We start from the raw sequence: 57671 nt of genomic DNA, 5'->3' as shown, positions 1-57671 counted from the left end.
AGGTCCTTATTTGCAGCTTTACCGGCGTTTCGCCTTTGGGGACATTGCTGAGTTTAATGTCCTAGATACCCGCCAGTACCGCAGCGATCAGCCTTGCGATGACGGCTTAAAACCCCGTTGTCCGGAAGCGTTGGCTCCCAATGCAACTATGACAGGCACAGAGCAAGAACAGTGGCTGTTCCAAGGTTTAAGTGATTCCCAAGCTCGCTGGAATGTGATTGCTCAGCAAACTATGCTGGCACAATACGACTTTAATGCCCTCCCAAACCAAGAAGTCTTCAACTTGGATCAGTGGGATGGTTATGTCGCTGCACGCGATCGCCTATTACAATTTCTCCAACAGCGTCAACCGAATAACCCAGTTGTGATTACTGGTGACATTCATTCGAGCTGGGTACACGACCTAAAAACTGACTTCAACAACCCAAACTCGCCCACTGTCGCCACTGAGTTCGTGGGTACCTCAATTTCCTCTGACTTTCCTGAGGTCTTCATTCCCCCGACTGTAGCAGCTCTTAGCAACAATCCTCATACTAAATTCTTCGACGGCAAAAATCGCGGCTACGTGCGTTGTCATCTTACACACGAGACTTGGCAAAGTGACTACCGCGTTGTTTCCACCATCCGCGAACAGAGTGCAACCATTAGTACCTTAGCTTCGTTTGTAACCCAAAACGGGCGACCTGGCGCTGAACGTGCTTAGCATTGGATATCACCGCATTCAATTGCACTTAGAATTTAGATCAACTGAGATCTTGCAAGAGTTGCAACAGGAGGCGAAGCCTCCAAACCCTCGTTACCAGGTTCAACCTGGTAACGAGATATTAGAGCCTCTGGCTCTTGTTGACAATGGTTTTGGTCTTATCTGAACCATATTGGGTTCTAGCGATAAGAACTCGTAATCGTTTTAGCTGTCGCTGCGATGACTTTTGCACGCTCTTTTGAGGATCGCCGTGACTCTGCCACAAAAACAGCAACTGAGATCGTACCACCATCCGGTGCGGTTAGTATGATAAAACTTTACTAAAAATCTAGTCTAATATAGCCTTATATTTACAAAAAAATGCTACTCTAATACTGAGCATTCAATCTTGAGCTACCTCAAAAAAGATTAAGCAGACCTTAATCTAAAACTAAAAGTAATCCCAAATTAACTAACTAGTTCTAGAGGGATAGGGGATGTCTGGTAGTACATCCAAGGCGAAAAACAACTATGTTCTGCCGTGCCAACGGTAAAATAGTTGTTGCTTAAACCCGTATGTAGTAGTCTGCCTATATTTGACTACGTAAAGCGGAACTATTCCGACATCATTGGTCACCGCAGTAACGCCCCTCCAGGTAAGGCTAGTTCCTGTTTTATGACCAAGTGTCCAGCCTTCCGGTACTCCTGCTTTCAAGCGATCTGGAAAGGTTACGGTTCGCTGCATCACTTTTAAGAGATGCGCGGTCGATTTGGCTGAAAGGAGTTTCCCCCTGGCAAGAGCACTCAGGAAAGTCACCATCCCTCGTGGCGTCGCCGTATCACGCTCGTCTTTCAAGTAGGCGGCAAAAGACGCGTCACGACGGCTGGACGGCACAGCTTTTATCGCTTTGTCAAGCACATCTGCATCAACGTACTCAGGTCGCCAAATTAAACCGACAATCTCAGTTTGGAGGTGTTTCTCGTCCCTATCCACGCGCAGACCTGAAATCTTCTTCGTTCTCAAAAACGCCTGTATACCTTCTGCACCGCCAACCTGTGCAAAAAGAAGATCTGTCGCAGCACTATCGCTCTCAATAATTGCACGAGAAATCAGATCGGCGACAGTTGTCCTTACTTCTCCACGTTCTGCAACGAGATCGGCAATCGGCTGGACATAAAGGCTTAAGTCCTTCTTGCGGACAGTTATAACATCCTCAAGACGCATCTGACCACGATCAACTGCATCCATTGCGGCAGCACCAACGACCAACTTCATGACACTCTGGAGCGAGAAACGTTGGTCACCGTTGACGCAGGCAATGGCACCCGATTTGGTCTCCTCTGCACAGATCCCAACCCGACCATCAGATCCCTTTGCAACAGCTTCCAACTTCCGTTGCAGCCCAGAAGTGTCCGTCAGCGATCCAGCCTGGGCAGGGGAGATAGATACCAAGCAAAAAAGATACAGAGCGCCTGCTAAACAGTTCAAGCATCGCGTGGTTCGCGGTTTCTTCTTTTTGTCCATGGTCATGTTTCATCTTCAGCTAAAGTAATCAGTGCATCATTGAAAGTGAGATTTAACTGCTTATCCAGACTCGGTACTAAGTCAATACCGAAATTCTTTTCCTTATCCTGAGCTAGTGCGTTAACTTTTATGCCAATGCACAACTCGTCACGCTTTTGTGCAGCTTTTACACAGTCAGCGAAAGTCAACTTGGCAAGCTGTTCGGTTGGAAAGTAAAGCGATATGGGCTTGATATACAGTTCGCTTCCCTCCACTGAGAACAAATCGCGATAGATGGACATGACGTCCGGTTCTTGGGAAACCTGAGCTAAAATTTTAGAGACAAGTTGGTTAGTGAGGAGAAAGTCTTTAACACCTGCTTTGATGACCAAGTCGGTGTCTTCTGAGTCAATTATTTCTGCAATTAATTCTGTCGTAACTTTGTTTCCGGTTTGGGCGGTATAGTCCCGGAAAATTTGCCGCAGTTCTAACAAAATGGTGAGGGTTTTCGCATCTATTTCTTCAGCATTTTCTCCCCTACCTGCCAGAATCGAGATGCTGTCATAGTCATAAGGTTTGAGGTGAAGAAGCTGCTCAACTGAATCCAAATTAGCTTGGAGGACAGCCATCTTTATGTGTAAGTAATCTTGGGCAATCTTATCAAATTCAGCTTGCACCTCTAGTGTTAAATCCTGTACCACCAGGTTGACTTGTGAACCTTCAACTATGTATTTAGCATATTCTTTGAGGATAATTGGAGTTTTGTTGTTCCAGCCAATAATAAGATGCTTCTCAGGTTTTCGCTCTAGGGTTTTGCGATCGTCACCATAGCCAAAATTTTTAGGCTGCACTACAGGTTGTGGATGAAACTGAATGGTTGAGTCATCTTCTGCCAGAATGACAACTTCATCATTTTCAGCAAGCTGGTAATTTTGACTGGGTTTTATTGTCAGGCGCAGATCTACATGACGCACCCCTATGGGAGTACCATTTAAGAAATGAAATGGCAATTCACCAAAGCTTAAGCTTTGCCAGCCTTTTTCCGGGCGATAGAAATAAAATTCGTTACCTTCAAAACCTACCAAGTTTAAATAAACTGAGGCTAGTCCTACACTCCGCGAGGTTTGAACTAAAATTCGAGCCAAAATATCAGCTTCATTCAGAGTGGTGACTGCTCCCGGAGCAATATTTTCAGCAAGTCGGCGATATTGTTGGGAGTGTAATTCTACAACAATAGGCGGCAAGGAGTCTTCCTCATTAGCTGCCACTACTGCTAGGATGGCTTTGACAACTCGTGCATCAGCTAAAGTCTTGCTTTCTTCAGGATCTGAAGCTTTGGCATCATTCAAAATAATCACCGATTTGGCAACTTTGACTCCAACTTTATTTAGGTCATTTAAATTAGTCGTTAAGCCATTGCGAGTCACGACTCGTGTAGTTTTGAGTTCACCTAAATTATTGCGGAGGAAATCATCCATCTCCTCTTTATCTTGTTGAGATAAGATAACAACGACTGCGTCTGCAACGGATTCATTAGCGAATACTAACTCTCTAAGAATATCTATAATTCTGTCGGTGAATCCTAAAATTAAGGTATGGTTCTCTTCTACTACAGGGCTTTTACCTTTACGCAGTAACTGGAGTCTTGATTCAAATTGCTGGGTAATAAAGGCTACGAGGCTGGAGAACAACACTAAGCCAACAAAAATCGTGATAACACCAACAAATTTAGTCGCAAAATTGGCATTGTCTCCTGTGTCTCTTAACCCGATCAACTGCACGAATACGTCCCAGTACAAATCCGGGGAATTTTCCAAATTTTCATTGGGAAACAACAATTCAGAGATGTAACGGGCAATTGTCATGATAACAAAAGCACCAAAAAACAATGACAATAATGCCAGAAAGACAGAAAATCCTCCCTTCGACATAAAGTTGTCAAAGTTATACTGTAGGCGCTTTTGCCAAGAGACTCTATTTTGAAAATTTCTCTTAATCATCATATTTTTTGAATTCAAAGAAAACAAATCTTTTTCTCTACAGAAACACTCATCACGATTCCACTGGGAAAGTTACTAATTATATTCTGAAGTTCAATCATAAAACTGATGCCAAATTCGGTTTCTCAAAGAGCGAACTGAAAAACTGAACTATTGATAATATCAGTTATTGGTTCGCTTATTTGAGCATCAGGTATCCTACGCGTGAACCTTTAGAGACTGATATTTTACAGCTATTTTCAGTTAATTGAACCACAGATTTTTGTAGGGGCACGGCATTGCCGTGCCCCAAAGAACGTGGTTTATTTATTTGAAAAGCGCTGTAAGCCATCAGGAATATATTAACTTACTAATACTATTAGTTGCTCTGTGCTCCTGTTTTAAATACCCCGACAGACTCTTGTAACTGCTGTGCCACTTCTAATGTTTGTTGTAGAGAGCGAGACACCATACCAGACGAATCTGCAGTGCGTTCTGAGGCTTGGGCAACTTTTTTGAGCAACGACACAACGGTTTGAGATGTTTGCGTTTGAGATATTGTTGCTGTAAAAATCGACTGCACTAAATAGTCAATCTGGCGAGAGACTTCTAAAATCTGCGTGAGGTTAAGCTTAACATCTTCGACAACATTTGCTTGTTCCACCATCTCGGTTGTTCCTTGTTCTATGGCTTTAACCACTTCGCTTGTTTCCAATTGGATGTTCTCGAAGATGTGTTGAATTTCTTTGGTCACTTCGCGAGACTGGGCAACCAATTGAGCAATTTCTTCCGCGACTGCGACAAAGTTTCGACCTGCATCACCCATCCACGCAGCCTCAGCACCAACGTTGATCGCTAGCAAGTTGGTTTGCATATCGATTTGGTTCATCAAGGACACAAGGGAGGAGATTTTTTGCGAAGTTTCGCCCACATGCTTCACCCTGTTGGCTGTTTCAGCAACGATTTGTTGTATACTCAAGATACTGTTGACAGTCAAATCCATTGCTTTTCCAGTGGTCTCTACTTTGTTAGAGGTCGTGTGAATCGTTTGTGCTGCTTGGTAGGCGTTCTCAGCGACTGCTTGAATCGAGACAGTCATACTATCGATTTCCTTAAGGGTGCGAGTAATATCGCTGACTTGTGTGAGCGCTTTATCCGCCAATTGCTGGATGGCACCAGAGTTTTCCCCAACAGAAGCATTCACTTGATGTGCCGCTGTTTTGACTTGAGTGACAATCTGCCGCAAGCTGTTGATAATGGTATTTAAAAAATCAGCAACTATGCCAATTTCACCGACTGAAATTTTAGCTCGAACAGTTAAATCGCCATTGGTTGCTTCTTTAACGTCACTAATAAGTTCTAAAAGCTGACTTTGCAGAGCTTCTTTACTATGCCTTAAAACTTCTTCTGCCTGCTTGCGTAAGGTAATGTCAGATACCACTCCAATAAAATTTGTGACTCGTCCAAATGCGTCTCGCACTGGAGAAACCGTTAATTCACACCAAAACGGGGTACCGTCCTTGTGGTAATTCTTCACAATTTGGCATTCACTCGAATCGCTCACTGTGTCGCGTATTTGTTCAACAGTCGTTTGCCCTGTGTCGCCTCCTAGTAAAAATCGGTAGTTGCGCCCAAGCGCTTCTTCTAATGAATAGCCTGTGATTGTTTCAAAAGCAGGATTGCAAAAGATGATCGGATTGTCTTTTTGATGCGCGTCAGTAATGAAAATGGCGTTACTCGCTGCTGCAATGGCGCGATCGCGAAGCCGCAACACTCTTTGTGCTTGTTGAAGTTCATCTAGAAGATTGGCTTGTTCTAAGGCAATTCCAACTTGAATTGCGAGTTGTCTAAATAAATCAATTTCAGACTTTTGCCAATTCCGAGGTCTAGAGCACTCATGAGCACATAATAACCCTATAAGCTGACTATTATTGAAAATCGGTACAACTAAATTTGCTTTGATTTGAAAATCTTCTAGAATTTTTTTGTGGGAATCTGTAAAGCCCGCTCTGGAAACATTGTTGGTAGCTCGGACTCTACCATTTTTGTACATTTCTATGTCATCTTCCCGAAAAGGGTTATTAACCTTTTGTCCTAAGGTTTTCACCCAACCATCTGCCACTGACTCGGCGATGATGTTACCACGACCATCAGGATTGAAGCGATAGATAATGACACGGTCTGTTGTTAATGCTTGACGAACTTCGTTGACGCTTGTGTTGAGGACATCTTCTAATTTAAGCGATCGCCGAATCCGTAGGGTAATTTCTGTAAACAACTGTGAACGTTGAGTTTCAATTTCTTGCTGTTCTAAAAGCTTTGCAGAAGCAGCCAAACGCTGATCGACAAACGAAGTCATCAACGCGAAACCCAAGATGACAACGGTAGCCACGCCAATGCTAACAGCCAGCCAGGTGAGGGAGTGTGTCATCGCCTGGGGCGTAATGATTGCTCGTGGATTAGTCGCCTTAAAGTTAGCTGCTGCCATACCTGTGTAGTGCATCCCAGCAATTGCTGCTCCCATAACAAGCGCACTGCCAATTTTTGTCCTCCCGACACTTGTGCTGGTCTGCCTGCGGAGTTGGAACGCCATCCATAATGCGACAATTGATGCACCAATGGCGATCGCCACAGAAAGCACAAACAGCAACGGATCATACCCGGTAGTTGCTTCCATCCGCATCGCGTACATTCCGATGTAGTGCATTGACGCAATGCCAATACCCATGAGGATACCGCCAATCAGCAATTGCCAGATACTTAACACTTCTTCACTGGCGAGATAAAGCGCACCTCCAGAAGCGATAATCGCAGGCAGCATGGAAACCAACACAGTCCACATATCGTAGGACATCGGCATCGGCAGACTGAAGGCAAGCATGGCAACAAAGTGCATCGACCAGATACCAATGCCCATGACGATTCCGCCACCAATTAACCAAGCAATTCTCGCCGATGCCTTCGCTGCCGTTACCCGCCCAGCTAAATCAAGCGCGGTATATGAGGCAAGGACTGCAATCACAATCGAAAGCCCTACAAGGCGCGAGTCGTATGTGCTATTGAGAACTAAATCTCCCTGAAGCATCAGGTTAACCTCAAGCAAAATTATTTTATAAAATTTAACTTTTTTGTGCTTTTATACTGATTTTTTATTCATTCAATGGCACTAAATCCATTACTGTTGCTAGCCCTTGGCATCATATTATTGAAATTTATTGAAATAATTGTTACCTACGCATATTAACGTACGACCATTGGCTGAGATTACTCCATAACAAAATAATTTTTATACTAACTCTATAGAAATTTTTCGGACTTTTCCTACTTTTCCTACTTTTCCTACTTTTCCTACTTTTCTAACTTGAATCGTGACAAAGTATGAAAAACCACTTATTTTTCATAAAAATCCGTACTGTATTATCTATACTTTAATCATTTCTCCAAATACCAATCTGTGATATTCTCCTATACATAACTTTAATTGAAACAAAATTATCATTTTAACACAAAATATTAAAATTTAAGTAAAAAAATATACAAAAATTTATTTCCCACTTAGGTGATGGAAATCGCCGTTGTAGCTTATTAGTTATCCAGAGTGCTTACAGATAAAAAATTATGAGTCAGGAAGACATAAAGATACCAGTATTATTGAGCGAGCGTTATCGGATTATCAGCGTACTTGGATCTGGTGGATTTTGCGACACATTCTTAGCAGAAGATACGCAAATGCCTTCGGGACGCCGTTGTGTGATTAAACAACTCAAGCCTGTTAATCATGATTTTCAGGTTTACCAACTGGTACAAAAGCGATTTCAACGGGAAGCTGCCATTTTAGAAGAACTGGGAGGAGCGAGCAATCAAATTCCCACTCTGTACGCTTACTTTCAAACGGTTGGACAATTCTACTTAGTACAGGAATGGATCGATGGACAAACCCTACTTCAAAAAGTCCAACAAAGGGGATGTTTGAGCGAAAGTGAGGTTGTCTCGATTCTCATCAGTCTGTTAGAGGTGCTGGAATATGTCCATAGCAAAGGCATTATCCACCGCGATATTAAACCTGACAATATAATGCTGCGCTCATCTGATAGCAAACCAGTTTTGATTGATTTTGGTGCGGTGCGAGAAACGATGGGGACAGTGCTGAACACTCAAGGAACTGTTAACAGTTCAATTATCGTTGGAACACCAGGGTTTATGCCTAGCGAACAAGCAGCAGGGCGTCCAGTTTTTGCCAGTGACTTGTATAGTCTTGGGTTAACAGCTATTTATTTGCTGACGGGACAATTGCCGCAACACATGAATACAGATTCCTACACAGGCGAGAGTCTTTGGGAGCGGGATGGTGTGAGTCCTCCTTTAGCAGCAGTGTTAGATAAAACCATCCGGTTTAATCCCAAGGAGCGCTACCCCAGCGCAAAAGCAATGCTCTATGCTCTTGCGAATATTGCAAAATCGCTTCCATCTAGGGTGGGTAACTTGACTCAACCACCTCCTCAGGCTGTTCCTGTAACTCTCAAATCTGCCCGTCAAAACAGAAGACAAAACGCTATGTTTCTTGGCGGTATGTTAATCACAGGTGCAGTATTCGGTACATCCATAATTATTGGTCTTTTGTTAACAAACTTTCCCCAACCTACAGCACAAAATAAAAAAGCTTCATCTGGGTTAGTTACAAAACCGCAAGGTTCACAAACCCCTTTTACATTATCTCCTTCCCTACCTGTAACGACCAGTTCTCAAAGAGTGCAAAGTTATGAACAATCAAATATAAATAGTGCGACATTGCCTAGTTCTTTCCATTTCATAGCAGACTCTACTTTCCCAAATTTACAATCTGCTATGGAGGAAACAAAAACTTTACAAAGGACTGGTTATCCTCAAACAGGTGTGTTTTGGATACGAGATTATCCAAATGTGGTAGGTACGCGTTTATTTGTAGTTTACGTAGCCACCTTTGGCGATCGCCCCAGTTGTGTTGATTTCCTCAAGAATTATGGAAAAGTCAATCCACAGGCATATTGCGCTTTTGCTAGTAAAGATCCTAAGGCACCAACAGATCGGTTGTCTTTTAATGAAATAAGATAAATCTTAATTTGACATACTCACCGCCCGCGCATGGTCGGTGATTCTTGACACTTCACTGAGATGTGCTGGCGAACCAGTCTTACCTTCTCTCTGTGTCCGTTTAGAGTCGTGGCAATGCCCTGTCCCGACTTTGTTTATATTTTTCGCTGCATTCTCGTCTCGGTCGTGTTCAGCCCCACAATTCAAGCATTGAACCGCCCGAACTTTTAAGCCGAGTTTGCCCCATTTGTAGCCACATTCAGAACAAATCTGGCTTGTTGGCTCCCAGCGACTAATAACATGGAAAACTCTACCAAACTTCTGTGATTTAGCTTCGCATAACGTTCTAAATTCTCTCCATCCCTGAAGACTAATAGCTCTGGCAAGTTTGCGATTTTTCACCATTCCCGACACATTTAAATCTTCCAAAATGATAGCTTGGTTTTCACTAACGACTTTAGTAGATAGCTTGTGCAAGAAATCTTTACGGGTATCCGCGATTTTGTTATGCAGCTTTGCAATTTGAATTCGAGTTTTGTTTCTGCGCTTTGAACCTTTGGGTTGACGTGCTAACTTTTTTTGAAGTTTGCGGATTTTTCTATCTAGTTTTGAATAATCTGGGCTTTCCGCTTTCTCACCATTACTCATTACAGCAAAAGTTTTAATCCCTAAATCAATTCCGAGGCTTTGGTTTTTGGCATCGGTTTGAACGGGTTCAATTTCTACTACAAAACTGAGAAAATAGCGGTCTTCGCAGTCTTTAATAACAGTAACGCTTGTTGGTGCGGAAGGTAAAACTCTTGACCAAATCGGTTTAACGTTGCCAATTTTAGCCAAGTAAACCTCATCCCCTTTGATGGAAAAACCGCCAATTCTAAAGCGTGCTGACTGTTGATTAGTTTTCTTTTTAAATTTAGGACTACCTAGTCTCTTGCCTTTCCGCTTACCCTTAAGGGAATCAAAAAAGTTTTTGTAGGCAACTCCCAAATCCGCAACAGACTGTTGCAACGGGATATTAGAAACCTCAGACAGCCATTCCCGTTCCAATGTTTTCTTTGCTTGAGTAATTACTAAATGAATGCAAGTCGTTATTACTTGGCAACTTCTCAGACTTCTTGCACAAAGCCAAAGCATCATTCCAAACCACACGAACACAACCAAACAACTGAGCTAAAAGCTGTTGCTGTTGGTCGTTTGGGTAGAAACGGAATTGATACCTGGCTTTCATGAATGTCTTTAACGTGCTATCTTTATGAGTATACCAATAGATACAGGTTAGCGCAATGACTTTCCAGAAAAAGCATAAGCTCGGATTTACTAGTAGTAGTCCCTTGGATAATGAGCCTATTTGCTTCAAAGGACGCATTGGACAAAAACAAGCACTTAAAGATATTCCTGACTGGCAGAATAAGCTTAGGGATTATGTTGATGAATTAATCAATAAAAAGCCGTCCTAGAAGGACGGGGCTTGTATCCCATTAATTTTGGTCAGCGTCCACCACACTCAATCTTTGCAGTTGTCGCTTTACCCTGATGGCTTGTCTGAGTAGATTTAACTTTTGCTTCGAGGCTATGAATTTTTTGTAAAAGCGACGCTCCCCAGCATAAAGAAATCACAAGCTTGATAGTCATGCCTACCAGGAGGAGTGTTACGATTTTAGCTGCTTGTCTCTCTTGAGCCAGCCTTTTTTGCTGTTCTACTAGTCGTGCTTCAGCTTCTTTAGCACGTTCCGCCTCTAATGCCTGTTGAACTTCTGCGCGATCAAATTCTTCACTCTTGGCTAAAAACCGATAATCTAGGTTGCTCAAGCTTTTGCCATGCGCCCAAGTTTGGGCATCAATCAAAGCTTGTCCGCGCAATAACCGGGATTGATCTTGTTGGTTTGAAGCAACCCAGGTATCGAAGGCTTGAGAGTAGGGACGCAGATACGCTAATTGTTTTTCCACCCATTCTAGGTGGAAAACTTCTTGATAAATCCGGTTTTTTACCTTCAGAAAACCTTGCTTTTTCACAACCAACCCAGACAGCAACAATTCTACCTGTTCTCGAGAGTCATCGACTGGGACTTCAACTCCTTGGAGGATTTGCTGATAAATTCCTAGTAATCTGCCGACAGATTGTTCGCTTCTAAGCAGGCGATCGCGAATTGTCCGCAAATGCTCGGGTTCATCTTGTGATTCCCAGTGGTTGATTATGCGGGACTTTACCACACTTTCCACCCAAAATGCTTCCGTCCCAGGGAGCATTTTGAGATTGTCACTGAAAACTTCTTGAGCCGAACTCACCAACAACCGACACAGCTTTTGTGTGAGAAAAGGTTGTCCTTCTGTCCAAGCTAATATTTCTTTTAAAACTTTCTGGGGATTGTTACCGTTGAGTTCCAGTCCCTGAGCGAGGACTTTAGCTTCATGAAATGTAAAACCTTGTAGAACGATTGCTTTCCCAATATTAAATGGAGTCGAATGATTTCGATATTGAATTAAGTCTCTTGGCGTTGCAACTCCGAAAATTGCAAATGTAATACGATTATATTCTGGAGAAAGCGCTCGATTATTGTAGCAGAAGCGAATCAAGGTAAAAAAGTCATCAACAGAGAAATCAAGGCTTAGAATACTATCAATTTCATCAATAAATATAAACAATCTTTCATTAGGAAACTGAGCTAGCAGTATCTCCGAAATAAATCGGCTCAGTTTCTGAAGTAAAGAAAGATCATTCTGCTCTTGCCACCAGGTTTTTAAATTGACCTTTCCTATCAGTTTAAAACCCATCCATAAGTCACCTACGACTCCCTTATACCACTGTTCGGGAGTAATATTTTCACAGCCAATATTGGTCATATCGACAGTCGCGCACTTAAAGCCTTCTTGTTGCAGGCGATGCTTTGTTTTCACCATGAGTGAGGATTTGCCCATTTGCCGACAACTGAGGACATAGCAAAACTCACCCTGCTTCAAGGCTTCGTAGAGTTCTACATCTGCTCTTCGCTCAACATAGCAAGGAGCATCAGTCGTTAGCGTGCCGCCAACTTGGTATCGATAACTTTTCATTCAATTTACATTTCAGGGCTTTTGAGCTTATATGATGAGAATTTGAGATATTGTGCGGCAATGCCCACCCTGCAGAAAACTGCTGTAAACTTCTAATTCTAAATTCCTTTTCTTTATAAATCAAGGTGTTTGTATCGGCAACTTAAATCAGTTATCAGTTATCAGTTATCAGTTATCAAAAATCAGTTATCAGTTATCAAGTAACCGCAGTATCAAGATGTCCCAAGTCAATCTTCTCACTGCGGCTGGTACTGCGTAGGTAGCTGTTCACTGTTAAACTCCTGTACTCATCTGCCAGTCGTCCCAAGAGCCATTCTGAGTTCCTAGCTGCGGAGTTCTGAGTTCTTTTGGTTAATTGTCTTCAGATAAAACTGAGTTTAAAGCCACGCAATTACGCCCCTTTCTTTTTGCCTGGAAGAGAGCTTCTTCAGCAGCAGCCATTAACATTACGGGTGAGTTTTCATGGTTGGGTATTGCAGTTGCAATGCCTAAGCTAACAGTAAGGACAGGAGCCGGAAATCCATCAAATTGAAATTGTGCCTGAGCGATCGCCCGTTGGCGCGCGGAGTTCGTTCCCTCGCTTACACGTAGCGCCAGCGTTGCTTCTGGGTTCGCCAAGCGTGTTTGTCCCTCCTGCTCTGAATATAGGACAGAGGAAGCACGGGCTATAGCCAATTGCTCAACCCCCTCTCGAATGTTTTCGGAGATGTCTACAGCAATATCGCCGGGCGTTTGGGGCAACACCGCTGCAAACTTTGTCCCCTCATAGTGGCTTACGAGAGTCGCTTTATACTTTATACCCTCGCGGATAGTACTAGCAATTCGCTGTAAACTACTATTTCCCGCTGTATACCCATGAGTATCCGTGTAAAACTTAAAGTAGTCAATCTCACACACAATCACAGATAGCATTGTCGCTTCTGTCAGCCACTGCTGCCACTGGGTTTCGAGATATTGGCTGAAGTAGTGTAGATGGACGAACTGACTCAGTGCATCAGCTTCACTGATGTCATTAGATTGTTGTTGTTCCTTCAACAGATTTGCAGAAGCATGATCGTCATTTTGCCTTAAGAGTTGCTGGCTAAAATAAAGGCGGTACAACTCGCAGCTAGCGCGAGCTTGATTGCCATCTAGTTGAACCAAACCCATGCTTTCTAGTTTGTATGCGGCGATCGCGCTAAGAGCCGCGCCTCTTGGTGCGCCCGCATCGAACTGCACACTTTCATCAGCCATCACAACTTCTTGCATTGCAGACATCAATTGTGGATCAGCTTGGAGTAGGGTTAAGAGTTCTCGTAAATGCTGACTATAAATTCCACTTGGTGTAGAAGCTGTTTGTAATAACTCCAACAGCGTCATTTCCTCCTGGCACAAATGATAAAGCGCCAGATTTATCAGATAGGGATGCCCGCCAATCATTGTTTGTAACGCTGCTAAGCGTTGCGCCCCTTCGGAGGAAGCTGCCCAATCTATTCCATACTCAATAGCCAAATTCTGTACTTGCGCTATGGTAAACGGTGGCAGTGGAACTGTTAGCCCAACATTGAAAGGGGACTGGTTCAGCTTGAGCGGGATATAGATTTCTGTAGTGTGAACCACCACCAAGCGTACTTTTTGCCAGGTTCTATCCTGCTTTGCCACCTCGTGCCAAAATCGCAGCATTGGCAAGAAGTCTTGGGCAATATTAGGATGTTCAAAAACCCGATGGACTTCGTTCAAAGCCAAGACTATAGGACTATCGATTTGCTCCAGTAGATACCCCTCGAAATAGAATTTGCAGCTCACTTTGCTGCCCATTTCTGCATCCCAGTAATCATCCAGGTTCGGGGCGAGGTTCAACTGCCTGCTGACGTTGATGCAGAACCAACGCAAAAACTTATCCAGTGAAGCAAAAATAGCTTCATCAGCTTCCTGAAAGTCCAAAGAAACGGTTTTATAACCCTGCACCTTTGCATGAGCAATAATCCTGTTGAGCAGTGAACTTTTCCCCATCTTCCTAGGTGCTTTGATCCGCAGCAAGCAACCTGGTTGCATAATTTCAGCGTAAACAAGTTCTTCGAGCGGAGGGCGATTGATGTAGAAAGGAGAACTCAGTGGCACAGGACCGCTGGGAAAGTCCAGCTTACTCACTGAAACTAAATCTAAAAAACCCCTTTGTGCACTAGAACCTGCTCTCAACTCGCGCTGAGGCTCTGAATTATCCTGACTCATCCAGTCTTGCTGGAATTTTGTCAAGACTAAGTGTAGGTTTTTTTTGGTTACCCTCTCTCCTAGTGCATCTGAAAGGTCTTGCCACAATTGAGAGCCAACTTCTTTAATGTAGTCGCTCCCATAGCCTGAGCCTTGCGCCATTTCAGTGTAAGTTTTCCCCAGCCAGGATTGGTAGAGTACAAACTGCTGAATGGAACCAAGAGGCTTGTCTTCGAGAATTTGTTCTACAGCTTCTAGAAGTTCTTCCACGGTTATTTAAAGGTTAATATTAAGTAGATACACGTATGTCTTGTTGATTAGTATTAATATACATCTTATTAATAAGGATTTCTACAAACAGTAAATCCAAAACCTTATGCTGCGGTTAATTTAACAATGCCCCTGTTGATAAAGTACGTGCGGCAAGCGCCTAATGAACGCTTGTGCACAGGTTAGGAGCCGACTTCCCTACACGCGTAGCCAATATAGGTACAATAGGACGGCTTCTTGAACGGTAGCAACAAGCAAACGTCAAAACCCTTTAGTTATATAACTACGCGCTGTTGGAGTAAATTTTGTGTTCTGCATATTGAGTTCTTAAGCTACACCTCCCTTACTCAGTTTTATCACTTTTGCAGGTACCCCAACTGCTATCGAATAAGGAGGGATATTTTTGGTAACAACTGCTCCAGCTCCAATGACACTGCCTTGACCTATAGTCACTCCATCTAAGATTCTAACTCCACTGCCTATCCAACAATCGTCCTGAATTTCAATTCCTTCACGGCTTAATCCATATTCTCTATGATTGTTAGCGTAGATACCTGTATGTGAGGCGATTTGGCAATTCTTACCAATTTTTATATGACCAGGACCAGCCATGCAAACATATGGTCCCACGTAGGAGTCGTGGCTAATTTCAATCAGGCAATCAGAACCTGTAGCTCTGATATCAACACCGCGATCAAGACAAACCCTGTCGCCAATACGTAGTAAACTATTTGGGTGTCTAATTTCCAAGCGCACATCCCGGAGGATTTTAATATCATCACCAACTTCAATTGAACTAGCTCCAAGTAACTCAACCCCTGCTTGAATGTAAACTCTCCGACCCATGCGAGCAAATATTGAACGGTAAGCTAGGCGTCGCAGTAGAGTGCCAAGTGGACGAGGAATTGATCCTATGACATTGATTATGGTCAGTTCTACCGTGCGTGACCAAACTGTAGGTGCCTGAATAGTCAACTGCTGATAACTGTTAAGTTTTTCGACCGTCATAGCTTGTAGAGTTTATAGCAAAGAAAATGACTTCTTATTTATACTCCCAAATGTGGAGATAAGTTTTGTCACCAAAGCTTGAGTATACTCAACATGATTAAATTGGTTGACTACCAGTTCATAACCTCGCTGAGCCTGAGCCTTAGCTTTTTCCGGAGCATTTAAGAGGTTCTCGATTGCTTGCTTGAGTTCTACAGGATCACCGGGATTCACACCAGTAACGATACCCGAGTCAATAAGGTCGCCAATAATTCCTGAGGAGCGAGTGATCACTACAGGTCGCCGACAAGCCATCGCTTCAAACAGAGTGGTGAGCCCAGCTTCGCGGTTATTTTCAAAAAGGCTTAAGACAACTACATCAGAATCGCGGTAAAGCTGCAATAACTCGCACCAGTCGTAAAAGCGAAACGACATATTACTTGGTATAACTTTTGGAAACGCCCGTTTTAATGCGGTTGTACTGGGCGAAAAAGCACAAACCTTTACATCAACATTCAAATATCGAGTTGCCTGAGCCAGAGTTCGATAGTCCCGTTTCTCTAAACCTCCGCTACCAATAATTGGACGAAGTTTGTGTTGAAAAGCCGGTCCTGGTGTGAAGAAGGATGTGTCTACAGGTTGTGACAAAAATAGATAGACACGGTTCTCAGGTAAGCGTAAGTACTGGCGAAGGAATTGAGCTTGCGAACGAACCGTGGTCACAAATAAATCAATGCGGTTTGCTATACCGAACAGCTTCAATGCCAGACGAGCTCGTGGTCGGTTTAGATTGTGGCTATATACAACAATTTTAGGTCGCTTGTGTTTAGCACCGCAGAGAGCGGCAATTGGAATGCCCACGTGTTCACCTGTGCAATATATGACATCGTCCTCTTGAACCACCGAGGACAACTTGCGTGCCAAAGCCCAGTGTTCAGGATGACCTATAATCATTGCACGAATTTTATCTATAAGCAACACAGGTTCGGAGCCTGGTTGATAAACTGTTGCCCCTAAAAGCTGACTCATCGCCGATATTACATGGTTGGGGCATTTTCCCGCGAGAGCATTTTGGGTGATACCTTCTAGGTTACAGGTCGGGATTAAAGCTATGTGGTATTGCAAAACTTTTTTCCGGCTATATTTTCTGTATAAATGATTATATAGCTGAAAAATGAATCTATACCTAAATTGACTCAGTACAAAATGTTAAAGTCAATCAATTTTAGTAAGATTTGAGACTCCATAAATAAAAAATATAACACAGTATAAAAGACTTGTTACAACATTGGTGCTAAGTACTGGTATTTGCTGGTTACGGATGACAAAAATTTTTTTAGAATGAATTTTTTTAGGGGCTTGCATCCTTTGATTATTCTGACTACTGAATTCCTCGCTGCGCTTCGATCAGAGCCTTTATCCGGGCACTTTGTGCGATCCATCGCAAGGGGGCGCTGCACTCCGCGCAATCGCCCCCTTGCGGTGGGCACTGAGTGGGATTGCCGGAGGCAGTGGGCACCAATCGCCCGTTTGCAACCAGAAAAATCAACTGGTCTGTTGCGCCCCGATAGCGAGAGCATTTATTAGGCAAAGGTCAATTCAAACGCCCCGATATCGGCTCTACCACCGCTCACACGAGGATTACCGCGCTGGTCGGTTGTGGGGTCACCTGGCAGCAGGGTTGGATCGCCTGCATTAATCGCTGGGCTGTCTGGGAGCAGGGCAATAGTTGCTGTGGGACCACCATTGAAACTCAAGGCACTTAGACGGGGATCAATCGGATTACTGCTGGTGCCAATGATGTCTCCTGTGGCTCCAAACCCAGTGCTTCCTGTGGCGTCGCCAATCAAGTTGTAGCCATTGCTAGTGAAGTTGCCTGAGACATCGGGGTTGATACCACCTATGGTGAGGAGGTTGGCGGCGATAATCGTATTCCGCACTCTTGCTGTACCAGAAGCATCATTGAACACCCCTCCACCATTAGCGGCTTGATTGCGGGTGATGGTAGTGAACACTAGGGACAGGGTGCCGTTGTTAAAGATGCCGCCACCATAAGGAACGCCCCGGAAGACCGAGTTGTCGCTGATAGTGCTATTGCTCGCAGTTAGGCTGCCTGCGTTATAGATACCGCCACCTGTGAAGTCGGCTGAGTTGCCGTTTATAGTGCTGTTGCTTATCGTGACAGTGCCACTTGCAATGTTATAAATGCCACCACCAGATACTGCCGAGTTACTCCCCACGGTAGTGTTACTCAGCCTTAAAGTGCCACCGTTCAAGATACCGCCAGCAAGGCTGCTTATATTGTCTCTTGCCTGATTGCCGATAACGGTACTGTTACTCAGTTCAAGAATACTGCCGCTCAAGTTTACAATGCCACCACCCCTGTTTATCCTACCTGCTGCCAAGTTGTTGCTTAGGGTGGTGTTGCTCACTGCCACAGTGCCACCGCTGTTATTAATAGCACCACCGCTGCTGGTGCCCCTGGCTGCTACTGAGTTGCTGCTCAGGGTACTGTTGCTCACTGTCACAATGCCACCGCTGTTATTGATACCACCGCCGTCAGCTATATTGAATGCACCACGTGCTGAGTTATTGCTCACGGTACTGTTGTTTACCGTTAAGGTACCCGTGTTGTCAATACCGCCTCCGCTGCCATTCAGGAAACCACTTGCCTCATTGTTAGTGAGGTTACTGTCGTTCAGTGTCACAATACCCGTATTGTAAATGCCACCCCCGAAGGCAGAGCCAGATGCTGATGCTTTATTATCTCTGATGGTGCTGTTGTTTAGTGTCAGAATACCAGTATTGTAAATTCCGCCACCATAGGTACTACCCGAGTTAAGGGTTGCAGTATTATTACGAACAATGCTGTTGTTTAGGGTGAGTGTACCACTGTTCTTAATCCCACCACCGTTGTCACCCGCGCTGCCGTCAGCAATAATCAATCCAAAGAAGTTTACCGTTGCTGTTGTGTCAATTTCAAACACTCGTGAAGCATTGTTACCACTGACGGTTAATAAATTAGTACTCGTCAACGGATCTATTGGAGCAAAGATATTCAAGCTGTCGTTGATGTTTAGTTCTCCCAAAGTTAAAGAAATGGTCTGTGAAGAGGCAAACAGCGACGAGTCAAAGACAATTGAATCTACTCCAGCAATAGCATTGGCAAAGTTAATAGCTTCGCGCAACGTGGTGACGCCATCGTTATCATCCACCACATCGGCGATGCTGTTAACTGTATAGATGGAACTGGCTGGTCTTGGGAGGTTTACGCCACTGATGATATCTGGCACAGTGCCAAAGCTAAAGTTAGCTGTGGCGGATGGATTGAGTGCTCCTTGCGAAGCTTGAAGATTGTCTGAAGTAAATCCAGTTGAGAAATCCATGAATTGATGTCCTTTGATTGTTGTTGATGTTGAGACTATTTGTCGGTAAATACCGCCAAACAAGCTTTTTTGTACTCAAGAGGTACTGGTCAATGAAAAATCAGCCGATTGATTAGGGTTGAAAGGCGATCGCTCGTTTGGGGCGTTTTCGACGAGATCAATCAGCCGATGTGTTGCGCCGTCCGCGAAAATTCATTAGGCAAAGGTCAATTCAAACGCCCCGATATCAGCTCTACCACCGCTGACACATCAGGGTTGATATCGCCAGAACTTGTCAGGTTACGAGCGATCATCGTGTTCCGCGTAGCTGTACCCGAAGCATCATTAAATCAGTTATCAGTTATCAGTTATCAGTTATCAGTCCTGACGGTGTATGGTGTGGTTGTATTGACACCAACGCATAAAGGTGCTCTTGGTGGGGGACGCGCGACCACTCGTATTTAACTGATAACTGCGGCTGGTACTGTTCACTGTTAAACACACCACCACCATTGCTGCCTTGGTTGCGGGTGATGGTACTAAACACTAGCGATAGGGCACCGTCGTTATAAACGCCGCCGCCCTCGCTTGCCAAGTTACTGCTTGGTACCTACATCCAAATGGTACAAGCCAGTTAATTTATTAATAGGGAAAACAAAATTTTATTGCTGATTAAATCCCCTCAATTGATGGGCACACACTCAGCCCTAAACCCCACACCTTTGTGAAAGCAACTTTCATTCAGGTTCTGCCAATAAAGTAAACTCCCCAGGTATCAAAACCTGCCTCTCGATTACTTATCCATTCACGAAAAGCAACAACCTGTATCTGAAATTGCTGCAATAGCAACTCAATTTCTGGTTTAAATAAGTAGCGCATTCGATGCATTTCTTGTAACTCCTCAACAGCGTTGCTACTTTTATCTCTAATGAAGACTTGATAATTTACATCTACCCAATTTTCATTCTTGTGCATGACTGGCTCTGCAATTCTAGTTACGAGAATTTGCTCATCTTCTAAACGTTTAACTCTGATTGTGGGGCGATCGCTCAACACTGCCGGTCCATACCAGACATCAAAGATAAAAATTCCCCCAGGCTTCAAATGCTCTTTGACTGTAGCAAAAGTTGCTAGCAAATCCTCGTTTCTTGTCTGGTAGCTAACAACATGAAACAGTGACAAGACGACATCAAAAGTCTGATTTAGCCTTACTGTACGAATATCTCCATGAGTAAATTTCAACCTAGAGACTAAGTCTGGTGGAAGATGGGAGAGGCGATCGCTAGCTTTTTGTAGCATCTCCTGACTGATATCCACTCCTTGAACTTGATAACCTTGCTTTGCCAACAGAGTTGCGTGGATACCTGTGCCACAACCCAAGTCCAGGATTTTCTGAGTTTCTGGCGCATATGTCTTTACTAGCTGCTCAATAAACTGGGTTTCTCCAACATAATCCTTATCTTGGTAGAGAAGGTCGTAATAACGGGCATAGTTGTTAAAAATATTCATTTTAATATTTCCTTAACTGCCAGTACCACTTGTTCAATTTGTTCATCCATCAGTGCCAACCCGCTAGGAATATAAAAACCCCGACGAGCGAGTCTTTCCGCTACGGGGTAAGATTCTCCCTCAAATAATCCCATCTTTTTCAACACAGGTTGCTCATGCATACACCAAAAGAAAGGACGAGTACCTATTTTCTTCTGACCAAGACGCTGCATCACTTCTTGAGCCTCAAATGGGATTTCGTCTTTCAGGACTAAACCATAAACCCAGTAGATATTTGTTGCATATTCAGTCTCTAGCAACGGTAACTGTATACTAGGGATGTCTGCAAGTAACTCGGTATAAACTTGCCCCATTCGTCGCTTACGTGCTATGAATTCATCCAAGCGCTCTAACTGAGCAACTCCAATCGCTGCTTGTAGATTACTCATTCGCATATTCCAACCCAACTCTTCATGCACGAACCGTTTCTGAGGTTGGAAGCACAGATTCCGCAACGAACGACACCTTTGTGCTAAGTGTTCATCATCTGTGACCAGCATTCCACCTTCACCCGTAGTGATATGTTTGTTCGGGTAAAAGCTGAATGTACTGATGTTGCCAAAGCTACCACAAGGAATACCTTTATAGGTTTGACCATGCACTTCAGCTGCGTCTTCTATGACAGATAAACCATACTTGTCTGCCAAGGCTAAAACTGGTTCCATATCTACAGGTAAACCGTAGATGTGGACAACCATAATTGCTTTCGTTCTAGATGTTATCTTTGCCTCAATTTGGCTAACATCCATATTCCAAGTGTTGCGATCGCAATCTACAACAACCGGAATTGCACCAGCGCGGACAATAGCAGCAGCACAGGAGATAATTGTGAAAGTGGGCAAAATAACTTCATCTCCTTTGCCAATTTCCAATGCTGCAACTGCTGCATCAAGAGCAACTGAACCATTACTGACAGCAATGCCATATTTGCGTCCAACACAGGCAGCAAATTGCTGTTCAAGTTGTTCGACAAATGGTCCTTCAGAAGAAATCCATCCCGTATCAATACACTGGTTTAAGTATTTCTTTTCGTTACCATTCAAGAGTGGTTCGTTTACAGGAATAGGCATTGTCAAACCTTGTTTAACTCCATTATTTTTGCTTGTTCTGAAGTGATCCCAATAAACCTGATTTTATCCTGTTCTTTAACGTAGGGACCTTGCTTAACTTCAATCATCTCAATTTCTTCAAGCACTTCAAATCCGTGACCGCCAGAACTTAAGAGGATGACGTCTCCACTTTCCAAAATTCTGCTTTCTAGATATTGCTGTTCGTTGTCATAAAAATCTACCCGTAGTTTGCCTTTTTTGAGAAATAAAACCTCTTGCGTATACATGACTTCCCGATATACCGGATTGTGGGTATGAGGCTGAATCACTTTCCCCTTTGGATGACTCATATAAGCTATTTGCTGAGAAAATTCGTCAGGGGTAAAGAAGTGAATTCCTGGCTTGTGAAAATCTTTCGATATAATTATCGCTAGAATTTGATGGCAATGAGTAATCTTTTCTATCATGAGTGTTAAGCAATAAATAATTGTTTGGTTGACCTGAACTCGACGTAAGAAAATGGCTTCAAATCCTTACCTCGTCAAAGTTTGGGCGAAAACAAACCTAGGGTTTTTATTATCAACAAGCAATATTATTAATTATTGATATTGGTTATCAATAATTTGGTTGAATTGTCAATAACCCTAAGAGTTTTTCGATCTGTTAAATGAGCTTTAACCCTTGTCCTGCAAATCTTGCAACCGTTTTCCTTATATCGAACTCAGGCTTTGTTGATGATTTTATCGACCTAAGTAGGTCGTTGAAGTTCAAAGAAAAAAGTACCAACTAGCTTTTACATCTTGAGTATCTTTTCTTTAAATCTTGTTTTATATGTTATCACGCTTGTCAGTGATGTTACTAATTTATAAATGTCCTTTTATTCAATCTTCAACTACTCGCCTGTAGTTGTACTAGCTGAAAGGTTAAATTTTAAAGTCTAATCTTAGAAAGAAAAACGCTAGAATATCCATAAAGTCTAGGTTCAAGCTATGAGTTCAACAAAACTAGATGTTGAAAAGCAATATTCAAGAATTCACTTAATTAGGATTTATGCACTGTACAAATGAGACATCATATGTATGAAGAAAATTTGGTCGTTCCAGGCTTTTGACAATTACCGTCAGATGGGTGGCGATACGCATCATTGCGTCTGCACTCTGCGCGATCGCGCTCAAGATGATCGAAAAATCAGGTTTGAACGTTTGAAATTCATATCCCATATTTGGTATTTCCTAGCGTAAGTCCTAATTTTGTCCATAGCTGGTCGCAGTCCTCCTGGCTTGAATGTCACTTGGCGATATGATTGGGCTTGTTTGTTGACTTATTCTCAACAAGCCCTGCTTTTTGCTGTGAGCAATTGCGCTTTCGGCTTTGATTTAGTTGCTCAATTTGCTGTCAGCGAAGGTATTTTTTAGGAGTTAAAGCACCTGTTTAAGAGCATCAAACCAACGGGTAGCCAGCTTCCATTCACCAGTATCATTGGGATGGCAACCATCGAAAGTATCAACGCCTAGCGTTGCATCGAAACCATTGTACTGATCCACAACTATCACAGGTGATTGTGATGTGTATGTTTCGCTTGCAAGGTTTGGAATAAGCGAATTGAACTGTTGAATTCGCTCCGGGTACCCACACCCAATAATTTGAGCCAGTAGTATCTTCACATATGGGTTATTGTTACAGAACTTTTGAATGATGCCACGTACATCCTCGATTGTACTTTCTGCGCTCGGTTCCAGTGCAAGATCAATAGTTCCAACATGAATCAGCACTATGTCTGGTTGATTGCGGCTCGCCCATTCGTCAATACGCTCTAGCATCTGATCCGCTCGCCAACCACAGTGACCTTCATGCTCTAGATCAAAGTCTGACAGAGGTGTACGTCCGTTACAATTGAATTGGGTTGACCCAACAAAATCGACGTTATAACCTGCATTGCGTAAATAAAACCAAAGTAAGCGACGGTAGCCGTTCTGATTTTCGTGTCCTGCAGTAATGGAGTCGCCAAGGAGCATGATCCGCGTAGGATAAGAATTTTGTGCAATCAAAACTGGTTTAGTAGCGTTTTTGCCTGCGCTAAACGCCGCCTGACTAGACCCTCCTTTGCCTATTACTCCTACTACGACAACAACAAACACAATGACAATACTCAAGATTGTCAATTGCCAACGGCGCATATTATTACCTCTTCAATAAATGTAGTGCTGTCATGATTTTTTATGACCAAGAAAGAATCATCCGTCAGAATCATTCGTCAGAATATTAAACGTGTTTCTCGTTACAAATTAAGAGTACTGGTCAGCCGTATTGGTTTGGTGCCCCTAAATTTATTTGTGGAGAAAAAGAAAGTTTTCCGCATTCATTTCCCCCGGATTCTCCTTGTGGGAATATTCTGATTACTGCGTTCTGTGTTCTGCGTTCTTCTTAATTAACCAAAACAGCAGCTTTTATATTTACTTAAAATAGTGTTTGAATTGGTAGCCCAAAACCTAAATGATTCCGAATGGCTAAAAATAGAGCAAGTACCGCGATAAAAAAGGCTGTGGTTTGAATATCTTGGGCAAAACAAGTGAGTTTTTCCTGCCAAAGTCCATAAAGGTTAACTATGTACAAAGGTACATCGCTGAATGCAATGACAATAATAGCCCCTAGCACACCAAAACTGTAATTTGCTAAAGGTACACCCAGAGCAATTATTCCAAATCGAGCGAAATTACTTTGAGCTGAGTATAAGGGTTTGCTAATTGCTAATAAAGCAGGGCTAATAGTATAGAAGAGCAGCGAAAACCAAATACCACTGCATAAGATTGGCATCATCCAGATAGCAGCAGCATACCTTTTGTCGTACAATATTCCAACAACTAAGTCACCAACAGTGACTAGACCAGCTAATACGATCGCACAGGTAAATAGCATCAGCCAGCGTTGGCGGATAATTTTCGCTCGCAATGTTGGTCTTGGCAAGTCAGATTGGTGGGAAATTGCAGGAAAAATGACTTTATAGCTAAGTTGTTTAATAACTTCTCGGGGTATGCTTGCCAAGGTGTAAGCGACTGTATACACACCTAGCATTTCAAATGACAAAATTTTACCCAAAACCAAGCGGTCAGTTTGTTCCGCCGCAAACATGAGCGTGGATGCAACGAACATCCACTTACCAAAGGATAAAATTTCTTTGACGGCTTCCGGTTCCCATTCAAAGTGGTTGGAGTATTTTGGGATTAACCAATAGCTGCTGACTAATTTGTATATTGCTCCGATCACCGGTGCAATAGCTAAAGACCAAATATTTGGATAAAACCAAACCAAGAGAATTAAGGTAGACAAAAAACTTGCTTGCATGATCAGTTCATACAAGGAAAGCTTACCCAGAACCATCCGGCGATGGAGAGTGTGTACGCTAGTACAGCTAAATCCGTCAATAACTGAGGACAGTGTAACAATAGGAATTAGCCACCAAAGGCGCACGTCATTGTAGAACTGTGCAATTGGATAAGCAATAAGTATACAAAGAAACCAAATCACTACTCCACGAATTGCTTGTATACTCCAAGCAGTATTTAAGAAAGTAGGTTCATCGCCTCGTTTACTGTTGACTATATTTTGACCAATACCAACGTCTGAAAATAATTCCAAACCAACTCTAATCGTCGTGACCAAAGCCATCAAACCAAAATACTCTGGTTCCAACAAGCGAGTTAGAATTAGATTATTGCCAAACCGTAAAATTTGAATACCTCCGAAACCAACAATCGTCCAAATTGCACCACGGATGGCAAGTTGTTTTACAGATTTCATAATTTCTTACACTAATGCATGGTATAATACTCTTCATAGAGGAAATGATGCGTCATCAAATAATATCAAGTTAGGTTGATGACTTATACCATTTCTCTATGAAGTTGAGCTTAATTCCACCCCCCTGTAGTCCCCCCTTGGTAAGGGGGGACGCCGTTCGCGTAGCGTGCCGAAGGCATCGGCGGGGGGTAATTATTGAGATTGAGAGATTCTAGTTTTGTTGCTATCACTTCGACAAACTGTTCATTGTTATATCGTTTCAAAGCTAGCTCGTAACCTATTTGGGCTTGTTTTTCAGCTTCTTGAGGATGGTTTAATAAATGAGTAATTGCCTGCCGCAATTCATCAGCATCTCCTGGGTTTATAGTCGTAACACTGCCTGGATGTAACAGATAATCTATCAGTCCATCGGTTCGGGTGACTATAACAGGTCGCCGACAAGCCATTGCTTCCATTAAAGCTTGCAACCCAGCACCACATTGACTTTGAATAAGACTAATCACGACAACATCAGCATCACGGTAAAGCTGAACGAGGTCTGGCCACTCGTAAAATTGACGTGACATATTGTTTGGCATCTGTTTTGGAAAGGTCTGCGCTAGTAGAGATGCATCTTGTGAAAAGCCGCTAATCTTCACATCAACATCCAAGTCTGCAGTTGCTTTGGCAAGGGTTTGGTAGTCTCGCTTTTCCAAACCTACACTCACAATCACAGGACGTAATTTGTCAGAAGAGGTCGGTCCAGGTGTGAAGAAGTGAGTATCTATACTAGCCCAAACAAAGGAAACTCGAGACTCAGGCAGATTCAGGTAAGAACGAAGGAACTTAACTTGAGAACCAGAACAGGCTAAGAATAAGTCAATTTTATCCGCAAGACCGAAGAGCTTTAGTGCTAAACGTCCGCGAGGTCGAATAATGTTGTGGAAAAAGACAGCAATTTTGGGACGATTTTTCTTAGCACCACAAACAGTAGCAATCTCAATACCTACTGCTTCACTTAAGCAAAAAATGACGTCATCTTCTCCTAGCTCAGAAGATAAACTTCGAGCTAGTTCCCAGTATTCAGGTTGCCCCGATATCTTAGAGCGAATCTTGTCTAGTGGTGACGATGAATTTAACTTTGGCTCATGCACAGTGGCTTTTAGTCTTTGACGAAGCATCCACATTAAGTGTTGAGGACATTTATGTGCCTTAGCATCCTCGGTAATGCCGTCAATATCTATAGAACGGTGTAGTGCAATATGATATCTCATATGTACAAACCCCCCTTTGATTTTGTAAGTATTAAATTCTGCTTTAACTTCAGTTCCTGGTCAGATTCGGTCAAGTGAACTTGTTCTTCTAAATAATTGGGACGAATGGGTTCCATATCGCCTTGCAAAGCGCTCTTCATTAGCTTATGTAACCGTGCAACTTCATGGTGTATGTTAAATTCTTTCTCGACTTTGGCTCGACCTGCTGTGCCAAATGCTGCTCGAAGTTTATGATTATTCAGTAATTTTTCGATATTTTCCGCGATAGAAACAGCGTCTCCAGGTGGAACAAGGTAGCCATTGACACCATCTTCTACCAACTCACTAACACCAGCAATTTGGGTGGCTACGACAGGTACACCAGCCGCCATTGCTTCCATCAGCACGACTGGTATTCCTTCAGCAAAGCTGGACATCACGAAAATATCGGTTTGCTGCAAATAATTGCGTACTTCAGCTTGGGATTTATAGCCGACGAAATTGACATTCTGGCTCAATCCCAACTGAGCAGTCATTTGTTCTAACTTTGAACGATCTGGACCATCACCAACGACTGTCAATGATATATTTGGATGCGATCGCCTCAAAGCCACAAGACTTTCTAGCAAAATAGGTAAGCCTTTCGCCGCAGCCAGTCGTCCCACAAAAAGCAAGCGTTTTCCTGACTCGTTGTGAGAAACGACATCGAATAACGCTGGGTCGATACCACAATGAATGATATGCATTCGATTCCACTTATCGGTGGGTGCAAATATCATTCCCTGACTACGAGCATAGTGGCTGATACAACACACAAACAGCGATCGCTTGATTTTCTCGTCGAGTCGCCATTGATGTGGACGGAAGAAGATGTAGGGACCGTGCAAGGTGAAGCTATAAGTAAAACCGCCCATTTCGGCGGCAAGCATTGCAACGGTACCGCTAGCTTCTACAATGTGGTTGTGCAAATGTACAATTTGCCTTTTTTTGATTTCTTTGGCAAGGATACCTGCTTCCAAAAAGTAGAAGACTTGAAACAGCGCACCTCGCAACCCAGGCTGGCTGGTTGACCATGCGAGCTTGATTGCTTGTAAGTATCTTTTTGGGGAAGCAAGAAATACACCAAGGTGCGCCAGCAATAAATTGATCGGATTGGGAGGAAGAATATAGAAAGTGCGATCGCGCTCTAGCTTCTGTTCTGTCCCAACCATGTGTTCATCCCCTGTTCGGCGAACAGAGAATGTGTGTACGTCCACACCCATTTCTCGCAACGTTGTGACTTCTCGTTGAATGAAAGTGTCCGTTGCTCTAGGATATTCACCAGTTAGGTAAGCAATCCGCATTCTCTTCAGCCTCCTAAAGGTTGCAACGAGGGTGTCGGCACAGGTACTTCCAACAGTTCGGCATTGCTACAAGAGCGGTCAAGTGCGGTGTCCAGTGAATACCTTGGACTCCAGTTTAAAACTTTTTTTGCACGAGCATTACTATAGCGAAACGGCTTAAACCTGGCATCTATTGCCCTTGGGATAAATATACCAGGTAGCCTTGCTTGCCCCTTCAGCACTCGTTGGTTGTAAGTCCAGAAAATCCAGGCTAGCAAGTACAAGAACCACAAACTGACGGGAATCGTGCGGGGCAGAGAATCTAGGCGTTGAGCCAGTTTCTCGGCATAGACTTTCTGAGTCGGCAAGTCGTCATCCACGATATTCAAAGTTTGACCAATTGCCTCTTCACGCTCGGCAGCACTGATAATTGCATCAGCACAGTTTTCAATATATGTCAATGGCATCTGTGCGTGACCGCCGACTTTCAACCATAAATTGCCGATCAATTTAGCCCCAAGAATGGTATTCCAAAGGCAGTCTCGTCCATAGATCATTCCAGGGCGAATATACGTCACCAATGCCCCATAATTGAGCTCAAACTCGCGAACAAGTTCTTCCTGAAGCAGCTTGACTTGAGCGTATTCATCCCGTTCAAGAGGATGGTCTTCAAGGGGCGTGTCTTCAGTAATTGTTTTGCCGGATGAGTAGTTGTACACCGAGAAGCTGCTAATGTCAACCAGCCTGAACACATTAGCCTCAATCATGGCATCGAGCAAGTTTTCAGTGGCAATGACTGTACCAGCAAATCGTGAGTAAAAGTCACCATCTTTGACGGCTGCCAAATGGAGCACTGCATCCACACCCCGCACAGCATCAGCAATACCATCCTTGCGGCGCAAATCGATACGGATCAGTTCTACATTTGGGTCATTGTGCCAAGGTATACGCTTTTCATTACTAGATGGTCGCACAACCGCACGCACTTTATGTCCTCGTCGCAGTGCTTCAGCGACAACATACTGTCCTAGAAAACCGGATGCTCCTGTTATCAATAACTTCATCGAAAACTCCTGGGTCTGAAACCCCGTCCTAGAAGGACGGCTTTAGAAATCTGTGTTAAAATCGTGACAAGTAACTTAAGACACATTGACCTAGTTGGCCGTGGGTTGGAACCCCCTAACACCGGATTCGTAAGGATATGCTTACTTCTGGAGGTAGAAAATGGGGCGATTAGTGAGTGAATCAAAAAACACAAAAAGTTAGTTTTAGTACCTAGACAACGAAATAAGAGTAGGGGGTTCCAAAACTTAATCCTGTTTTGGGTAAAACTCGCAAGTGTTAATGTGCAGGTATGCCCAATGTCGATGACGGAGGGAGTAGGCGCAATTGACACCGCGTTGTATGCAGAAAGTCTTGTAGCAGCTGCTGTGTTCTGGGTGCAACGGGCAATCCGTAAAAAGGCATCGTGGTAAGAACAGTAAGATGAGTATGGTTCAAAACTAGACTAGGTCGTCTGGTTTTCTTCTAAAGAATCACCGTACCTTTAGGTCGGTGAGTGTCAAACTCGATTTGCCTCCAATAGTAAAGCGTTAACTAATTGATGTGTACGTTCCATATCTTCAAAAGTGATTGGTGGGGCTTTGCCTTCGATAAGTGCTGCATAGGTTTTGTCTAAAAGGCGATGCATACCTTCATATGTCGTTTGTTGCATAATCTTGCGGCGAAAGTTAGTAAATGAAGCCCCAACCAAATCGCATCCGTTGAGAAAATGATTAATCAGCGGAGATAACAACTCTCCAGCGCGGGGTATAACACAACGCAGATGCGGTTGAAACAAATCAGTTTCTGCATAACCTTTTGAACCTCGCACCGTAACGGCAAAGGTCTTGGGCGGTGTGTGACAACTGAATCGAATCCGAGCGTGTGCAGAGCCTCCGATGACGATCGCATCAAGGTCATCATATCGGAACAGGTTTCCACCACCGTGATTACTCCATGCAGCACTCACGCGCTCAAAATCTGGTATGAAACGCACTGTCATGGAACACAAGTGTGTAATGAAATCATGAACCACCCCTGCCGGCATTTTATGAATAGGATTCGGCAGATTTTCGTCTGCAAATGCTCCTCCATCGCGAACTGGAAGCCCTATGCGGACTTCAACTTCCTGCACTTCACCAAGAGTACCATCTGCAATTAATTGCTCAATAGCCAGAATTGGTTCGTTAAAGCAGTAGTTTTGGTTTTCAATCACCCAGCGATTATGAGACTGTGCAAAAGTCCAAAGTTCTTTGAACTCATCGTATGTTGGTGTAATGGGCTTTTCACAAAACACGTGTACACCTGCTTCCAAGCAGTCCTTGGCAATCCGCTTGTGGGTATGGGGCGGAGTCAGAATGTGTACAACGTCAGGTTTTACCTCATCGAGCATCTGACGATAGTCGGTGTAAGTCGAATCGGCACCAAACCTTCGGGCTGCATACCTGGCAGAAGCTTTTGAAAGGTCGCAAACAGTGGCTAGATGTGCGCGCTCAGATTTGGAAAGAAAACTGAGATGTTCTTTGGAGATAGCCCCTGTGCCAATGACTGCTGATTTAAGTTTTGTTACCATTGATATTTTTTATTCTCCGTTATAGTGTTTTGTCAATTAGTGATTTATTGCATTCATTTGTAGTGAGCGCTTCAGCGCTGTAGACGCGCAGCGGCTTCTCGCAGAGTAGCGCTCACTACATACATACAAACAAAAGAAAGCTTGTCTCAACTGGCTGAAGCTGCACTTTTGTATTCCACTATGGTGCGCTGTCGTTTCAAGTACCTGAAGATGTAAAATTGGATTTTTCCGAGTAATTGTGGATATTTCTCTATCGCACAAAACAGGGCGTAAAAAATAGCATCTGTTGACTTAAAGCCTCTTTTGCGCGTAGAGCGATACACTCGGTAAATTACCAAAGTATGAGCCATTAACAGTAACAGTATGCTTAATCCCCGAGTTGGCAATAGACCGACAATTGCCAACAAAGGCAAAAACACAGCCCACAACCAAATCCTTTTACTCTCTTTTTCCCAAAGCCGTTCCGGACTGCGGTGTAGCCAAGCCCCCTCGGTAAAACCATAACCACTGCGAATTGAGCGCTTCCACCACTGACTAAAACGGGTGATTTGGGCATCGTGCAATGTCATTTCTGCATCGATACGTAAAATTTTGCCACCAACTTGACGCAGTCGCAAGCACAGTTCTGGTTCTTCTCCTGCAATCAGTGTCGGGTTGAACCCTCCCACCTTTTTCAAAGCACTCACTCGCATCATGGAGTCACCACCACATGCTTTAGCTTCACCTACGGGAGTATTCCACTCGATGTCGCACAGGCGGTTATAAATAGAGTGAGCAGGGAATTCTTCGCGACGCCGACCACACACCACGACAACGTCAGGTTGAGCAACTAATTCATACACTGCACATTCCAACCATCCTTCTACAACCCGACAATCTCCATCCACAAACTGGACAAATTCAACTTCTGGTTTGACTTGCAATAGATATTCAAACCCTGCATTCCTAGCACGAGCTGCGGTGAATGGAATAGATAAATCGAGTTCTACGACATGGACACCAAGGGAACGGGCTAGCTCCACACTACCATCTGTTGAGCCAGAATCAACATAAACTATGGTTCTCCTTTCTCCAATCACTGATAACAGGCACGTTCTGAGACGATTTCCTTCGTTGCGTCCGATGACAACAACTCCAATAGATTGCAAAGTAAAACCTCCTATAATAATCGTCTATGTTGTAGACAGTTTTAAATTACACGTAAACAGAAATCGTAGGTAGGGGTAAAGCCCATAAAAGCTTATGTAATGGACATTTGAAATATTGGTTGTCAATAACACATAAATAGTTTTTCTTCCTTATATTGTTAATTTCTTGAATTTACTTTTCTGATTTATTGTAAAAACAACTGTTATAAACAAAACCCAATACACGTTTGCTAAATGCATCAAATAACTTTCTGTCACATTATTCATTGCTAAAAAGGAGAGATAAGCTAAAGGCCAAAGGTCTTCTGGATTTATAGTTGCATAAGCTCGTTTCAATGCCTGAGCAAAGGTTGTGAAATAACTCATTAAAAAAAATGATAAACCAATGAAGCCAACATCAAGTAGTAAATCAATTAAGCCATTGTGAGCGTGAGGTGGAACCCAACCAGACCCTATTGCATGACCTGCTTCGATTGCATACTTGCTTTTAGGTGCCCAGAACGCAGCATAACCATAACCCAACAATGGTCTTTCCATTAATCTAGCTAGTACAGCACCCCACAGGGGCGTCCGTCCAGTTAAAGTGGGGTCTCTTCCTAAACCAGTTAAGAGTTCTACCCAATAAGTGAAAATGAGTAGAGCAACACATCCCAGAATCAGAATTCCAATATCTATGAAAATTACGCTTATCTTTCCCTGCCACCGAAAGTTTCTATAGAATACCATTAATAATATAAGTAATAAAGAAAGAACAAGAGAAGTTTTTGAAGTTGAAAGTAGCATCAAGACTAGCGAAAAGCTCAAACCACCCCACTTATATAAATTTGAATTTTCTTTTGGCAAGGCAAGAAAAGTTAATGCGCTTAAAACCATCATGCTACCAAGACCATTTTTGTGTCCGTATACTCCTTTCCATGCTCCTGGATGAGATTCTATTCCATCTGCTTGATGTATCCCAATGGAAGGTAATCCAATGGCAAGAATTGTACTCAATAAACTCCCTATAAAGAAAGTACAGGCAACAAGTTGTACCTGCTCTTTCAAGCTAAATCGTGCCGCAAAATATAAGCCAAAGGAAGTCATCATCAACATATCTCTGGTATTAAACAATGTAAAGTCTGGAGATTCTGACCAGACAAATGATACCAGGGCTAATACCGTTAATAGACACAGTAATTTATCTCTACCGGCTGTAATTATCGTACTTTTCCAGAAGAGACAAACGAGAATGGTTGAGATTCCCCAAACAGAGAATCTGACTAATGTGACAACGAAGTTTGGAAGCACAGCACCCAAAGCGTGTACACCAAATACTCCTGCAAAGAAACTTAAGCCTAATATTATAAAACCTTTCTCGGCAAGTCTTAAAAATTTACTTAGAGTTTTCTTTTTCATAGATTGACTTTAGAAAGAGAAAGGTTAATTCGGCTAAACATTGTTTGACTATATTTTGTCCCTTTGAGTACGAACCCAGACGCTTTGAGGTTTCACTAAAAACTTGAGATAAACTGGAATTTTCCAAAGAACGTAAAAAGGAACAGTTAAAAGTTGCAACAGAGGAAGGTCTTGGCGAGCAAACTTAGCCCAAGCTGTCATAATTGCCATGAGGAAACAAAGTCCCGCTGTAGCTACAATAGCTGCTGGTATCCATGACACTCCCAAGACTGCAAACAGCAAAGTCACTGCCATGAGTCCTAACCAAATAACAACAAGCAGAGATAGAGGTGGCACACACAAATCCAGAATGCTCACCAACAAGTCGAACCTTTTTTGATAAACTGCTTCTTTGAGCAGGGTAGGGACATAACTCTGCATGATTTGTAAATGACCATGTTCCCAACGGGTTCTCTGACTTTTAGCAGCCTGCGACTGCTGCGGCAAATACCCAGTGACTTTTGCGTCTGGGCAAAACACTGGTCTGTGTCCAGCTATAGTCAAATCCAAGCCTAGTTTCAAATCTTCAAGGAGGTGACCGTTGGCTAAACTTACTGAACGAATCACCGACCAAGGGAAAGCCATACCTGTGCCAAGCAACGGGCAAGGTAGTCCCAGGCGGGCTAATCCATGGGGACGAACCAGATTCCTAACGATGTTGGAAAATTGGGACACGAAGTCTTTTGACGACTGAGAGTTTTTAGGTCTGAGCATCAAGTAAGTTGCTTGGACAGGTCGCTGTGTGGCGATCGCACACTGACTGAGCTGCTCAATTGCACCTGGATAGACTGTACAATCAGCATCAACAATCACAAGCACATCCGGAGGATCTGACTCAATAAACTGTAAGCCAAAGTCTAAGGCGTATCCCTTGCCTCTTTGCTCGAGGTTCTGACGCTCAATCACTGTAGCACCCATTGTACGAGCAATTTGAGCCGTCGCGTCACTACAATTGTCAGCAATGACAACCAGACGGTCTTGTTCTTTCAATGCAGGCATCAGTTTTTTGAGAGTTGAACCGATGACAATCTCTTCATTGTGTGCTGGGACTAAAACAGTGACTTTTGCATCTTTAGCATCTTTGCGGTCAGCTTCAGAAGTCGAAGCCTTGGGGAAGGGAGCCGCAGTACATTCAATCAGAAAAAATAGACAAACAATAAATAGACCCGATGCGCTAACTAACAGCACAACATTAATACACGAAGCCACGAACTGGCTAACTGACATGGCATTGTTACCTCAATACAACAGCATTGTTATCAGACTTTTGAAGAAATGATTTTTGCAGGTATCCCAACTGCTGTTGCTCCTGCTGGAACATCGCACAGAACCACAGCATTAGCACCGATGCTTGCGTTATCTCCAATGGTGACGTTGCCCAATATCTGTGCACCAGCACCAACATCGACACCTTTGCCCAGCTTGGGCGCATCCATCGGACGATCTAGGTAACGCATTCCCAAAGTCACCCCTTGGCGTATAATACAGTCGTCGCCAATACAGCAGTGTGAGTGAATGACGATTGCTCCCTGATGTTGAATAACCACACGGCGACCAAGTTGGACAGTGTAAAGCAGTTCAATTCCGTATGTATTCCGAACCTTGCGATATAGCATTCCATAAACAAGGCTAAAAGGCGCTTGCAAGAGTTTGGGTTTAATCTTCTTGCGCCAAACTCCAAAACGGTGAATTGCGACAGCACGGAATCCAGGCTTAGTCCAATCCCGTCCGTGGGCAATCCAGTCTTCTTTGATTTGTTGCCAAAGACCAAAAGCAGAAGCTTTGTCTCGCTTTGTATTTGCCTTTAAATCGATTTGTGCGTCCATTGTTGAGTCCCCACTTCAGTTTCTACCACACTCTGTCCCACTCGAGGGCTGGAATAGTAAAAGTAGCTGTCAGGTTCGTGCTTCATGTTGACAGCGTTGGCAACCATTCCTAAAATGTTAGCGTCAGAACGTTCTAGCAGGGATTTTGCTGCGGTAGCGCTTGCTGAATCCACAACACCCGGTCGAACGACTAGCAAAACTCCATCCGCCATTTTTCCTAAAACTGCTGCATCAGCTGTCCCAACTAAAGGAGGAGTATCAAATACGATGTAGTCGTATTTCTCAGAGAAAATCTTAATGAGAGAAGCCATGCGATCCGAGTCAATCAAAGCCAGGGGGTTGGGAGGTACGACTCCAGCTGTGAGGACAGACAGATGTTTTGTAACCGTTTGCACACCTTGCGGAAATTCAGCCTGACAAACAATTATGTTACTTAAACCGACTGAGTTGATCACACCCCAAAAATGATGTTGCGTTGGTTTACGCATATCTGCATCGACTAGCAGAACCCGCCGTCCCGCCTGAGCCAGTACCGCAGCTAAATTAGCAGAAACTTCTGATTTCCCTTCCCCAGCTACAGAACTCGTTACCACAATTGTGCGAACTTTTTTATGGCTAATGAACTTAAGGTTTGCCTGAAGCATTTGATAAGCTTCATGAACCACTGAGCGAGGAGAAGTTGCGACAATAACTCGAGCAGATACTCCTTCTAACATCAATTTCGTAGGAGCAGATGTGCTATTTGATTCAAACTTAGGAATTAGCCCTAGTAGAGTATAGCCAAAAAATGTCTCGGCTTCCTTAACCGTTTTTAAGGATCTGTCTATGAGATCTACAAAAAACGCAGCAGCAACACCAAGTAGCAACCCAACAAATACGCCACCTCCTGCTAAAAGTAGTACGACTTTGGAGAGAACTGGTTTTTTGGGAACCTTGGCTGGTTGAATCTCTTTAGCATTGCCAACGGTTTGCTTTTCTGCGACTTCGATTTCCTGTAGTCTGCTGACAAGGTTTTCATAGTTCTTTTTCGAGATAGATAACTTTCGCTCAAAATCTCCTTGCTTTTTCTCCAAATTTGGCATCATCGCAAGCCTTTCCTTATAACTGGCTTGGATCTTAGACAAAGCTTGTATTTTGCTTTCTAAACCTTGGCGTTGCGCTTGTATCTTGGCAAATTCACTTGTCAGATTTTCTTTGATTTTCCCGACCTGCAACTTACCAGGGGGAACGTTTTGTTGAGTTCCTAAAACCTGCTCAATTCCTTTAGTTCCTAAAACCTGCTCAATTCGCTGCTGTAATAAAGCATTTAAAGTGACTTCTTGATTTTTTAACTCAGCAATATCTGGATGTTCACTGGTGTAGCGTGCTTTTTCATTTGCGAGCTTAGTTTGCACCTTTTGTAACTCGCTTAAGACTTCCTGTACACCAGGTATCTGACTTATGGAAGTCACTTCCACAGCCTGATCTCCAGCCAAGTTTAATTGACTGTTGATTTTTGCTTCCTGAGCGCTCACATCTGCTAGCGCAGCCCGCGCTTGATTTATTTCCTGATCTATCTGACCAAGATTTTGAACTGCAGCGCTCGCCTCTTCTGGAAGCTCGATAATTTTATACCGAGTTTTAAACTGACGTAATGCCTCTGCTGAGCGATCTAATTCTGCCCGAGCATATGGCAGTTGCTGTTGAATAAATTTACCTGCGGCAAAGACTTGAGCTCGATTGGACTGAATGTTGTTTGCAACATAGGATTTCATCAGCTGATTGACTACTGATGCTGCCAATTCAGGGTTTTCTGACGTGTAGGAAACCTTCAGTACATCTGTGCCTACAATTGGTTCAACCTTGATTTTTAGTGACTCTGGCTCAAGAAGATTCCCTTTTTTATCTTTTAACTCTAGGGTCTTGATAACCTCTTCTAAAATCGGTTCAGATTGCAAGATGACAGCTTGCGTTTCTAGAGGATTCCCCTCGCGCATTAAAGATTCAAGATCCCCTATCTTTTCTCCTACTTTCGTAAGCGATGACGTTCGATCTGATTGAAAAAGAAGCATTCCAGTCGCCTGATATTCAGGTTTTTGCAGGAACACCGCAAACGTCGTTAATCCTATGGAAACTAGAACAGAACCTGCCACAATTGGCCAACGGCGTTTCAGAACCAGCCAATATTTTTGAATATCTATTTCTTCTTGATAGCCTTTAGTCTCCATACAACTTTCCTAGCCGTAGATCATGACGAAATTGGAGCCAAAAATGAAATTTGATATGAATACCTTAGCTTCATAGTATCGGCTATCTTTTAACAAATTGAAATTGATTTTTATTGCTTTAAACATAATGCTACTATTGTAGTAGCGTGCCTCTGCAGTAGGCGCGCTCAACAAGACAATTCAAGTATTTTTGCAATCTGACTCCATGCACTACGTGAACGCTTTGCGCTCCCTTCGGGAACACAAGCCTAGGATGGACGTAGAGTTTCAAGATATGTCTAATGTAGTTTGACCGATGAAGTTATTGACTAGTAAGTGCGTCCAGTGATGCTAATCCTACTTACTCAATCAAATTCACAGCTGTTGTATCGAGAGTGGTGTTTGGTTTACGATATTGCCTGCCGTTTTTACTGATTTTGGTAAATGCACAAACTTGCATATTTTTTTAACCCTGTTTATACTTAAGTTTCTCAGAACTACAAAACACTGGTCAAATGAGTGCGTACTAGGTATCAAATATGCTCTCATCCGAAGTATCTCGCTCTAGGGACAATCTAATTTTTAACAATCTTTCGTTGTTGAGATTGCCTAGTAACGATGTTAAATATAACTTTAATTGCCAGTAATTTCAAGTATCAAGAAATTTTTTTTTTAAACAAAATGTAAAGCTTGGGGATTTGCTCATGTAGGAAAAGTAAGAAAAGTATGTTTTGTAAGCCAAGACTTGTAGAACTGAGATTCAAATTAATTAGGAATAGTTCCTGTAAAATTGATATGCAAAGAAAAAGCAATTTTGATTTTAACTATCTGTCAAAATTAATACACTTTTGCATTAATTTATAGCGTTATCAGTCTGCAAAAAAATTCGTCATGAGGGCTTAAGCCCTCATGACAAGCTTTATCTAGGTGTGCTTAGATTTTTAGAACAAGGTAAGAAAAGTAAGAAAAGTATGTAAAAAGCTTGCTTTTGCTATTTAGTAGGCACCTGTCTTGTCAAAGACAACCTTGACAGTTTTCAACAAAATTTGCAGATCCAGACACACAGACCAATTCTCTATGTAAGCGATATCTAATTTTACCCCATCTTCAAAATTCTCGATATCGGATCGACCAGAAACTTGCCACAATCCGGTAATACCAGGCAGAACTTCTTGCCGAATAAAGTGCTTTGTCTTGAACCTTTCTACATCCCTCATAGGGAGAGGACGCGGACCAACCAAACTCATCTCTCCAAGGACAACATTAAACAGTTGTGGCAATTCGTCGAGACTGTAACGGCGCAGGAATTTGCCTATGCGTGTGATCCGAGGGTCGTCTTTCATCTTAAAGAGAACCCCATCCTTGATTTCATTCTTTGCTTCTAACGCCGCCTGCAACTTTTCCGCGTTGGTAACCATCGTACGGAATTTCCAAATCTTGAAACTGTTACCATGCAGACCAATTCGATTTTGCCGGAAGAACACTGGTCCAGAAGAATCTAACTTAATAAGTGTAGCTATCACCAGATAAACAGGAGACAGCAGGAGTAACAGAACAATCGAACCACAAAGGTCAAAACCGCGCTTTATCCAAAAATCGCCGCCTGCGATGATTGGTGCTGGAATTGTCATACAAGGCACTTCACCAATCATCCAAAATACGGATTTGGGGAGATGAACTTCACCTTGAATTGGCAGTATTCGTAGGGTAATGCCAGCTGTTTGGAAACGCCAGCAAACATGTAGACGGTTCTTGATGGCATTCCAAGAAACAAAAGCCTCTTCTATACCCTGTGTGCGTAGATATTCAAACGTTGCCTCTCGGTTCATCATATCTAAACTGCTAGAGTCAGCAATTCTCTGTACGGTGTAGCAATTCTCTTTCTCTATTAACCGAATATGGCTTTCTTTGTCTTCGGGATCCGTAATCAGAAAAACGGGATGGCGAATTGCTCCTTTACTACGAAGCACTCTTGTGCCTATATCACAGACGAAATGAGAGGTACAAACGAAAACTACAGACAACAGCCAAAATAGTAGAAAAGTTGAGCGCGAGACATAGCTTTCTGGCTCGTAGAGAAAGGCAATGAGCAAGAGTAGAAGTTCTGACAGCGTAACTGCTTTAATCAGACCAAGATAGTTACGACGATGTGCACCTGATTTATAGAGTCCTTTGGTTGCTATCATGCCTATTTCTACTGTCAAGATGAGCAGTAGAAAAGAGGCTTTTTGTGTCCAAGGCGAATCTAATGGAGTGCCGTTAATGACTGCCAACTTCCATGCTAAGGTCAGAGAAATGACATCTAGCGAAATAAGTGTTCCTACCCGCAGAAATTTGCTAGTTAATCCTTTGTGTATCGTTGTGCCACTTGCTGACCTTAAATCTGGTTTAAATCCTGCAACTAATAAAGATTTAGATGTCACGATTCCTATTACCCCTGTATTTAAAATGTACAAATCAATATGCAAGTTAAATGGGCAACAGCTTAAGCAATTACGCATTTCATCTGCACACTGACTTGTGAAGGTAGTCAATTGCGCATCGGGCATGGCGCATGATCCCCTATCCCCAGCCCTAAGCAAAAAAGTGCAATGTCTAGGCGTCTGAGCTTAGTATTGCGATGAGGTTCGAGAGCGCTTTCTGAAAAGTTTTGTAAACCGTTCCTGTAGAACCCGATAAAAAAACAGCGGATTGCCAACCACATAACGATGCCACAGGCGTTGTGGTTCTGTAACCAATCGTGTTAACCACTCTAGTCCGCTATTGGTCATCCAACGTGGACCTCTGTTGACGTTGCCACTATAAAAATCAAGACATGCACCTAGAGGCAAAAACACTTTTGTTTCTATTTTCTCTGAATTATTCAAAATCCAACGTTCTTGTAACGGCATACCAAAGCCAATATACAAAATATCTGGCTTAAATTTATTGATTTCTTGGATAACAAATTCATTTTCCTCACCAGACTTGTCAAAATAACCGTGATGTCCTTTCACTTTTAAATTTGGTGCAACCACTTTCAGCTTAGCGATCGCTTTATCTACCGTACCCGGTTGACCAGCAAGCAGGAACAAGGAAACATTTTCCCGCTCGCAAGCTTTCGCAAAATCCTCAATGTAATCTGGACATGTCATGCGATGAGATGAATCTGCGCTGCAGCCGCAGAGTTTCGCTCCTACTAGAACACCAAATCCATCGCAGAACACTAAATCAGATTTGTTGAGAAACTCTCTATACCAAGGGAGTTCGTAGGCAAAGTTCATTCCCCGAATATTTACGTGACATATGGTGGTTTTCTTGTCAAGTTTTGCCGCTTTGACTGCGTAATCGATGAGTTCATTAACTTTGAGTTTATGAAACCTAGTTCCAAGTAATACTATCTCATCAAATTTGTTCATTTAGATAGTTCCTCCAAAGATTTTCTAAACACCAGTAAAAAAGAAACACCATTTTTTTGGAAAGCGGTTCTCAGGCTCTACTTAAACATGAACGGGAGTAAGCGCGTGTAAATGCAGATTGGCATTCAAATATCTCAAATAGCCTATCAAGTTGGGTAACTTCAAAAATGATTTTAATTGTGGGCGACACAGAGCAAAGACTTAAGCTCCGTCCTAATCGCTGAGCCAACTTCAGCCCTGATACTAAAGCCATCAATCCGGCACTGTCCAAGGATTCTACTTGCTCTAAATCTATTAATAAGGTGGCACAATCGTTTTGCATTATGGCTGTTGTCAGTTCCCGCTCAAAGTCCAATGCATTAACGGCATTTAAAGAACGTTTGAGTCGAATCACTGCAATCTTATTGGCAAGCATTTTTTCCATAATTTGAGTCGAATTAGCAATCAATTTTCAATTCTGTAATCAGAAAAGATCGATGACTTGAAAAGGGTGTAAGGTCAACGTTTCCGAGCTTGATCAAACGCTCTTGCCATAGCATTCCATGCCAACTTGGGTTTGAAGCTTGAATCTAGTGGCAAAGGACGCACTGGCGCACCATCTGAGCGGGGAGTAAACGTTGAAAGCCAGGTGTGTCTATCGCTCAATCCCCAATTTAATACCGCAATCACTGCTTTTTCATCTAGCACCACGGAAAGATAATCTTCGTATACACTGGCGACAATGCGATCGCGAACAGCAGGATCTGAAGGTAATTTTTGGTCTGACACATCTAGTTCGGTAATCAGGATTTTGAGACCAAGACTAGCCACGTCAGACAGAAAAGTTCGTAGTTTTTTGGCATTTAAGGCACCTTCTTGAGCAACTAGGTGAGATTGGATACCAAGGGCATGAATCGGTGTTCCTCTAGATTTCAAACGTTCTAGTAGTTTCAGAACAGCAGTTCTTTTGACTTCTTCTTTGCGACCGCTATATTCCAGCGCGTTTTCGTTGTAGACCAACATAGCTTTCGGATCCGCTTGAGCTGCAACGCGATAGGCAAGCTCTATGTAATCTGGACCTAAAAACTGAAGCCACGGACTTTTTCGCAAGCCTGCTTTTTGTCCATCGTCTGGTTCAATAGCCTCGTTGACGACATCCCAAGAGTGCATTCGACCAGCGTAGCGTTTAGTCACAGTTGTGATATGTTCCACCAAAAATTTTTCCGCATTCTGGCGGTTAACTACCTCCTTAAACCAGTTAGGCAATTGCATATACCAGACTAAAGTATGTCCTCGAAAAAGCATATTGTGAGTGCGGGCAAACTGAGCTAACCAATCTGCTCTGGTAAAGTCAAACTTGTCCGGAGCAGGTCGCACAGCATCCCATTTGAGCTCATTCTCAGGCACCAAGATGCCACACTCGCGAACAATGCTAGTCTTTAAATTTTTGTCTGATACCAGAAAATCTCGCCCAGAGGCTGCTCCGTAAATTAATCCCTTAGCCGTGGCACGCTTTTTTAAAGGAGTTTGCCCAACGACTTTAAAATCTCTTTTTAGGTTGTCAAGCGCTTGGCTTTGGTACATCTGGTAGCTATCTTTTCCTACTGCGACAGCGGTTGCTCCTGCCAAACCTGAGACACCCATGTACACAAAACGACGCCTAGTGATTGACGAGTTTTTAAACATATAAATAAAGGCAAATCAAACCAAGAATATCTGTATATTTAACCCAAGTTGCTAGTCAGTGACTAACAGGTGATTACATAATAGAATCCCCTCCAAAATACATTAGGAGGGGAACATGGTTAACACTAGCATGTGTAACTTAGAGTACATATGCTTAGTATTGTTAATAGGATTCCAGTAGAGTACAGACCTGATGAAAGAAATTCTTGACATTATCCGATATGCAACCCGATTTGCTTAGTATTGTTGACACGATTCCAGACAAAAAATTTAGAAGGAACGATGATAATCCCAGTGACGGGTATCTTCAGATATTTTCTTGAGGATACAAATATTATTGAAAATAAATTTTATCCCTCCGTATTCTCGTTCAAAGGGATTCTGAAGAAAACGTTTTGTAGATTTCATTAAACCTTCCCAAATACTACCTTTGGTATCAACTTTAGTCAACTCATAATCCCTGTTTCTTAAGATATAAGACACGACTTTTCTAATTCCAGGCATCCATATATCATCAAAAATGACATACCCGCCTACCTCTAACAATTTGTCAACGTAGAAGAAATCTACCAAAGTGTAATCGAAATGATGTGAGCCATCAATAAACGCAAAATCAAGTTTTTCTCCTTTGGCTACAAGTTGAGGTAAAGCTTCGTCTGAACAAGCCTCTAGAAATCGTACTTTGTCTGCAAAACCTGCTCTTTCAACATTCAGTAATCCAATGGATTTCCATACGCTATTTTGCATTGGGTCAATGGCAGTATGGATTCCTCTACCTTTGTCATGATGTGCTTGACAAATAAACAGAGTAGACAAGCCATAAGCCATGCCTATTTCTAGCGTTCTTTCCAGATTGTTTTTTTGGATAAGCTCATTGAGAATCGTGCCAATATCATAAGGAGTAGCGGTAGGAAAAGGATTTATTGAATTTCCTTGAGCATCCTTAACAGATTTGGTTGAATAAATTTCCTCTAAGAGTTGATTCATAACTTAGTTCTCCCTGGTAAACTACATGGGTTTTGTGACTTCTGCAAAAAAGGCTAGAAAGGGGTGTATGGGGCAATACAGTTCAGATCAGACAATTTGCATGCAACGGTAACCAATACAAGAGACGTTGCGAAATCGCGTAGCACGGATCTGCGACGTATGCCATTTCGGCACGCAAAGAGCGTTCGCTATGACAAAAAATCCTTAACTGAACGGTACTGGTGTATAGGGAACGCTTAGGTTTGTGATGAGTGAATCGATGTTAAGCGAGCATACTTAGCTGACTGGCGACTGTAACGTCGCTCAACTTTCAAACCGGAAGTCCTTGCAGCCTTCGTAGTCAAGCCTCTTTGCATGTCTGCGAGTAAATTCTCCGATAGAAGGATTTCCATCGGGGTGAATGACCCCCACCGCTTGCTGCCAAATTTTTCGTGGTGCTAGCGACACTTGATAAGTGCAAACGTTCTCTTGAGTCCCTTTGCTAACGCTCTTTTGAACGTGATACCATTTCGTTTCTTGGCAGCGATCGCACCAGAATGCTTCCAACCATGCACTTTCTAAATGAACTACGGTTTCAGTTTCTACCAATATGAGGACATTGTGTCTACTGAGGCTTCCTGGCTGGAGTGGTGCGGTGCGATTAGCAAACAATGAATATTTTTGACTGACACTATCGAGATAGCATCCATGAATCGGACAGTAAATAGCGCGTCGTTTTGAACGTTTACGATTGCGGTCACACCTTCTGTGCAATTCAACCTCCCTCATTGATAAATACACCACAGATAACAAGAAGGTTTCGTCGGCGGGACTGAGATCAAAAAGACCATCGAAGCCCAAGGAAAGCGCCTGAACAATTATTTATTCAATTGTGGTTTAATATATCGTTAACAGACAAGAGTTTGAAAATCCTTACACAAGGAAAGTCATTATAACTCAGAATTGGTGAATTGGTGAATTTTTGGTTGGGTTCTGTGTTTTCCCCTCACGATTCATATATTTTTGTAAGAGGTTTAATCTTTAAAATCTCCTGTAACACAAAGCTATCTGTAGAAAATACCTTATCTTAAATTGTGCCTCAGTATGAGTATCTGTAGACAATTAAAGAAAGGACTGAGAGCAAAAGAACCATCAAAGCCTAACTTTACGCCTCAACAATTAGTTATTGACAGCGCTTATTCTATGGTTAGGCTACAAATCCTAGGTAGGGCTAAAGCCCATACAAGTTTATGTGATGAACATTTGACATATTGATGAGCAATGACCACAAAGAAAGAAAACTCAACAATTAGCTATTTAATTTACATACAGATATGTAGCTAGTCAACAACAGTTTAAAAAACTGGACGCTGTAAGTGTCTAAACTAAGAGTTTGCATTCTTACGCTTTATAAAAGCTAAAATTTGATTTCTCAAATTACCTCAAATAAAGCGTTGCGTTGGGAGATGGTTTACACGACATATTCCCAAATATTCTCTTAAATTTAGTAGTACTTGCGGTCATAATACAGCATCAGTATTTTTTTTGGCAACTAGTAATTCCTGTGATTCATCATACAGCACTGTAATTTATTCGGCAATCACTTTATATTTTTTAAAATCATCAAAAAATGATTCATAATTGAGATAATTCGGGTATTGTCATGATTTGGACAATAAATAATGTGGGAAAAGTAAGAAAAGTAGGTAAAACTTTGACTTCAATTAAACATGATTTTAGAATTGTTTTGTTAATAGTAGGAAAGGTAAGAAAAGTATGTATAAATTTTTGCTGATAGTCTGACAATAATTTATTTATGGGAAATAGAGTCACCAATGTAGCCCCCTATACAAACATGGATGTACCATAATTATGTCTTCGGAAGGATGAATTTATATGTTAGAATGACAATTATATGTAGGTCAATTACCTAAAAGACTGAGAATAGCTTTCCACATATCTTTTCTTGTAAATATTAGATTTTCAATTATTTTGAAAACGGGAAGACATCTGAGCAAAGCAATGTTTGACTTGTAGAAAGCGTCTGTGAGCCGGCATTTCTACCAATAAAAGCCCTGCTGTAGGCTGTTGGGGTGACTCCTTTTTACACTAATAGCTGCGAGATTTATGAACGTCACTATTTAAAAGCTTCAAGAAGTATTAACTTGACAAATGCAATCTATAGAAGATAAAAAATAAACACGTAAACTTAAATTCATCAGTTTAGATATCATACCAATAAGAATTTGTGAATAATTTGTCTTTCCAAGGTGATTCCTGTGGATAGCATCATAATTAGTTAATTTACTTCTAAGTAAAAAAAAGTATAATTTTATGCTCAACTACCAAATTCACTACACTTTCAGATTTTCAAATGAACCGTTACACATATCAAGTCGGTGGTAGTCTAACGATTGATGCTCCTAGCTATGTAGAACGACAAGCTGATGAACACCTGTATGAAGCGCTGAAAGAGGGTGAATTTTGCTATGTCCTTAACTCCCGGCAAATGGGCAAGTCCTCGCTTCTGGTAAGAACTCGGCATCGCCTGCAACAAGATGGGTTTAGATGCACCACTGTAGATATGACCAATATAGGCTGTGAAAATATAACTCCAGAGCAGTGGTACAAAGGAGTGGTTGCTGAGTTATGGTTAGGTTTCAAGCTGCTTGGGAAAATCAACTTAAAAGCTTGGTGGCGGGATCACGAAGGTATCCCTTTACTTCAAAGACTGAGTCGATTTATTTCCGAAGTGCTGCTTCAGTTTCCTGACGAGAGACTGTTTATCTTTATTGATGAAGTTGATAGTATTCTCAGCCTCGATTTTTCTGTTGATGACTTTTTTGCCTTAATTCGGTTTTGTTATAATCGCAGAGCGATTGATCCAGAATACAAGCGCATCACATTTGTGATCTTTGGTGTGACAACACCATCAGATTTAATTCAAGATCCCAAACGTACTCCGTTTAATATTGGTAAAGCCATAGAACTCAAGGGGTTTAGTATAAACGAAGTGCAGCCATTGGCTCATGGATTAGAAGTTAAAGGCGGTAATGCCCAGGCAATTCTGCAAGAAATTTTAGCTTGGACAGGAGGACAACCGTTTCTGACGCAAAAACTGTGTAAGCTGGTTGTCAGTTCAAGTCAAGATACAGTCAGTGGGGCGCTGACGATTCCCCCTGGTACCGAAGCATTTTGGGTGGAAAGTATCGTTAGGTCACACATCATCCAGAAGTGGGAATCCCAGGATGAGCCGGAACATTTGCGGACGATTCGCGATCGCCTGCTTGCTTCAGAGCAAATTGCAAGTCGAACACTTGGCATATATCAACAAATTCTAGCTTTTGAAGACGTACCAACCGATGACAGTCGAGAACAAATTGAACTGCTTCTGTCAGGTTTAGTTGTGAATCAGCAGGGATACCTGAAGGTGAAAAACCGAATCTATCAAGCAGTTTTTAATTCAGAATGGGTTGCGAGACACATGGAGAATTTGCGTCCCTACGCGCAACGCTTCAACGCTTGGATTGCTTCCAATCAACAAGATGAGTCGCAGCTTCTTTTCGGAATCGCATTGGAGCAAGCACTGACTTGGTCAAAAAATAAAAGGCTCAGTGACTTAGATTATCGCTTTCTCGCTGCCAGCCAGGAACTTGCCAAGCGAAAAGTTGAAACCAATTTGGCACAAGAAAAACAAGCAAGACAAATCGAACGAGAAAAGGCTGAATTTGCCGTATTTGCCGCGCAGCAAGCGAATCAAATACTGGCTGACGCACGCAAAATTGCGAAACGAAACGCCCAAAAACTAAATTTGGGCAAACGTTGGATTATGACCATTGCCTCTGGAATTGCTAGTTTGGTTATTCTTGTACGTTTTACCGGGCTACTACAGGGAATGGAGTGGACGATGCTAGATCGCTTTTTTCAGACACGTCCTCCAGCAGAAGTTGACCCTCGCATTACCATTATTACAATTAACGAGCGAGATTTTGTGCAAATAGGTCAGTATCCTCTGCCGGATCGGGTGTTGGCTCAAGCAATCCAGACATTAAAAACCTCTAAACCCAGAGCGATCGGGCTGGATTTGTATCGAGATTTGCCTGTGGAACCAGGTTATCAGGAATTAGTAGAACAGTATAAAACAACTCCGAACCTGATTGGCATTCAGAAGGCGGTGGGGAAGGAAGTTGTTGCGCCGCCGGCAACTTTAGCACAATTAGGTCAGGTGGGTCTTGCCGATCAGGTTTTAGATGGGGATGGCAAGTTACGTCGCGCCTTGCTTAGCGTTCAACTCGAAGACTCTTCGTTACACCTCAATCTAGGTTTACGGTTAGCACTACGCTATTTAGAAGCTGAAGGTATCACCCCCAAACCCCAAAGGAACAATCGCGAGCAAATTCAACTCGGGAAAACAGTTTTTATTCCCTTTCAACCCTATGACGGAGGCTATGTCCAGGCTGATGCAGGCGGTTATCAAATTTTGCTCAACTTTCGCGGCACTCAAAAACAGTTTGAGACCTTTTCGATCACAGATTTGTTAGCTCATAAAATACCACAAGAAAAGGTGCGCGATCGCGTCGTCCTGATTGGCTCCACAGCTGGAAGCGTCAAGGACTTATTTCAAACACCTTACAGCAGTCAGATATTTGGTTCGCCCGAAGAAATGCCAGGAGTAACCATCCATGCTAATATCACTAGCATGATTTTGAATGCTGCCCTGGAAGGGCGACCACTGCTAAAGGTTTGGTCTAAACCAGTTGAGTTGCTTTGGGTTTTGCTTTGGTCTGGGGTTGGGGCTGCGTTAGGTTGGCAGAGCAAGTCACCCACATTTATAGTCACTGCCGTTGCGTTCGCGGCGGGGGGACTCATGGCAACTGCCTACCTTGCCTTTTTAGAGGCTTGGTGGATTCCTACTGTCCCCCCGATGATTGGACTTGTGGTTGCAGCTATTACCCTGCCGATTGTCACGAATCGGCAATTAGAAAAAATTCAACTTCGTCAGACTGTAGAGTTGTTAGTTGCTATTTCGAGCGAGCAACCTGCTGTCGGACAGATTGCCATTGAATATCTCAAGCAAGCTGAAAGCCAAGAAAATCTGGCGTTCATTGAGCAGATCATTCGTAATGCTTCGCTTTGCACACAGCTTCGCTAACACAATTATTTTAAAGATTTAAACTTAACTTTACCTATTCCTTGAGACTCCAATAAGTTTTGCCACATGGCTACCAATTTGGCATTGTCAGGGTTCAATTGCTTTGCTTGCATAAATGTGCTGAGCATATCGTACCAGTACCCCATTTTACCATACCACGCCGCTTGCTCAATAGCAGTTTTTTTTTGCCTCAGTTCGCTCTCCAACTCAGATGTTCTCGGTACCCTCTGCACCCAACCCATAAATACAGGATCGTCTGGTTGTACAGTTTCTCCACAGACAACCACTAAAGACCATTGGTAACTTTTGCCCACGGCTAAGGGTTGCTTTTCCTTGGGTAGAGTGAAACCAACAATTCCATCGGCAGATTTGATCGGTAAGAATGCTCTTTCGTAAAACTCCCCTGTTTCATCTCGAAACATTAACACGACTTGACGTGCAGATGTTTTGGGCATCTCGATGAATATAGTTGGACGCTCCTGCAATGTTAACCCGTAGTTTTCCTTTGGCATCAGAGGTCGAATTGCACCTTCTTTTTCGGAACACTTGAGATCACTGCGCGAACCAGCACCAGAGGTATCTTTTGGTTTCCCTTGTTTGGGTGGGATAAAATTTTCTTGCGATATAATTCCTTCTCGTGAAGTCACACTTGTTAGTTTTAATTTTGGTTGAGCGTCAGCAGCTAAACTCAAGCTCAGTAAGAGCTCTACGGATAACCCTATTGTTAACAGTTTTAAATAACCACTTGGTATCATCAGTAAATGCCGTATAGAACATAACGTCAGAAATTTTACAGTAATCAATATAAATATTGGATAAACAAAGTACGGTATTTAGAACCTGGAGTTAAAGATTTATACAGGGAGGTGTACATACTTAATGATGACCCTAACAATAATTAATGTTTACTTAATCAAACTTAATTTTTACAATCATGGAGATTGATTTCAAGTGTTAAGTAACATCATGTCCGGCTAATTAGTTATGATTTCCATGTTAAGTGCACCCCACCACGCCAGTTTGCACTCTCGGAGGGAACCCCTAGTTTTCGCGCCTACACCCCCCCAACCCCTTCGGGGAAGTCAAAAATCAAAAATCAAAAGTCAAAAGTATTAATTTTGGCTTCTTACCTTATGGTTTTGACTTGTTTTGCCCCAACCCTTGGATAAATCCTGCTCACGCGTTGGTCAACCTTATTCATTCGTGCGGAGGTTATACCCGGCTTTGAGGCGGCATTCAGGCCCAACCAAACATGCTAATTAACATCAAAAACGAGTATTCAAGTTGGGCATTTTGCCAAGGTTGACCAACGCGTGAGTAATTTTAATGAAACCCCTACACCCCCTTTGAAAAAAATTACTGCCAATTTCCCACGAGAACAAACGCTGCCCAGTAGTAAGGATGTTTGTACTGAGGTGAATTTAACAAAGAGAGTTGGCTGTAGCGCAGTGCTTCAGCTTTGGTGACGCCAGGTTGGGTAAAGCGGCGGTAAAATTCAGCCATCAGTTGAGCAGTGGACAAATCCTGTACTGACCAAAGCGTTGCCAAGGTACTCCTGGCTCCAGAACGCACAGCAACTCCAGCCAGCCCTAAAGCAGCTCGGTTGTCGCCTTTAGCAGTCTGACAAGCACTGAGAACTAAGAGTTCAATCGGTTCTTGATCGCGCAGAGAACCGTTTTTGCCCTCTCCTGTTAGCAGTCGATCCAAATCTTTGACATGAATGCGATCGTCCCAAGCTAGGAGAAAGGTGTCTTCAGCTTTCGAGCTAAATTGACCGTGGGTTGCCAGATGAACCACAGAAAACGGTTGGTTCTCAACTCGCTCTAGGAAATTAGGGCGAGTAAATTTTTCGTTGAGTAAGACTTTTGTTGAGAGGGTAGCAGCAATTTGTTGAATCTCTGTTTCGACGCCAGGTAAAGCAGAAAAGCCTTGACGCGCCTCTGATAAACCCCCAGCTAAAGTTTTGAGTTGTTGAGCAGACACACGCGAATCAAAAAGCTGCAAACCTGGAGCCAGGGCAATATTATACCGCTCTACCAAATACTGCTGACCATCGTGGAGAACTGCCATCGGCAGACTGCGTAAAAAATCATCAAGGACAAATACCAACGTTTTAATTCCCTGACGCTCTAACTGTGCTGAAATAGGACGCAGCAACCAATTATAGACCTGTTGCGCGGGAGGTAACACCTCGTTCGGCAAAAAAACAGGGTTCAAAGACTGACGCAATTGTGCAAACACTCTCGCTGTTTCTTGTGGTGAAACCTCGATTCCGTAATGTTGCAATGGCTGTCCGGGGAGGGAGAAAACCACTTCTAAGCGTTGGTCAAGCACGATAGGATAGATGACAGCTGCTGTTGGGTCAATTGTCTCGATCGCTCTGGGTTTATATGTTAGGCAAGCTTCCCGGAAGAAGTTTTCTAACTCAGCCAGTTGCAACGCCTCAATCACTTGCCGAGAGCGTTGGAGGCGTTGTTGCTTGTTCGTTTCAGGTAAGCTGTCTACATTTTGCAACAGCAATTGCACCAACTGGCGATAGACAGGTTCAACCTCGTCTCGGAAAGAAAACTGCACAGCAGGATTTACTGCCACTAAGTCCTGACGCAAAGATTGTAAAATAGTGACTGCTTGGTCATAAGCTGCAATGGCTGCTGTTGTGTTGCCTTGTGCGTTGAGAATTCGCCCCTGTTGCCAGTACCAAGTTGCTGCAATATCTGTTGCCTGTATTTTCTGAGCCAGAACAAGTGCTTGTTGTGTTAGTGAGAGTGCTTCTGACCATTGTTGAGTTTGTTCGTACAAATGCCCCAGTTGTCCCAAGGCGTAAGATTCTCCCCTGGAGTCTTTTAATTCTCTCGCCTGTTGCACTGCCCGAACTAATATTTGAGAAATATCTTTTGTGTTTTGTTTTTTACTAAAAACTATTGACAACTTTGTCAAGCTTTCTGCTAAATTAACCTGAGCGTAGACAACCGCACGACTAGGAGGAAGGTTAAAAAGACGCCCTTGAATTTGAGGAACTAGTGACAGCGCTGCTTGTTGTTGCCTTGTTGTCACCAGAAGACTAAGTTGATTAAGTTGAGCCTCTAACTGGGTGCGCGGATTTGTCGCTGTGTTTGTTGCTTGTTGATAAAATGCTAATGCAGCCTGAAAATCCCCTATTGCCCTAGCAGTGTTCCCCAATCTAAAGAGGGTTTCTCCGATATCTGGTGTCGAATTTAGCCGTTTGGCAATGGTTAAACTTTCGGTTAAAACGGTTTGAGAGTTTTGCAAATCTCCCACAACTTGCAAAGTCACACCCAAACTCCGCAATTGTCTGGCTTTAAGCAAGGAGTCAGGCAAGGCAGCGAGGTCTTGATTGACTTGCTCTAGTATACTTCGCGCTCTTCGATACTGTCCCAAGGTTTGCAGTGCTTGAGCTTGGTTAATTTGGCTAAGAACAATTCCCGTTACATCCTTAAGGGAACGATAACGTTTCTCTGCCTGTTTCCAAGTTTCCAGGGCGGTTTCGGCATGACCTGTATTTAGCTCGATACTGCCTTGAGTGTTGAGGACTTGAGCGTAAAGCAAAGGAGCATAAGTACTTGGCAAGAGGTTGAGAGCTTGGGTACTGGCTTTTTGTGCTGCCTTCCACTGTCCCAAGTCTTGATAAACAATCGCAAGATAGTTGTAGCTGATGGCTTGATTTTGCCGTTCTCCCTTTTGCTCAAATGCACGAGCCGCCTGTTCCCACACTTGTGCAGCCTCTGCAAACCGCCCCGCATCATAAAGTTGCTTGCCTTGTTCAAGTAGGGTAACAGGAGAATTCGTAGTTTGTATCTCGTATTTCGTTATACTTGTTGAATTTTGTAGGGCGTAGCCCTTCGCGTAGGGTATTTTAAATTTTGAATTCAACTCTGCTGTCGCTGGTAAAACTGTGATCACCAGTAAAAAAGTCAGCAGTGCTAAGACTAGGTGGCGATAGGGTTTCACATTCTACAGTCCCTCCCCATCCTGTAGAGAGTGGGGAATCTCTCGGAAGTTGTTGAACTGTTTTTAAGATGCATGAGTTCGTCTCAATGAGAACATTGAAGTTCAAAATACATATAAAAAGTGAGGAAATAATGAGGATTTTGTAAAATTTTGAACAAAAACTTGTTTACAGCGGTTCTCTGTAAGGTGGGCATTGCCCGCCAGTATCTCAAATGCCCATTACATAAGCTTTTATGGGCAATGCCCACCCTACGATTTCTGCTGCTTTCAAAACTTTAAGAAGGCAGAAGTACGAAGGCAGAAGGCAGAAGGCGTCCCCACGAATGAATTCGGGGGATTTAATAAAGTTGCTACGCGTTTATTTTTCTCCATAAATAAATTCAGGGGCTTTAAACCTTATGGCAGAGAACAGAGGACTTATTTTTGTATCAAAGCTTACCTTCTTTCCTTCTGCCCTCTGCCCTCTGCCCTCTGCCTTTCTTCGGTAAAGTGCGTAAGTCCTAGTTGTGTTTTAATTTACCACAATCAATTTCATCATTCCCAAAATTGCGGCTAAAGAGTGGGGTATTTGCCACCAGTTCTACCTGACCATTAGCATCAATGACCCATCCCGTCGCCTCAACAAGGGAAGCTGGTTGTTGGTTTTTTGCGATCAACTGAAACTGAGAAGTTTTCCCTTGCTCCTGTGCTTCGTTATTACGACTTGTTGAACGTAAATCCTGCAAAACTATCTGACCTTTAAGCGTCTGTCTGGGGTCTTCCGGTAAGCCGCCTCGTCCGGTGATGACGAAGTAGTTTTCTTGATCTGCTGGACAGCCAGTGGCAATGCGATCGCCGTACCCGGCGCGGCTTCGCCCATCGCTCGCTTGTGTAAAATTTTCTGGTAACTGAACTAATCCTTGAGCAGGGTTAATCTGCCCGGTATCGATTTTTACAGTTCCATTGAACTCAGAACCGAGATCAGATGTGGCGGTGATGTCACTCGTCTCGTCGCTTGTTTGATCTCGAAACTGAGTGCCAAAGATGCCTTTGGCTGTGACGCTCACTCTCCCGCCAGAACCTGCTGTAGCATTGGCGGTGATATCGCTATTTTCCCAAGCCAATAAGGTATCGGTATTAATATTGATGTTACCACCAGTAGAATTACCTGCATCGGTTTTGATCCGGCTGCCACCGCGCAACTGTATGTCTCGCGCCCGTAGGTTAATATTTCCCCCAGCACCAGAGCCAGTAGAGGCATTAATGCTACCTTGGTTGCTAAGGGCGATCGCGTCCGCTACAACGTTAATTCTACCTGCATTTCCCACCCCAATACTCTCGACATTCACAGTTGCCCCATCCCGGACAATTAACTTTCCTGTGGTCAAACTGAGATTTCCCGCTGCGCCTGTCGGGTTAAATGGGTACAAAGATGTAAGTAACCAGTCCCCAGACGCTGTCGCTATCCCACTGGGGGGGAACTGACTATCTCTGGTTTTTCCACTCACTTGCACCGATTGGGAAGCGTTAACAATGATGTCTCCTCCTCGTCCCGTATCTAGAGTCGTGGCTCCTACTCCACCTCCATCAGAGACAATTAATTGCTTAGTGTTAATTCTTAAGTCACCAGCATCACCACTTCCAAGCGTCACCGTAACAATTTGAGAGGGGATGTAAGGAGTTCCGGGTGAGGTACCAATGACTTTGACAGAGTCGGAGGCATTTATGGTTACATTTCCACCCCGACCGCTAGAACGAATCAGTCTATTTCTTGTTGTTGCTGATCCACTTGCAGAAGATATCGTCGCTCCCCCTTCTACAAGCACAGAACCAGTCGTTATCTCTAAGTTTCCCGCGTTTCCTGTACCACGAAGAGTGCTAGTAGATAAGTTAGTACCAAACGAATTATTTTCTCGATATGTTGACAATACCACGGAGTCAGAAGCTCTTACGGTCAGATTCCCGCCATCTCCCGCACTTAAAGTACCTGCGTATACAATTGCTCCATCCCGGACAATCAGCTTTCCCGTATCAATGACTATATTGCCTGCCTTTCCTTGATTAAAAGTTGTGGTTATCAACCCAGAGCCATTCACCTCTACCAATTGGGAGGCGCGAATGAAAATATTTCCTCCAGTTCCTGTGTTATATGTCGGGGTGGTTATTAATGATCCATTTTGAAGCGTTAACTCCCTGGTATCAATTGTGATATTTCCTGCTTTTCCCGCACTTAGAGTCCCAGCAGAAAAAACACTTTCCCGAGCACGCAATAAGTCAGGCTCTCCATCCAAAGTCGGCTCAATAAAAAGTTTGATAAAGTTCTCAAATCCGATTCCTCTAAGTTCTACAGAGTCAGTGGCACGGACAGCAATATCCCCTCCCGCTCCCGTACCTGAAGTGGCAGATCCAACAAATGCCTGGTCAAAAAGCTTGAACTGTGTTGCATCAATTGTGATACCGCGACCGTCAAGACTTCCTATAGTATCAGAAGCAAAGTTCGCGCGATCGCGCAACGTCACACTTCCTCCTCTGACTTGGATAGCGCCACCACCAAACCCAGTAGCATTGACAGACGCTGTACCTGATAACTCAATATTGCCGAAATTTTGGATATCTGCATAGTTAAAAGCCAAGCCAGTTGAAGTTGGAATAAAGCTCACCAAGCCGGGACTCGCCACGCTACCTAGTAGAATATTTCCTTGGTAAGCAGTGAGATTGCCGTTATTAAAGCTAAGATTACCCCCCACCAGTGCCAATGTTTGACCCGGCTGGACTTGCAAACCAACATTACTAGGAATTGGAATTGGGGTATCGATGGGTGGAAGCGGTATCAAACTCGTTGCTTGAGATTGATTAATAATGCTGCCTGGATTTGACCCAAACTGCAAGCCTATTGGAACATTAATCGTTAGCAGTGGCGGCGCACCTGGATTTATGGCACTGAAAAAGCTGCCATCTGCAAACTTAATGCTATTCGCTGTAGAGCCGATAAACGAGCCACCAATATTTAACTGAGCATTCGGACCAAAGATAATTCCGTTAGGGTTGATGAGAAACAGGTTAGCGGTACCATTAGCTCGAATTAACCCATTAATATTAGATATGTTTTTTCCCGTGACGCGATTGATAATGTTTTGAATATCCAGCGCATTATTAAAGAAAGCCTCACTGCCAGTAGGGACGGAAAATTCAGAGAAGCTGTGGAACAGGTTGCCACCAACTCGTGTGCCATTCTCGATTAAGAAAGTGTTACCATTGGTTGTTATGCGTGTATTACTTGGCAGCGTTCCATCAGGTTGAATTTGTGCTTCTGCTATGTTGGCATGACCTAGAAGGCAGAGGACAAGGCTATTAAGCAACTGGAGATACTGACGACTTAGTTTCTGGAAAAAACCATCCATAATCTTGTTTCCTCTGGCTACTTGCTTTGTGAACTTCTAAAACATCTCGCCCGTTGCAGTGTAATTCTCTAAGTCTGCAAGATGACTAGGTTGATTCAAAGCAGCATTGAGCTGCATAGCCCAGGAAAAAGTTGGTATACCAAACAGAAAAGTTATTAATATAATCAGACCCAGATGGGGCTTGTGTAGCTGTTCCTCTGCTCGTTGCGTGATCACAGCTTGTGGAACAATCTTGCGGAGCAGAATCATACATCACCCTTTATGTGAACTTTAATGACTTTATACGATTTCTATTTGGGAAAATCTTATCAGCAAGCGAGAAAAGTTTATGACGGAATAATGTGACATCTCCAGACGCTGACCCTACGGGTACAGCGCTGGCTTCAAAGAATCACTTCTTTGATTTCCTGGTTTTTCCCTTACGAGATTTCGACACTTGCCTAGACTGAGTTACCCCAGCCCCCGGTAGATCGTCTGCACAGGCGCTTTCGATTCCCGTCTGTCCAACGGTACTAATGAGCTTAATTCCTCGGTTTCTGATATTCTGACCTGCTGCTACGTCCCTATCGGTATGGAATCCACAATGAGGACAATCATGAACTCTGATAGACAGGTCTTTTTTAACTTCTTCCCCGCATTCAGGACACTGTTGAGAAGTCCCCCTAGCGTCAACTTCACTGAAGAACTTCCCTCTCTTCCAGCACACATACTTAACGATGTTTCTAAACTGTCCGAACGCAGCGTCAAGCATATGTTTCCCAAACATCCCCTTAGCACTAGTGCGGTAATCCAAGTCTTCCATGAAGACCATATCACCCGCATCACAGAGCGCATGAGCTTGTTTGTAATGAAAGTCCTTCCTCGTGTTGTCAATTTTGTGGTGAAGCCGAGCAATCTTGAGGCGTTGTTTTTCGTAGTTCTTCGACCTCTTCTGTTTCCTAGAGAGTCTGCGTTGCAGCAATTTCATCTGGCTTTGCAGAGTCTTAAAGAACTTGGGAGGCTTTAGGAAAACGCCGTCACTGGTTGCCAAAAACTTCTCCAATCCCACATCAACCCCAATGGGATGACCATGAGGAGTTGGATCAGGAATGCTGACATCACATTGAAGAGAAATAGATGCGTACCAATGATCTGCTTTCCTCAAGATTCTGACTTGCTTGACTACAAACCCAGAGGGGATAGGTCGATGCAAGTTGATGGAAATTGCTCCAATCTTGGGCAACTTAACGTGCAAGTTCGTTACCGGATTCTCCTTGAATTGAGGAAACAGCAAAGATTTGAACTGACCATACTTCTTAAATCGGGGCAAGCCAAATCCGCGCTTCTGGAAATATTCCCATCCTCGATGCAACTGCTTGATAGCTTGCTGAAGCACTTGAGACGGAACTTCTCCCAACTTAGGGAATTGCTTCTTTGCTCGTGGCAAGTTGTTGAGCTGTTGAATCTCGCCGGGAAACTTCAAGTCGGCAGGGAGGATGTATTCTTTCTCCAAAGAGCATCTATCAACCAAGCACTTACGACCAAGGCACCAGTCTTTTATCTCCCGCAATGCATAGTTAAATGCACTACGGCAGATTTCCATCCACTCAATGAGTTGTTGCTCTTGAGCAGCATCTGGATAGATTCGGTAGCGGTGGCTAAGTGTCAGCATTCCAGTATTATAGGAGATTTACTGGACAATAGTGCAACGTTAAATGTTAAGTTTAGGGACATTGAGTCCCATAAACTTAACTGGGGGAGTCCATGTATCCCAACGCTGACCTGGGTACAGGTACAGCGTGGGTCTTATAGCTCCCCCAAGCCCCCTCAAAAGATAAAAGTTTAGTATATCTTTCAGCTAGATCAGCAGGAGCCTCACGCCAGAATCTCTGATTTGGCGTGAGAGG

The 57671-nt window shown here is 43.1% G+C and carries 43 protein-coding genes (1 of these 43 running past the window's edge); 8 read left to right on the top strand and 35 right to left on the bottom strand.

All coding sequences use genetic code 11. The features are described from left to right. Nucleotides 1–703 carry the end of an alkaline phosphatase D family protein gene (locus ACM0OZ_RS27200; RefSeq protein ID WP_414585946.1) on the top strand. The gene continues 872 nt to the left of window position 1, outside the view, so 703 of the gene's 1575 nt are visible here — the last part of the coding sequence; its start codon lies off the left edge, out of view; its stop codon occupies nt 701–703. A 508-nt stretch (nt 704–1211) separates the two neighbouring features. On the opposite strand, the gene ACM0OZ_RS27195 is transcribed toward ACM0OZ_RS27200, so the two are convergent. Beyond that, nucleotides 1212–2072: a serine hydrolase gene (locus ACM0OZ_RS27195; protein WP_414585945.1), complete on the bottom strand. Its 861-nt coding sequence runs from the start codon at nt 2070–2072 to the stop codon at nt 1212–1214. On the opposite strand from ACM0OZ_RS27195, the gene ACM0OZ_RS27190 reads away from it, so the two are divergent. Further along, nucleotides 1957–2235, top strand: coding sequence for a hypothetical protein (locus ACM0OZ_RS27190; RefSeq protein WP_414585967.1), 279 nt, complete (start codon nt 1957–1959; stop codon nt 2233–2235). The genes ACM0OZ_RS27195 and ACM0OZ_RS27190 overlap by 116 nt on opposite strands. Here the strand turns inward: ACM0OZ_RS27190 and ACM0OZ_RS27185 are convergent. Both ACM0OZ_RS27185 and ACM0OZ_RS27180 read right to left on the bottom strand, forming a co-directional pair. Further along, complete coding sequence (locus tag ACM0OZ_RS27185; RefSeq protein ID WP_414585944.1) at nt 2210–4189, bottom strand: CASTOR/POLLUX-related putative ion channel; 1980 nt, start codon at nt 4187–4189, stop codon at nt 2210–2212. The two genes, ACM0OZ_RS27190 and ACM0OZ_RS27185, sit on opposite strands and share 26 nt — an antisense overlap. Before the next feature lie 355 nt (nt 4190–4544). Then, entirely contained in the window at nt 4545–7250 is a 2706-nt protein-coding gene (locus tag ACM0OZ_RS27180) for an MHYT domain-containing protein (RefSeq protein WP_414585943.1), read from the bottom strand. Nucleotides 7251–7783: 533 nt separating this feature from the next. Here ACM0OZ_RS27180 and ACM0OZ_RS27175 point away from each other — a divergent pair. Next, nucleotides 7784–9256, top strand: a complete 1473-nt coding sequence (locus ACM0OZ_RS27175; protein ID WP_414585942.1) for a protein kinase domain-containing protein — start codon at nt 7784–7786, stop codon at nt 9254–9256. Nucleotides 9257–9259: 3 nt separating this feature from the next. On the opposite strand, the gene ACM0OZ_RS27170 is transcribed toward ACM0OZ_RS27175, so the two are convergent. After that, on the bottom strand, nt 9260–10282 hold the full coding sequence (locus ACM0OZ_RS27170; RefSeq protein ID WP_414585941.1) for an RNA-guided endonuclease InsQ/TnpB family protein: 1023 nt from the start codon (nt 10280–10282) through the stop codon (nt 9260–9262). Then, nucleotides 10260–10463, bottom strand: coding sequence for a helix-turn-helix domain-containing protein (locus tag ACM0OZ_RS27165; protein WP_414585940.1), 204 nt, complete (start codon nt 10461–10463; stop codon nt 10260–10262). Before ACM0OZ_RS27165 ends, ACM0OZ_RS27170 begins: the two co-directional genes overlap by 23 nt. 55 nt (nt 10464–10518) lie before the next feature. Here ACM0OZ_RS27165 and ACM0OZ_RS27160 point away from each other — a divergent pair, with 55 nt between their 5' ends. Continuing rightward, the gene (locus tag ACM0OZ_RS27160; RefSeq protein WP_414585939.1) at nt 10519–10692 is read left to right on the top strand and encodes a hypothetical protein; all 174 of its coding nucleotides are present in this window, start codon (nt 10519–10521) and stop codon (nt 10690–10692) included. Nucleotides 10693–10723: 31 nt separating this feature from the next. Here ACM0OZ_RS27160 and ACM0OZ_RS27155 read toward each other — a convergent pair whose 3' ends face one another. The 5 genes from ACM0OZ_RS27155 to ACM0OZ_RS27135 all read right to left on the bottom strand — a co-directional run bounded on the left by ACM0OZ_RS27155 (nt 10724) and on the right by ACM0OZ_RS27135 (nt 19119). Next, nucleotides 10724–12286, bottom strand: coding sequence for an AAA-like domain-containing protein (locus ACM0OZ_RS27155; RefSeq protein ID WP_414585938.1), 1563 nt, complete (start codon nt 12284–12286; stop codon nt 10724–10726). A gap of 351 nt (nt 12287–12637) precedes the next feature. After that, nucleotides 12638–14746, bottom strand: coding sequence for an AAA-like domain-containing protein (locus ACM0OZ_RS27150; RefSeq protein ID WP_414585937.1), 2109 nt, complete (start codon nt 14744–14746; stop codon nt 12638–12640). Between the two features lie 327 nt (nt 14747–15073). Further along, nucleotides 15074–15754, bottom strand: a complete 681-nt coding sequence (locus ACM0OZ_RS27145) for a DapH/DapD/GlmU-related protein (protein WP_414585936.1) — start codon at nt 15752–15754, stop codon at nt 15074–15076. A gap of 12 nt (nt 15755–15766) precedes the next feature. After that, nucleotides 15767–16762 (bottom strand): glycosyltransferase family 4 protein, encoded by a 996-nt coding sequence (locus ACM0OZ_RS27140; protein ID WP_414585935.1) that lies wholly within the window; start codon nt 16760–16762, stop codon nt 15767–15769. Between the two features lie 554 nt (nt 16763–17316). Further along, on the bottom strand, nt 17317–19119 hold the full coding sequence (locus ACM0OZ_RS27135; protein ID WP_414585934.1) for a choice-of-anchor Q domain-containing protein: 1803 nt from the start codon (nt 19117–19119) through the stop codon (nt 17317–17319). A gap of 108 nt (nt 19120–19227) precedes the next feature. Here ACM0OZ_RS27135 and ACM0OZ_RS27130 point away from each other — a divergent pair, with 108 nt between their 5' ends. After that, nucleotides 19228–19563 carry a hypothetical protein gene (locus tag ACM0OZ_RS27130; RefSeq protein WP_414585933.1) on the top strand — a complete coding sequence of 112 codons (336 nt, stop codon included), beginning with the start codon at nt 19228–19230 and terminating at the stop codon, nt 19561–19563. A gap of 276 nt (nt 19564–19839) precedes the next feature. Here ACM0OZ_RS27130 and ACM0OZ_RS27125 read toward each other — a convergent pair whose 3' ends face one another. The 3 genes from ACM0OZ_RS27125 to ACM0OZ_RS27115 are packed head-to-tail and all read right to left on the bottom strand — an operon-like array spanning nt 19840 to nt 22162. Further along, nucleotides 19840–20607: a class I SAM-dependent DNA methyltransferase gene (locus ACM0OZ_RS27125; protein WP_414585931.1), complete on the bottom strand. Its 768-nt coding sequence runs from the start codon at nt 20605–20607 to the stop codon at nt 19840–19842. Continuing rightward, nucleotides 20604–21716 (bottom strand): DegT/DnrJ/EryC1/StrS family aminotransferase, encoded by a 1113-nt coding sequence (locus tag ACM0OZ_RS27120; RefSeq protein WP_414585930.1) that lies wholly within the window; start codon nt 21714–21716, stop codon nt 20604–20606. Before ACM0OZ_RS27120 ends, ACM0OZ_RS27125 begins: the two co-directional genes overlap by 4 nt. Before the next feature lie 2 nt (nt 21717–21718). Next, nucleotides 21719–22162, bottom strand: a complete 444-nt coding sequence (locus tag ACM0OZ_RS27115) for a hypothetical protein (protein ID WP_414585929.1) — start codon at nt 22160–22162, stop codon at nt 21719–21721. A gap of 783 nt (nt 22163–22945) precedes the next feature. On the opposite strand from ACM0OZ_RS27115, the gene ACM0OZ_RS27110 reads away from it, so the two are divergent. Continuing rightward, nucleotides 22946–23110 (top strand): hypothetical protein, encoded by a 165-nt coding sequence (locus tag ACM0OZ_RS27110; RefSeq protein WP_414585928.1) that lies wholly within the window; start codon nt 22946–22948, stop codon nt 23108–23110. Between the two features lie 3 nt (nt 23111–23113). On the opposite strand, the gene ACM0OZ_RS27105 is transcribed toward ACM0OZ_RS27110, so the two are convergent. Further along, a complete protein-coding gene (locus ACM0OZ_RS27105) occupies nt 23114–23872 on the bottom strand; it encodes an SGNH/GDSL hydrolase family protein (protein WP_414585927.1) in 759 nt (252 codons plus the stop codon). A 42-nt stretch (nt 23873–23914) separates the two neighbouring features. Between ACM0OZ_RS27105 and ACM0OZ_RS27100 the strand changes: the two genes are divergently transcribed. Then, nucleotides 23915–24091 carry a hypothetical protein gene (locus ACM0OZ_RS27100; protein WP_414585926.1) on the top strand — a complete coding sequence of 59 codons (177 nt, stop codon included), beginning with the start codon at nt 23915–23917 and terminating at the stop codon, nt 24089–24091. Between the two features lie 61 nt (nt 24092–24152). On the opposite strand, the gene ACM0OZ_RS27095 is transcribed toward ACM0OZ_RS27100, so the two are convergent. From ACM0OZ_RS27095 to ACM0OZ_RS27020, 16 genes are all read right to left on the bottom strand, one after another. Beyond that, entirely contained in the window at nt 24153–25493 is a 1341-nt protein-coding gene (locus ACM0OZ_RS27095; RefSeq protein WP_414585925.1) for an oligosaccharide flippase family protein, read from the bottom strand. Nucleotides 25494–25603: 110 nt separating this feature from the next. Beyond that, complete coding sequence (locus ACM0OZ_RS27090; protein WP_414585924.1) at nt 25604–26746, bottom strand: glycosyltransferase family 4 protein; 1143 nt, start codon at nt 26744–26746, stop codon at nt 25604–25606. Continuing rightward, nucleotides 26743–28068, bottom strand: a complete 1326-nt coding sequence (locus tag ACM0OZ_RS27085) for a glycosyltransferase family 4 protein (protein WP_414585923.1) — start codon at nt 28066–28068, stop codon at nt 26743–26745. Before ACM0OZ_RS27085 ends, ACM0OZ_RS27090 begins: the two co-directional genes overlap by 4 nt. A 5-nt stretch (nt 28069–28073) precedes the next feature. Continuing rightward, nucleotides 28074–29111 carry an NAD-dependent epimerase/dehydratase family protein gene (locus ACM0OZ_RS27080; RefSeq protein ID WP_414585922.1) on the bottom strand — a complete coding sequence of 346 codons (1038 nt, stop codon included), beginning with the start codon at nt 29109–29111 and terminating at the stop codon, nt 28074–28076. A gap of 497 nt (nt 29112–29608) precedes the next feature. Further along, a complete protein-coding gene (locus tag ACM0OZ_RS27075; RefSeq protein ID WP_414585921.1) occupies nt 29609–30661 on the bottom strand; it encodes a Gfo/Idh/MocA family protein in 1053 nt (350 codons plus the stop codon). A 146-nt stretch (nt 30662–30807) separates the two neighbouring features. After that, a complete protein-coding gene (locus tag ACM0OZ_RS27070) occupies nt 30808–31809 on the bottom strand; it encodes a glycosyltransferase (protein ID WP_414585920.1) in 1002 nt (333 codons plus the stop codon). A 150-nt stretch (nt 31810–31959) separates the two neighbouring features. Next, nucleotides 31960–33204 carry an O-antigen ligase family protein gene (locus ACM0OZ_RS27065; protein WP_414585919.1) on the bottom strand — a complete coding sequence of 415 codons (1245 nt, stop codon included), beginning with the start codon at nt 33202–33204 and terminating at the stop codon, nt 31960–31962. Nucleotides 33205–33252: 48 nt separating this feature from the next. Then, nucleotides 33253–34470 carry a glycosyltransferase family 2 protein gene (locus ACM0OZ_RS27060; protein WP_414585918.1) on the bottom strand — a complete coding sequence of 406 codons (1218 nt, stop codon included), beginning with the start codon at nt 34468–34470 and terminating at the stop codon, nt 33253–33255. 32 nt (nt 34471–34502) lie between these two features. Further along, a complete protein-coding gene (locus ACM0OZ_RS27055) occupies nt 34503–35069 on the bottom strand; it encodes a serine O-acetyltransferase (protein WP_414585917.1) in 567 nt (188 codons plus the stop codon). Continuing rightward, on the bottom strand, nt 35048–37276 hold the full coding sequence (locus ACM0OZ_RS27050) for a GumC family protein (protein ID WP_414585916.1): 2229 nt from the start codon (nt 37274–37276) through the stop codon (nt 35048–35050). Before ACM0OZ_RS27050 ends, ACM0OZ_RS27055 begins: the two co-directional genes overlap by 22 nt. 974 nt (nt 37277–38250) lie before the next feature. Next, nucleotides 38251–39678: a sugar transferase gene (locus ACM0OZ_RS27045; protein WP_414585915.1), complete on the bottom strand. Its 1428-nt coding sequence runs from the start codon at nt 39676–39678 to the stop codon at nt 38251–38253. Between the two features lie 186 nt (nt 39679–39864). Next, complete coding sequence (locus ACM0OZ_RS27040) at nt 39865–40653, bottom strand: WecB/TagA/CpsF family glycosyltransferase (RefSeq protein ID WP_414585914.1); 789 nt, start codon at nt 40651–40653, stop codon at nt 39865–39867. A 70-nt stretch (nt 40654–40723) separates the two neighbouring features. Then, nucleotides 40724–41077 carry an STAS domain-containing protein gene (locus ACM0OZ_RS27035; RefSeq protein ID WP_414585965.1) on the bottom strand — a complete coding sequence of 118 codons (354 nt, stop codon included), beginning with the start codon at nt 41075–41077 and terminating at the stop codon, nt 40724–40726. A gap of 74 nt (nt 41078–41151) precedes the next feature. Continuing rightward, on the bottom strand, nt 41152–42318 hold the full coding sequence (locus tag ACM0OZ_RS27030) for an endo-1,4-beta-xylanase (RefSeq protein ID WP_414585913.1): 1167 nt from the start codon (nt 42316–42318) through the stop codon (nt 41152–41154). A gap of 270 nt (nt 42319–42588) precedes the next feature. After that, nucleotides 42589–43305, bottom strand: a complete 717-nt coding sequence (locus tag ACM0OZ_RS27025; protein ID WP_414585912.1) for a class I SAM-dependent methyltransferase — start codon at nt 43303–43305, stop codon at nt 42589–42591. A gap of 303 nt (nt 43306–43608) precedes the next feature. After that, nucleotides 43609–44058: a hypothetical protein gene (locus ACM0OZ_RS27020; protein WP_414585964.1), complete on the bottom strand. Its 450-nt coding sequence runs from the start codon at nt 44056–44058 to the stop codon at nt 43609–43611. 1600 nt (nt 44059–45658) lie between these two features. Here ACM0OZ_RS27020 and ACM0OZ_RS27015 point away from each other — a divergent pair. Continuing rightward, nucleotides 45659–48436 (top strand): CHASE2 domain-containing protein, encoded by a 2778-nt coding sequence (locus ACM0OZ_RS27015; protein ID WP_414585911.1) that lies wholly within the window; start codon nt 45659–45661, stop codon nt 48434–48436. 5 nt (nt 48437–48441) lie between these two features. Here the strand turns inward: ACM0OZ_RS27015 and ACM0OZ_RS27010 are convergent, their stop codons facing one another. The 5 genes from ACM0OZ_RS27010 to ACM0OZ_RS26990 all read right to left on the bottom strand — a co-directional run bounded on the left by ACM0OZ_RS27010 (nt 48442) and on the right by ACM0OZ_RS26990 (nt 57436). After that, nucleotides 48442–49083, bottom strand: a complete 642-nt coding sequence (locus tag ACM0OZ_RS27010) for a DUF928 domain-containing protein (RefSeq protein ID WP_414585910.1) — start codon at nt 49081–49083, stop codon at nt 48442–48444. A gap of 709 nt (nt 49084–49792) precedes the next feature. After that, the gene (locus ACM0OZ_RS27005) at nt 49793–52405 is read right to left on the bottom strand and encodes a CHAT domain-containing protein (RefSeq protein ID WP_414585909.1); all 2613 of its coding nucleotides are present in this window, start codon (nt 52403–52405) and stop codon (nt 49793–49795) included. 500 nt (nt 52406–52905) lie between these two features. After that, nucleotides 52906–55785 carry a filamentous hemagglutinin N-terminal domain-containing protein gene (locus ACM0OZ_RS27000; RefSeq protein WP_414585907.1) on the bottom strand — a complete coding sequence of 960 codons (2880 nt, stop codon included), beginning with the start codon at nt 55783–55785 and terminating at the stop codon, nt 52906–52908. A gap of 36 nt (nt 55786–55821) precedes the next feature. After that, the gene (locus ACM0OZ_RS26995) at nt 55822–56034 is read right to left on the bottom strand and encodes a hypothetical protein (RefSeq protein ID WP_414585906.1); all 213 of its coding nucleotides are present in this window, start codon (nt 56032–56034) and stop codon (nt 55822–55824) included. A 142-nt stretch (nt 56035–56176) separates the two neighbouring features. After that, nucleotides 56177–57436, bottom strand: coding sequence for an RNA-guided endonuclease InsQ/TnpB family protein (locus ACM0OZ_RS26990; protein WP_414585905.1), 1260 nt, complete (start codon nt 57434–57436; stop codon nt 56177–56179). Nucleotides 57437–57671: the final 235 nt, after the last annotated feature.

Source organism: Scytonema sp. PCC 10023 (genome assembly GCF_963920835.1).
Lineage (GTDB): Bacteria > Cyanobacteriota > Cyanobacteriia > Cyanobacteriales > Nostocaceae > Kalymmatonema.
Note: the sequence above shows the minus strand (reverse complement) of the source record. Positions and strands in the feature narration are given on the sequence as shown.

Excerpts from the sequence above, each read along its gene's own strand:
- ACM0OZ_RS26990 (WP_414585905.1), bottom strand. The coding sequence starts at position 57,436 with ATGCTGACACTTAGCCACCGCTACCGAATCTATCCAGATGCTGCTCAA.
- ACM0OZ_RS27075 (WP_414585921.1), bottom strand. The coding sequence starts at position 30,661 with ATGGTAACAAAACTTAAATCAGCAGTCATTGGCACAGGGGCTATCTCC.
- ACM0OZ_RS27145 (WP_414585936.1), bottom strand. The coding sequence starts at position 15,754 with ATGACGGTCGAAAAACTTAACAGTTATCAGCAGTTGACTATTCAGGCA.
- ACM0OZ_RS27055 (WP_414585917.1), bottom strand. The coding sequence starts at position 35,069 with ATGGACGCACAAATCGATTTAAAGGCAAATACAAAGCGAGACAAAGCT.
- ACM0OZ_RS27000 (WP_414585907.1), bottom strand. The coding sequence starts at position 55,785 with ATGGATGGTTTTTTCCAGAAACTAAGTCGTCAGTATCTCCAGTTGCTT.
- ACM0OZ_RS27090 (WP_414585924.1), bottom strand. The coding sequence starts at position 26,746 with ATGAGATATCATATTGCACTACACCGTTCTATAGATATTGACGGCATT.
- ACM0OZ_RS27140 (WP_414585935.1), bottom strand. The coding sequence starts at position 16,762 with ATGAGTCAGCTTTTAGGGGCAACAGTTTATCAACCAGGCTCCGAACCT.
- ACM0OZ_RS27035 (WP_414585965.1), bottom strand. The coding sequence starts at position 41,077 with ATGGAAAAAATGCTTGCCAATAAGATTGCAGTGATTCGACTCAAACGT.
- ACM0OZ_RS27165 (WP_414585940.1), bottom strand. The coding sequence starts at position 10,463 with ATGAAAGCCAGGTATCAATTCCGTTTCTACCCAAACGACCAACAGCAA.
- ACM0OZ_RS27060 (WP_414585918.1), bottom strand. The coding sequence starts at position 34,470 with ATGTCAGTTAGCCAGTTCGTGGCTTCGTGTATTAATGTTGTGCTGTTA.
- ACM0OZ_RS27040 (WP_414585914.1), bottom strand. The coding sequence starts at position 40,653 with ATGAACAAATTTGATGAGATAGTATTACTTGGAACTAGGTTTCATAAA.
- ACM0OZ_RS27105 (WP_414585927.1), bottom strand. The coding sequence starts at position 23,872 with ATGCGCCGTTGGCAATTGACAATCTTGAGTATTGTCATTGTGTTTGTT.
- ACM0OZ_RS27030 (WP_414585913.1), bottom strand. The coding sequence starts at position 42,318 with ATGTTTAAAAACTCGTCAATCACTAGGCGTCGTTTTGTGTACATGGGT.
- ACM0OZ_RS27015 (WP_414585911.1), top strand. The coding sequence starts at position 45,659 with ATGAACCGTTACACATATCAAGTCGGTGGTAGTCTAACGATTGATGCT.
- ACM0OZ_RS27120 (WP_414585930.1), bottom strand. The coding sequence starts at position 21,716 with ATGCCTATTCCTGTAAACGAACCACTCTTGAATGGTAACGAAAAGAAA.
- ACM0OZ_RS27025 (WP_414585912.1), bottom strand. The coding sequence starts at position 43,305 with ATGAATCAACTCTTAGAGGAAATTTATTCAACCAAATCTGTTAAGGAT.
- ACM0OZ_RS27125 (WP_414585931.1), bottom strand. The coding sequence starts at position 20,607 with ATGAATATTTTTAACAACTATGCCCGTTATTACGACCTTCTCTACCAA.
- ACM0OZ_RS26995 (WP_414585906.1), bottom strand. The coding sequence starts at position 56,034 with ATGATTCTGCTCCGCAAGATTGTTCCACAAGCTGTGATCACGCAACGA.
- ACM0OZ_RS27160 (WP_414585939.1), top strand. The coding sequence starts at position 10,519 with ATGACTTTCCAGAAAAAGCATAAGCTCGGATTTACTAGTAGTAGTCCC.
- ACM0OZ_RS27185 (WP_414585944.1), bottom strand. The coding sequence starts at position 4,189 with ATGATGATTAAGAGAAATTTTCAAAATAGAGTCTCTTGGCAAAAGCGC.
- ACM0OZ_RS27180 (WP_414585943.1), bottom strand. The coding sequence starts at position 7,250 with ATGCTTCAGGGAGATTTAGTTCTCAATAGCACATACGACTCGCGCCTT.
- ACM0OZ_RS27085 (WP_414585923.1), bottom strand. The coding sequence starts at position 28,068 with ATGCGGATTGCTTACCTAACTGGTGAATATCCTAGAGCAACGGACACT.
- ACM0OZ_RS27100 (WP_414585926.1), top strand. The coding sequence starts at position 23,915 with ATGACCAAGAAAGAATCATCCGTCAGAATCATTCGTCAGAATATTAAA.
- ACM0OZ_RS27190 (WP_414585967.1), top strand. The coding sequence starts at position 1,957 with ATGACACTCTGGAGCGAGAAACGTTGGTCACCGTTGACGCAGGCAATG.
- ACM0OZ_RS27065 (WP_414585919.1), bottom strand. The coding sequence starts at position 33,204 with ATGAAAAAGAAAACTCTAAGTAAATTTTTAAGACTTGCCGAGAAAGGT.
- ACM0OZ_RS27115 (WP_414585929.1), bottom strand. The coding sequence starts at position 22,162 with ATGATAGAAAAGATTACTCATTGCCATCAAATTCTAGCGATAATTATA.
- ACM0OZ_RS27080 (WP_414585922.1), bottom strand. The coding sequence starts at position 29,111 with ATGAAGTTATTGATAACAGGAGCATCCGGTTTTCTAGGACAGTATGTT.
- ACM0OZ_RS27050 (WP_414585916.1), bottom strand. The coding sequence starts at position 37,276 with ATGGAGACTAAAGGCTATCAAGAAGAAATAGATATTCAAAAATATTGG.
- ACM0OZ_RS27095 (WP_414585925.1), bottom strand. The coding sequence starts at position 25,493 with ATGAAATCTGTAAAACAACTTGCCATCCGTGGTGCAATTTGGACGATT.
- ACM0OZ_RS27135 (WP_414585934.1), bottom strand. The coding sequence starts at position 19,119 with ATGGATTTCTCAACTGGATTTACTTCAGACAATCTTCAAGCTTCGCAA.
- ACM0OZ_RS27175 (WP_414585942.1), top strand. The coding sequence starts at position 7,784 with ATGAGTCAGGAAGACATAAAGATACCAGTATTATTGAGCGAGCGTTAT.
- ACM0OZ_RS27155 (WP_414585938.1), bottom strand. The coding sequence starts at position 12,286 with ATGAAAAGTTATCGATACCAAGTTGGCGGCACGCTAACGACTGATGCT.